The organism is uncultured Azonexus sp. (assembly GCF_937982035.1).
Taxonomy (GTDB): domain Bacteria; phylum Pseudomonadota; class Gammaproteobacteria; order Burkholderiales; family Rhodocyclaceae; genus Azonexus.
In genome coordinates this window covers 113,946-170,884 of the sequence record NZ_CALJNI010000012.1, presented here as the reverse complement: position 1 = coordinate 170,884, position 56,939 = coordinate 113,946, and the positions used below count along the sequence as shown (strand labels likewise).

Sequence of the window (56,939 nt, the reverse complement as noted above, 5' to 3'; positions counted from 1 at the left end):
CAGCGCCACCCCTTCCTTGAGGGCGGTCAGCGGGGTTTTCAGTTCGTGCGACACATGGCGCAGGGTCTGCTGACGGTCGGATTCGAGTTCGGCCAGGTGCTGGCGCAGCCAGTCGAGGCGCCGCCCCAGGCGACGCAAGTCGACCGGCCCGCCGACCATCACCGGATCGTCGAAGCGGCGGGCACCGAGCCGGCGGATCGCCCGGTCGAGCTGACGCACCGGGCGTAGCAGCCACCAGCCCATGGCCAGCGCGACGGCCACCGCGCCGAGCAGGGAGAGCACCAGCTTGGCCCCCAGTTGCAGACGGTGCCGTTCGAGTTCGTCGAGCAGCAGCGCGTTCTTCTGCTCGATCCAGCGCTTGCTCGCCTCGGCAATCTGGTTGTTCAGCGCCCCCAGGCGATCCAGCATGCCGGCGATGTCGTGCTCGGTCCGCTCGCCCTGGCGGTTGAGCTTGCGATTGACCGAGGCCGCCACCAGACGCCACTCCCTGGGCACATCGCCGAGCGCCTGGCCGGCCAGCGTTTCGATCTGTGCCAGTTGCTGGAGCGACTCGTCGAGATGCTCGCGGAAGCGCTCGCGCAAATCGGCATCGCCAAGAATCAGGTACTGCCGGGCACTGCGCTCGAGGTCGACGCTACGCTCTTCCAGGGTCTGCACCGCGGCTGTCAGTGCCAGCGCATGTGCGGTGTTGTCCCGGTTCTGACCGACCATTTGTTCGAGCAACAGCCAGCCATGGATGGCAACACCGCCGAGCAGGGCGACGATGAATACAAAGCCGACCAGCATGCCCTGAAGGAAGGAAATCCGCTTCATCCAAATCCATCCATTTATATTGATAAATCAACAACATGCAAACCATGTTGGAATTCAGCGACATTTTATCCCGGCCTGGGATTGAACTCTCGTGAGCGCACCGAAAAAACACGTTGGATTTTAGCGACAAGCCTGCCGGGCAGCAATTTGTCCCCTCCTCGCCGACAAGGACTGGTCATTTTCGGAACACCCTCGTACACTCTGACGTTTCGTCATTGTCACAAGGCACCACCATGGCTCAATACGTAATGTCGATGCTGCGCGTCAGCAAGATCGTCCCGCCCAAGCGGCAGATCATCAAGGACATTTCCCTGTCCTTCTTCCCCGGCGCCAAGATCGGCTTGCTCGGCCTGAACGGCGCGGGCAAATCGACCGTGCTCAAGATCATGGCCGGCGTGGACAAGGAATACGACGGCGAGGTCCAGCACCTGGCCGGCGTGTCGATTGGCTACCTGCCGCAGGAACCGCAACTCGACGCCGACAAGACCGTGCGCGAGGAAGTCGAATCGGCGCTCGGCGAAGTCATGCAGGCGCAGGCCAAGCTCGACGAGGTCTATGCCGCCTACGCCGACCCGGAAGCCGACTTCGACAAACTGGCCGAAGAACAGGCCCGCCTGGAAGCGATCATCGCCACCGCCGGCTCGGATACCGAACACCAGATGGAAATCGCCGCCGACGCGCTGCGTCTGCCGCCCTGGGACGCCAAGATCGGCGTCCTGTCCGGCGGCGAGAAGCGCCGTGTGGCCCTGGCCAAGCTGCTGCTCTCGAAGCCCGACATGCTGCTGCTCGACGAACCGACCAACCACCTCGACGCCGAATCGGTCGAATGGCTGGAGCAGTTCCTGGTGCGCTTCCCGGGCACCGTGGTGGCCGTCACCCACGACCGCTACTTCCTCGACAACGCTGCCGAGTGGATTCTCGAACTGGACCGGGGCCACGGCATTCCGTGGAAGGGCAATTACTCGTCCTGGCTGGAGCAGAAGGAAGCCCGCCTGGAAACCGAAAACAAGCAGGTCGACGCCCACATGAAGGCGATGAAGCAGGAACTGGAATGGGTGCGCAGCAACCCGAAGGCGCGCCAGGCCAAGTCCAAGGCCCGTCTGGCCCGCTTCGAGGAAATGTCCTCGCACGAATACCAGAAGCGCAACGAGACCCAGGAAATCTTCATTCCGGTCGGCGAGCGCCTGGGCGACCAGGTCATCGAATTCAACAACGTCAGCAAGTGCTTCGGCGACAAACTGCTGATGGACAACGTCAGCTTCACCATCCCGCCCGGCGCCATCGTCGGCATCATCGGCCCGAACGGCGCCGGTAAATCGACGCTGTTCAAGATGATCACCGGCCAGCAGAAGCCGGATTCGGGCGAAGTGAAGATCGGCCAGACGGTCAAGCTCGCCTACGTCGACCAGTCGCGTGACTGCCTCGACGGTTCGAAGACGGTGTTCGACGAACTGGCTCAAGGCAGCGACATCCTGCAGATCGGCAAGTTCGAGATGCCCAGCCGCGCCTACATCGGCCGCTTCAACTTCAAGGGCGGCGACCAGGGCAAGCTGGTCGGCAACCTGTCCGGCGGCGAACGCGGCCGCCTGCATCTGGCCAAGACGCTGATGTCCGGCGGCAACGTGCTGCTGCTCGACGAACCGTCCAACGACCTCGATGTCGAAACCCTGCGCGCGCTGGAAGATGCCCTGCTCGAATTTCCGGGCTGCGCCATGGTCATCTCCCACGACCGCTGGTTCCTCGACCGCATCTGCACGCACATCCTGGCGGCTGAGGGCGATTCGCAATGGACCTTCTTCCCGGGTAACTACCAGGAATACGAAGAGGACAAGCGCCGCCGTCTGGGCGAAGAAGGCGCCAAGCCCAAGCGTATCCGCTACAAGCCGATCACGCGCTGAGCGCGATCCGCAAAACAGAACGGGCGCCATTTCGGCGCCCGTCTTTCTTTTTCCTGCCCCGCTTTTCGCGGAACAGCGAAACTCAGTGCTTGAGGCTGGCGGAGAAAACCGCCTTGCTCTTCTCGGAGAACTGGAACTCGCTGAAGGCGCGTTCGATTTCAGCGACATTGCTGCCGGCGGTATGGTCCTCGAAGCTGATGCCGATGCTCTTGCCGTTGGCGGCCAGCGTCTGGAAAGCATAGCGCCAGCGTTGCGCTTCGGCCAGGCGCTCGCGCAGCTCGGCTTCATTGGAAATCACGATACCGGCCTTCTTCAGGGAATCCAGGAATTGCTCGAAGGATTCGTTGCTCAGACTTCCCATTTGTTGTCTCCTAAACGATGTTACCAATAACGACATATTCGGTGTCCGGTTGACACTCGGGTCTTGTGCAGATGAATGCGATAATCGTGCCATGTCGAAGAAACCTCATCCGCCCACCACCCCTGCCGCCCTTCCGGAGATCCGTCCCGGGCAGTCGATCGAGCTGCTCAAGGAACTGCACATCCTGACGCGCGACGGCAAACTGAACCAGGACAGCCGCCGCAAGCTCAAGCAGGTCTACCATCTCGCCCAGTTCATCGAGCCCCTGCTCGATGGCATGGAAACCCTGGTCGATCACGGCGCCGGCAAGTCCTACCTCGGCTTCATCCTCTACGATCTGTACATCAAGAGCCGTGCCAGCGGCACCGTGATCGGCATCGAGACGCGCCAGGAGCTCGTTGATAAATCAAGGGAACTTGCCCAGCGACTGGATTTCCCGAGGATGCAGTTCCTGGCCTGCACGGTCGAGGAATCGATGACCTCGGACGCGCTGCCGGCCCGCGTCGACGTCGTCACCGCGCTGCACGCCTGCAACACCGCGACCGACGACGCGATCCGTTTCGCGCTGACGCGACAGGCCAAACACATCGTGCTGGTGCCCTGCTGCCAGGCCGAAGTGGCGGCGACGATGCGCGCCCGCAAGGCCGAATCGCTGGCGCAGACACCGCTCGCCGAACTGTGGCGGCACCCGATCCACACCCGCGAACTGGGCAGTCATCTGACCAATGTGCTGCGTTGTCTGTTGCTGGAATCCCACGGCTACGACGTCACCGTCACCGAACTGGTCGGCTGGGAACACTCGATGAAGAACGAACTGATCATCGCCAGCCAGCGCGGCAAGCCCCGCCGCAATGCGCGCGAGCGTGCCGAAGCCATCCTGCGCGAGTTCAATATCGAGGAACTTGCCCCCCGTTTCACCTACTAAGGCGCCATGACGCGAATCCAGCACCCCCTCGAACTCCTGGCCCCGGCCAAGAACGCCGACTTCGGCATCGAAGCCATCAAGCACGGCGCCGATGCCGTATACATCGGCGGACCGGCTTTTGGCGCCCGTTACGGCGCCGGCAACTCTGTCGGCGAAATCCAACAGCTGTGTGAATTCGCCCACCGTTTCCGGGCCAAGGTCTTCGTCGCGCTGAACACCATCCTGCACGACAGCGAACTGGAAGACAGCCGGCAACTGGCCTGGCAGTTGTACGAGGCCGGCGTCGATGCCCTGATCATCCAGGACATGGGCCTGCTTGAACTGGATCTGCCGCCGATTCAACTACATGCGAGCACCCAGACCGACATCCGCAACCCGGCCAAGGCGAAGTTCCTGGAAGATGCCGGCTTCTCGCAGATCGTCCTGGCGCGTGAAATGAGCATCGCCGAAGTGCGCCAGGTGGCCGACGCGACGACGCTGGCGCTGGAGTATTTTGTCCACGGCGCGCTCTGTGTCGCTTATTCCGGACAATGCTTCATCAGCCACGCCCACACCGGCCGCAGCGCCAATCGCGGCGAGTGTTCGCAGGCCTGTCGGCTGCCCTATACGCTGGTCGACGACAAGGGCAAGACGATCACCGAGAACCAGCACCTGCTGTCGATGAAGGACAACAACCAGTCCGACAACCTGCGCGCGCTGGTCGAGGCCGGCGTCTCCTCGTTCAAGATCGAGGGCCGCTTGAAGGACCTGTCCTACGTCAAGAACATCACCGCGCATTACCGCACGCTGCTCGACGAAATCATCGCGACCGACCCGCGTTACGTGCGCGCTTCCAGCGGCCGTTCGACCTTCACCTTCACGCCGCAGCCGGAAAAGACCTTCAACCGCGGCTACACCGACTACTTTGCCAATGACCGCCAGGACGACATCGGCGCCTTCGATTCGCCGGCCTTCGTCGGCGAGCCGATTGGCGAGGTGGAAGAGATCGGCGACGGCTGGCTCACAGTCAATACCGGCGAAACCTTCCACAACGGCGACGGCGTCTGCTTCCACGACGCCCACGGCGACGTGCAGGGGATGCGCATCAACCGGGTCGAGGGCAGGAAACTCTTCCCGATGGACATCCCGGCCGACTTGAGCGAAGGCACCACCCTGTTCCGCAACCGCGACCAGGAATTCGAGCGCGCGCTGGAAAAGGATTCGGCCGACCGGCGCGTCAGCGTCAAGGCAGTTTTCGCCGAGCAGGCCGACGCTTTCGTGCTGACGCTGAGCGACGAAGACCAGGTCAGCGTTTCCGTCACCCTGCCCCGCGACGAGCGGATCGGCCGCGAACTGGCGCAGAACCCGGACGCCGCGCTGGCCAAGCTGAAGGAAAATCTCGGCAAGTTCGGCAACACGATGTTCGTCGCCGAAGCGGTCGAGCTGCAACTGAGCCAGGCCTGGTTCCTGCCGGTCGGCGCGATCAACGCACTGCGCCGCGAAGCGGCGGAAAAACTCGAAGCCGCGCGCATCGCCAGCCATCCGCGCCCACCGCGCGCGGCACCGGCAGCCGACCCCGTGCCCTACCCGCAGGATGAGCTGACCTACCTCGGCAACGTGTTCAACAGCAAGGCCCGCGCCTTCTACGAGAAGCACGGCGTACGGCTGATCGACGAGGCCTACGAGGCCGGCAACGAAAAGGGCATGGTCTCGCTGATGATCACCCGCCACTGCCTGCGCTATAGTTTCAACCTCTGTCCGAAGGAGGTGAAGCACTTGAAGCCGGACCCGATGACGCTGATCAACGGCAACGAAAAGCTGATCCTCAAGTTCGACTGCAAAGCCTGCGAAATGCACGTGATCGGCAAGATGAAGAAAGGCGTCACCCTCAACCTCGGCAGCATCCGCCCGACCGCCAGTTGCGGATGAAACCGACGCCCTGCCCTTCGTGCCGGCAGCCGATGGAGAAGCGGCGCTTCGAGCGCATGCACCACGGCGAAGTCGTCATCGACCTGTGCTTTCACTGCCACGGCATCTGGTTCGACGAATTCGAAAGCGTGCAGATCACCCCGGGCGGCGTCATCGAGCTGTTCCGCCTGATCCACGAGCACCGCGACCGGCAGCGCCTGCCGCTGCGCGACGTGCTGCACTGCCCGCGCTGCGACGAGCGGCTGCTGCACGGTCTGGACCGCTCCAGGCACGGCGGCCAGTTCAACTACCATCGCTGCCTGCAGAAGCACGGACGGTTCACACCTTTCGCCCAGCTGATGATCGAAAAGGGTTTCGTCCGCCAGTTGAGCGACAGCGAGATCGACGAACTGGCGCGCAGGGTCGGCACCGTGCGCTGTACCGGTTGCGGCGCCCCGGTCGACATCCGCCAGGATCACGCCTGCCGGCATTGCCGCGCGCCCATCGCCATCCTCGACCCGGACGCGGTGGATAAGGCGCTGTCCCGCTTCGACCATGCCGAAACCCGGCGCACCACCCGCGACGTCGAAATGCTCGGCGACGCAATCATTCTCGCCGAACGCGAAAAATCGCGCTACGATCGGGAACAGCGCCAGCAGCGCAACCAGATGGACATCGGCGACCTGATCGTCTCCGGCGTCGACATGCTGTGGCGGGTCTTGCGTCGTTGAACAATCGGCCTGCAGCAGCGCGAATCTGCAAGGCGTTAGCGACCGAAGTGTCGCAGGAGAGAGACTTTGCCACTGGTCGCAAACCAGAAAACCATCCCGAGGATACACCTCGTCGGCACGCTGCTGATCGTGCTGTTGCTGACCTTTGCCCTCGCCGGTTTCTACTCCTGGCAGAACCGCCATGACGCGAATTTGTCGCTTGCCCGCATTGAGCAGGCACTCAACGAACAGACCGAGGCCCGCCTGAAGGCGGAAATGCGCAACGCCATCACCGCGATCGAAGTTACCCGTAAAAGGACGGAAACCGTCCTGCGCGAAAGCATCACGCTGCAGGTCGATAACGCGATACAGATTGCCGAAGCCATTCACCAACGTGAGTCGTTGCGCCGCCCAGCCGCTGAAGTCAAGAAGCTGATCATCGAGGCACTTCGCCCTGTACGTTTCTACAACGGCCGCGGTTATTTCTTCATCGACGACATGAACGGCCAGTTCATCCTCCTGCCAACCGCTCCTCAGCTTGAAGGCATCACCAACCTCGACAACCAGGACGATACCGGCCACTACATCATGCGCGGCCTGATCGAGGCGGCGCGCAAACCACGCGGCGAAGGGTTTTCTCGCTATCGCTGGTACACACCGGACAACCCCAAGGTCATGGCGGACAAACTGGCCTATGTGCGCTATTTCGAACCTTACGACTGGCTGATCGGCACCGGTGACTATCTCTACGAATGGGAGGAACAGCAGAAGCAAATCGCCATGCAGCGCCTGCGTGCCCATCATTTCGGCGAAACCGGTTACACCGGGTTGATCGACGCCGATGGCCGCTCGCTGATCTCGCCCTCCGATCCTTCGCTGGAGGGCAAGGACAGCACGACACTGCCGGGTCTCGCCGGCGAAGTGCTGGACAAGTTCAAGGCGGTTGCGCAACAGGGCGGCGGCATCGTCCGCTACCAATGGCCACGCGAAGGCAGCGGCAAACTGGCTGCGAAAACGGCTTACATCCAGAGCTATGCTCCCTGGAACTGGATTGTCATCACCACGGTTTTCGATGACGAACTACGTTCGGCAGTGGCGGCCGAACAGGCACGGTTTCACGAGATATCGGCACAGCAGGGGCTGAACATCGTTCTTGCCGCGCTGGCCGCCCTGCTCCTCGGCCTGGGCGCCTCCTGGCTGTTCTCGCGCTGGACGCGCGAACTCTTCAATACCTACCACCAGAACAATCAGAAACAGCAGGCCGCATTGCGCGAGAGCGAAGCACGTCTGGCCACCATACTCGACAGCGTCGCCGCCTACATCTACATCAAGGATCCGGACTACCGCTACACCTACGCCAACCGTCTGGTGCGCGAATTGTTCGGCCGGGAGATGGACGGAATACTCGGGCACGACGACAGCGAATTCTTCGACCCGAAAACCGTTGCCAACCTCAGGGGCAATGACCGGCGTGTCATCGAAGGCGGCGAACGGGTCACCGAAGAGGAAATCAACACCACCGTTGACGGCCGCATCACCAGCGCCTTCCTGTCGATCAAGCTGCCGCTGCGCAATGCCCAAGGTGAAATCTATGCGCTGTGCGGGATTTCGACCGACATCACCGAACGCAAGCAGGTTGAAATCGAACTGCAGCAGTACCGCAACCACCTCGAACAACTGGTTTCTTCCCGTACCGCCGAACTGGCGCAGGCAAAGGAAGCGGCTGAGGCGGCCAATCGGGCAAAGAGTACCTTCCTGGCCAACATGAGCCATGAAATCCGCACGCCCCTGAACGCCATCACCGGCATGGCCCACATCCTGCGGCGTGGTGGCCTGACCACCCAGCAGGCCGACAAGCTCGACAAGATCGAGAACGCCGGCAGCCACCTGCTCAGGATCATCAACGACGTGCTCGACCTGTCCAAGATCGAGGCCGAAAAATTCGCCCTGGAAGATGCCCCCGTTCATGTTGAAGCCCTGCTCGGCAGTGTCGTCTCGATCCTTGGCCAGAAGGCCCGGGATAAGGGACTGCGCTTCAACATCGAAACCACGGTCTTCCCCCATCACCTCAGCGGCGATCCCACCCGGCTGCAGCAGGCGCTGCTCAACTACGCCGGTAACGCCATCAAGTTCACCGACACCGGACACATCACCCTGCGCGTGGCCCAGGAAAGCGAAACCGACGACACCGCCACCCTGCGTTTTGAAGTCGAGGATACGGGTATCGGCATTGCCCCCGAAATCCTGCCCAGGCTGTTCAACGCTTTCGAACAGGCCGACAATTCGACCACGCGCCAGTATGGCGGTACCGGCCTGGGACTGGCGATCACCCGGAAAATCGCCGAATTGACCGGCGGCAGTGCCGGCGTCAGCAGTACGCCGGGCCAGGGCAGCACTTTCTGGTTCACCACCGTCCTGAGGAAAACCCGCGAAGCCGCCGAGCATGCCGCCACCGGAATCGACCCTGCCGAGCAGGCGATCCAGCACGACCATGCGGGGAAATCCATCCTGCTGGCTGAGGACGAACCGATCAACGCGGAAATCGCCCAGATGCTGCTCGAGGATGTCGGGCTCAAGGTCGATGTGGCGGAAAATGGCCGACAGGCGCTGGAAAAGGCCCGCTCAGGTCGCTACGCCGCGATCCTGATGGACATGCAGATGCCGGAAATGGACGGACTGGAAGCCACACGACAAATCCGGCAATTGCCCGACTACCAGACTATCCCCATCCTGGCCATGACGGCAAATGCTTTTGCCGAGGACAAGGAGCGCTGCCTGGATGCCGGCATGGACGACTTCATTGCCAAGCCGGCCAAACCGGGCGTGCTTTATACGACCTTGTTGAAATGGCTTGAATCAGGCCGGGATTCAGCCTGACTCGGGGAAGACCAAACCGACGCGCCTCAGGCAGCGCGAGCACTCAACAGCGTTTCAGGTGACAACTGGATCGATTGCTCACCGCTGGCCAGCCAGATCGTGCCTTCCTGAATGGTGCAGGAGAGTTTCATCGTCCGTTCGGCCAAGCGGCCCAGGGCCTGGGTTTCTTCGGCGCTCAGGCGCAGCACCGTGAGATTGGAAAAACGGCTCAGCAGCGGCCCCGTCTGCTGCCACCAGACATCGACGGCACGCGCGCCGTAAGCCAGCACGATGGCGCGGTCAGCCTTGTTGCAGCCTTTGCGGATACGGCTTTCGTCGGGCTGGCCGAGTTCGATCCAGGTCCGCAGCACGCCGGACGGGTCGACTTCCTGCAGGGCACAATCGTCGTCGCTGGACAGCCCCTTGCTGAAAGCGAGGTCGGGCCCGGCGAACATGGCGAAGGCGAGGATGCGGGCCATCATCCGGTCGTCGGTCTCCGAGGGATGGCGGGCAACCGTCAGCGGGTATTCGGCAAAATGTCCGCGATCAAGATCGGATACCTGCAATTCGGCCTTGAAGACCGTGGATTTGAGCGCCATGACCAGCCCCGGAAAAAGGCGCGATTATCCCATGACGACGCTGCCAAAGCAGACTACGATGAGTGCTCTTACCCGACCGGAGACGCCGCCATGAAAACCTCCCGTATCGCCCTGAGTCTGCTCGCCGCTTGCATTGCCTCGACCGCCGCAGCCGCCGACGTGCCCAAGCGCAAGTCGGGCCTTTGGGAAATCCGCACGCAGATGTCCGGAATGCCTCCCGGCATGCCCGGCCAGGGGCCGATGCAGATGTGCATCGACCAGAACAGCGACAATGTGATGAACGATGCTTCCGGCCCCGGTGGCAAGCCGGATTGCCCGGTCATGCAGATCAAGCCGGGCGCCGGCAAGATGACAATCCACTCGGTCTGCCGGCACGACGGCACAACGGCGACGACCGATGCCGAGATCACCGGCGACTTCAACCGCAGTTACCGCAGCGACATGGTCACCCGCTTCAATCCACCGCAGGACGGAATGAAGGAAATGAAAATGGTTCAGGAGGCCCGCTGGCTCGGCCCCTGCCAACCGGGCCAGAAGGCCGGCGACGTGATCATGCCGGGGATGGGCAAGTACAACATGCAGGAAATGATGAAAGGCCGGCAGCCGCCGCGCTGAAACGGCAAAGCATGGTGATCCAGGCGGTCGACCGCAAACGCTGCGCGAGTTGTGAGCGCTGGACCGGTCCGCGCCAGACGGGCGACAGCCCGGACACGGTAAGCGTCGAGTCGGAAACGGTGACCGGTCTGTGCGAAGGTGGCGGCTGGCACGGCTCCGAGCGCCGTGCGCGTTCGGCCTGCGGTCACTGGTTGCGCTGGCAGGCGCTCAGCCGAATATCCGGGCCAGATTGCGCGAGCGCGCTTCGATCCGGCCAAACAGGAAATTGAAGTCGTCGTTCCAGTCGATGCCCAGCACATCGCAGGCGGTTGCCGATACGTGACGCACGCTGGCGTGATTGTGGGAGTCGATGTTCAACGCATTGACCACCGCTTCGCCCAGATGCGTCACCGCGATCAGCTTGTCGGCCGGCGGGTGCGCATCGTGGTGATGCTGGATGGCGGCGATGACCGGTGCCGGCAGATGCCAGGCGGTACCCAGCAGACGGCCGATGGTGCAGTGATCGAGGCCGAAGTGCCAGATTTCGGCGTCAAGGATGTCGAGGTCGGGCGCCTGCTCCATGCTCATCCGCACCATCTGGAATTCCAGCGGATGGCAACGCGCCATCCACAACTGGCCGATGTCGTGCAGCAGCCCGCAGACCAGCGCGAAATCACGGGAACAGTGACCGATCCGCGACAATTCCTGAGCGGCCACGCCCACGGCGATGCTGTGCTCCCAGAAATGGCTGCCCATGCCGCTTTCGCGCGAGAATTTCGCCAGGCTGACGGCGAGCACGATTTCCCGGAGCTTCGACAGGCCGATCAGCGAAACGGCGACCTGCATGTCGCGCAGGTCACGCTGGGTCCGGCCCGCCATGACGGCCGCGTTGGCAATCGACAGGACGCGCGCGGTGATCACCGGGTCGCGCTCGACCAGCTGGATCAGGGCGCCCATTGCCGCGTTCTCGTCGTCCAGGGTTTCCAGGATGTCATTGACGACGGTGGGAAAGGCCGGCAACAGGTCTGCCCGTTCGATGATCTCGCTTTCCTTGAGATGCAGTGGCATCAGAGGCTCCGGTAGGCCAGGACGGCTGCGTGCAATCCGGCCACCGCGGGCCGTTCCATGTCGGCATTGGCGAAGATGCGCTGCAGCTGCGCCGCATGGGCTGCGAGTTCGGCCGCACGGTCTTCGTCGCTGCGTGGGTCTTCCTCGGCAATGCAGGCAAACTCCCCGCCGCGCCGGGCAATCTGGCAGAGATTGTCCTCGGTGAGCACATGGCCGGCCGGCAAGGCAAAGTTGGTGACACCATGCTCGGCGATGGTCAGCGAAGCACCGAGCACCATGCCCTCGGCAAGCTCGTTCAACGGGAGATAACGCAGACGCTGTTTCATGACTGTCACAAATGCATTCTGTTTGTTATTTACGACATATTTTGAGTTTTATTAATAACAAGGTCAAGGAAATCATTGCGCATCGATCACTATATAATCGGACGCTGATTAATCACCGACCAGACCATGATGCGCCGCTTCCTCATTGCTTCAAGCATAGCCTGCTTTTGCCTGTTTGCCCGAGCCGAAGTCGTCGATATCGACAACCGGGAACTCGCCCGTCTGCTGCAGGAAGGTGTGCCGGTCATCGACATCCGCCTGCAGGCCGAATGGGAGCAGACCGGGATCGTTGCCGGCAGCCACCTGCTGACCTTCTTCGACGAGCGCGGCCGGGCCAATCCCGGGGCCTGGCTGGAGAAAGTCAAACCGATTGCTGCAGCCGACCAGCCGGTCATCGTCATCTGCCGCACCGGCAACCGGACCAAGGCGGTCAGCCAGTTCCTGTCGCAACAGGCCGGTTACACCAAGGTCTACAACGTGCGCGCCGGCATCATGGGCTGGCTGCGCGCGGGCGGGCCGGCCATTCAGGCAAACCAGTCGATTGCGGCCTGCCGCGCGGCGAAAACCTGCTGATCGCCAATAACCCTACGCATCCCGTTGTTGTTTTTTCCTGAAACTTCGGCGATAGTGCGTTTTCGCTGAACTTTCAATCCTCCGATCCGATGAACGCTTACACCGCCTTCCGCTCCGTTGCTGCCCGCGCAGTCTCGCTGCTGGTCGTCGTACGCGTCATTAGCGTAGGCGTCGTTACGCACGCGCCGTCGCGGATCGGGTAAGCAGAAGCAGCAGACAGTTTCCCCAAACCCCGCCGGCGCAACCGGCGGGGTTTTTGTTTGAGCCTCCCGGAACCGCCAGAACCCCAGGAGCCTCAGATGAGCGAAACCCCCAACGAAACCCTCACCGGTGCCCAGATCACCGTACGCCTGCTCGAACGCCAGGGCGTGCGCCTGGTCACCGGTTATCCCGGCGGCGCGATCCTGCCGATCTACGACGCCCTCGGTCAGTCGACCGCGATCCGCCACGTCCTCGCCCGCCACGAACAGGGCGCCGGCTTCATCGCCCAGGGCATGGCTCGTGTCTCCGGCGAAGTCGCCGTCTGCATGGCCTCCTCCGGCCCCGGCGCGACCAACCTGCTGACCGCGATTGCCGACGCCAAGCTCGATTCGATCCCGCTGGTCGCCATCACCGGCCAGGTGCCGAAGGCGATGATCGGCACCGACGCCTTCCAGGAAGTCGATACCTACGGCCTGTCGGTCCCCATCACCAAACACAATTTCCTGGTCTCCTCGACCGAGGAACTGCTCGATGTCATCCCACGCGCCTTCGCCATCGCCGCTTCCGGCCGCCCTGGGCCGGTGCTGATCGACATCCCCAAGGACGTGCAGAGCCGCGCCATCGAGGTCACCAACTGGCCTGAACCCGGTCGTCGCAACCTGCCCGCGGCCGCCGACGGCATGGCCCTGGCCGAAGCCGCTTCGCTGATCGCCGCAGCCAAACGCCCCCTGCTCTATCTCGGTGGCGGTGTCATTCATGCCGGTGCTTCCGGACTTGCGCTTGAACTTGCCGAAAAGTCGACGCTGCCGACCGTGATGACCTTGATGGCGCTCGGCGCGATGCCGGTCGACCACCCGCTGTCGCTGGGCATGCTCGGCATGCACGGTGCCCCCTACACCAACCTGGCGCTCGACGAATGCGACCTGCTGATCGCCGTCGGCGCCCGCTTCGACGACCGCGCCACCGGCAAGGTCGCGGCTTTCTGCCCGCAGGCGAAGATCATCCACATCGACATCGATGCGGCGGAACTCGACAAGATCAAGACCGCCCACGTCGGCATCGTTGCCGATGTCGCCGAGGCGCTGACCCGCCTGCTGCCGCTGGTGCCGGAAAATCCGCGCAGCGAATGGAATGCCCGGATCGACGCGCTGAAGGCCGAACATCCGCAACCGCTACCCGGCGTCAACGACCCGCGCTCGCACTTCGGCCTGATCCGCGCCGTCGCCGCCTGCCTCGACGATGACGCCATCGTTGCCACCGACGTCGGCCAGCACCAGATGTGGGCCGCGCAAGCCTACCCGCTGCGCCGGCCGCGCCAGTGGCTGACTTCCGGCGGTCTGGGCACGATGGGCTTCGGCGTCCCGGCCGCCATCGGCGCCGCCCTCGCCGCGCCGGAACGCACCGTGGTCTGCTTCACCGGCGACGGCTCGATCCTGATGAACATCCAGGAACTGGTCACCGCCGCCGAGCAGCGCGCCAACGTCAAGATCGTGCTGATGAACAACGCCGTTCTCGGCCTGGTGCACCAGCAGCAGACGCTGTTCTACGGGCAACGCTTGTTCGCTTCGGAATTCCAGGCCATGCCCGATTTCGTCGCCGCCGCCCGGGCGCTTGGCATCGCCGCCGTCGATCTCGACCAGGCGGCGAATCCCTGCGCCGCACTGGCCGATGCCTTCGCCCGCCCCGGCCCGTGCCTGATCCACGCCGGCATCGACGCCGAACAGAAGGTCTATCCCATGGTGCCCCCCGGCGCCGCCAACCGTGACATGATCGGAGCCCAGGCATGAACGCTGTCAGCCGTAACGAAAACCAGGCGCTGTCCCGCGCCGTGCTGGAAATCGACGTCGCCAACCATCCCGGCGTGATGTCGCATGTGGTCGGCCTGTTCTCGCGCCGCGCCTACAACGTCGAAGGCATTCTCTGCCTGCCGGTCGGCGACGGCCGGCAGAGCCGGATCTGGCTGCTGGTCAACGAAGACCAGCGGCTGCCGCAGATGATCCGGCAGGTCGAAAAGCTGGAGGACGTCAGCGCGGTGCGCCGGCATCATGCCGACCACGCCGTGTTCACCGACCTGGAAGCGTTCTTCCAGGCCTGACGGACGAAAAAAAGCGCGCCGGTTCGCAGGAACCGGACGCGCTCGAGAGGTGGTTTGAAAAGTCCTAGTCCTTGCTGCCGCTCACCGGCGGATGGAAGACCTGCGGCGGCGCGCCGTCGGCGTTGATCACGGTGATCGACTGATCGACCTCGGGCAGCTTGTGGGCGATCCCCTTGTGGCAGTCGATACAGGTCTTGCCGTCGTTGAACGCCTGCTGGTGGGTGTTGGCACCACGACGACCCTGGGCACCGTAGTCGAAATACTCGAAGTTATGGCAGTTACGGCATTCCTGCGAGTTGTTCGCCTTCATCCGCTCCCATTCGCGGGTGGCCATGGTCAGCCGGTGCGCTTCGAACTTCTCCGGCGTATTGACGACACCGGTGATCTTGCCCCAGACCTCCTTGCTCGCCTGGATCTTGCGGATCATCTTGGGCACCCATTCCTTGGGCACGTGGCAATCGGAGCAAACGGCCCGGACCCCGGAACGGTTCGAGTAATGGATGGTGTTCTGGTATTCCGCGTACACGTTGTCCTTCATTTCGTGACACGAGATACAGAACTTCTCGGTATTGGTGTATTCCATCGCGGTGTTGAAACCGCCCCAGAAGATGATGCCGGCACCGAACAGACCGAGCACCGTGACCACGCCGATACCGGCAACCCAGCCACGAACCCTGCCAATCAGCCCTGCAGGCTTGTTGTTTTCCATGATTCTTCTCCGTCAGCCGGGTTCAGCGAATGCCTTCGGCCGGCTTGAATTTGTTGGCCACCAGCGGCTTGGCATCGACCTGCGGGACGTGACATTGCAGGCAGAAGTAACGACGCGGCGAGATGTTCGACAACTCCTGGCCGTCGCGCGTCTTGAAGTGGGTCAGCGAGACCTTGGTCGCGCCGGTTTCCTTGTAGCGGCTCCAGGAGTGGCAATCCATGCACTTGTTGTACTTCATCGTGACGTTGTAGCCATCGACCTTGTGCGGCACCAGCGGCGGCTGCTGGACGTAGTCGCGCTCGATCGGCGGGCTGTCCTTCATCACCTTGAACGGATCGGCGGATTCGGTCTCCGGGGCCTGGATGGCAGCCCCGCGCAGGCTCTTGAGCCCACCCTCAGACGCATGGACCGGCCCCCACGACAGTGTGGAAACCATGAGTGCCGCGGCCAAAGCAGCAGTGAACAGGCGGCTCTTGTTTTTCATGAATCGCTCCTTTGATCGAACCGATGAGTAAAGTGGAAAACGTGTTTGTTGCAGACATCGATGCAGCGACCGCAATTGGTGCAATCGGCATCGAGGATGAGCGGGCTGTCCTGACCGGCCTTCTTGAGCGCCGGACGGATGACCTGGGGTTCCGGGCAGACGGCGAAGCAGTCCATGCAGTCGTCGCACTTGCCGCGTTGATCGGCGGTGATGCGCAGCAGCGACTTCTGGCCGAGCAGGCCGTAAAAGGCGCCCATCGGACAGAGGTGACCGCACCAGCCGCGACTGGCGACCAGCAGGTCGTAGGCGAAGATCGCCAGGACCACGGCCAGGCTGCCGGAGAGGCCGAAAATGAGGCTGCGTTGCAGGATGCTGACCGGATTGACGACCTCCCACATCAGCGTGCCGGTGAAGGCAGCCAGCAGCAGCGAACCGGCCAGCACCCAGTAACGGGTATTGCCGTCGGGCGCCCGCCCCGACTTCAGACCCAGACGCCGGCGCAGCCAGGCTGCGGCGTCAGTGACGACATTGACCGGGCAGACCCAGGCACAGTACAGACGACCGCCGAACAGCGCATAGAAGGCGATGACGATGGCCGCCCCGATCAGCGCGGCCGAGGCCGGCATGAAACCGGCGGCCAGGCTTTGCACGAACAGGTAGGGATCGGTCAGCGGCAGGATGTCCAGCGTCAGCGACGAGGCCAGGTTGCCCTTGACGATCCACAGCCCGAACCAGGGCCCGGTCATGAACAGCAGCAAGATGCCGAACTGCGAGACCCGGCGCAGGATCAGGTAGCGGTGTGCCGCCAGCCAGCCCTTGTCGCGAACGGCGTCGCGGCCCGGATGCATGGGATTGCGGGTGGCGCTCATGGCTTCCATCCCGAATCGATGCCGGCGGGCGGCGGCGCATCGCGATCGACGCGCACATCGCCGTAGGCCTTGCCTTCGAGACCGCGTACCGGCATCTCGACCTGATCGCCGATCAGCGAACTGCCGTGACGTGCCTTTTCTTCCCAGCCCTTGCGGTAGTGGTCGGGCAAGGCGCCCTTGGCCAGCGCCACCGGCATCACCTTGATCGCTGCTTCCGGCAGCACGCAGGCCGCCTCGCACTTGCCGCAACCGGTGCAATGCTCGGAATGAACCATCGGCAGCAGCAAGGCATGGCGGTCGGAACGCGGGTTGTGCATGCTCTCCAGCGTGATCGCCTTGTCGATCACCGGGCAGACGCGGTAGCAGACATCGCAGCGCAGACCCAGGTAATTGAGGCAGGTTTCATGGTCGGAGAGCACCGCCAGCCCCATGCGGGCATCGAGGATGTCGGTGAGCTTGGGATTCAGTGCGCCGGTCGGACAGGCCTTGACGCAGGGAATGTCCTCGCACATCTCGCAAGGGATGCTGCGCGCCTTGAAATATGGCGTCCCGCCGGTCACCTCGCCGCCGACCGGGGCCAGCACCAGGGTGTCGTAGGGACAATCGCGAACGCACAGGCCGCAACGCACGCAGGCGGCCAGGAAATCCGGCTCGTTGAGTGCGCCGGGCGGCCGCAAGGCCTGCGCCGGGGTTGCCCCGGCCGGCCGGGCGGCGAGCAGCGGAACCAGGCTGAGCAATACCCCACCACCGGCCGCAGCGGCGATGCCGTTGAGGAATTTCCGGCGTGCCAGGAAGGCAGGCGACACGCCGGGTTTTCCTTCAGGCTTGGCGGTGGGATTCGTGCTCACGATTCAGGCTCGCTGCGATCTCAGGCGCGGGTGATCTTGACCGGACACTTCTTGAAATCCGTTTCCTTGGAAATCGGACAAGTCGCATCGAGGATCAATTTGTTGACCAGCTTGCCTTCGTCGAAGAAGGGGATGAACACCAGGCCGACCGGCGGCTTGTTGCGGCCCTTGGTTTCGACGCGCAACTGGATCTCGCCGCGCTTCGACGCCACCTTGACCTTCATGCCGCGCTGGATGCCGCGCTTCCTGGCATCTTCCGGATGCATGAAGACCACGGCTTCCGGCACCGAACGATGCAGTTCGGGAACGCGACGGGTCATCGTGCCGGTGTGCCAGTGTTCGAGCACGCGGCCGGTGGACATCCACAGGTCGAATTCCTTGTCCGGCATTTCCGGCGGCTGCTGGTAGGGCAGCGCGAAGATCACGGCCTTCTTGTCCTTGTGACCGTAGAAGCTGAAATCCTCGCCCTTCTGGACATACGGATCGTAGCCTTCGCGGAAGCGCCACAGCGTTTCCTTGCCATCGACCACCGGCCAGCGCAGGCCGCGGGCCTTGTGATAGACGTCGAAGTCGGCCAGATCGTGGGCCTTGCCGCGACCGAAGGCGGCGTATTCCTCGAACAGGCCCTTCTGCAGGTAGTAGCCGAGTTCCTTCGACTCGTCGTTCATGTAGCCCTTGATCGCGTGGCCGTTGGCCTTTTCCAGATCGGCCAGCGGGAACTTGTTGACCACGCCGTTCTTGTAGAGGATGTCGAACAGGGTCTTGCCCTTGTATTCCGGCTTCTTGGCGATCAGGTCGGCCGGCCACACGTCCTCGACCTTGAAGCGTTTGGAGAACTCGATGTACTGCCACAGGTCGGACTTGGCCTCGCCCGGTGCCGACACCTGCTGGCGCCAGAACTGGGTGCGGCGCTCGGCATTGCCGTAGGCGCCTTCCTTCTCCATCCACATGGCGGACGGCAGGATCAGGTCGGCAGCCATCGCCGACACCGTCGGGTAGGCATCGGAAACGACCACGAAAGCGGCCGGATTGCGCCAGCCCGGGTACATCTCGTCATTGATGTTCGGCCCGGCCTGCATGTTGTTGGTGGTCGTCGTCCAGTAGCACTTGAGCTTGCCGTCCTTGAGCATGCGGCTCTGCAGCACGGCGTGGAAACCGATGCGGGCGTTGAGCGTGCCTTCCGGCAGTTGCCAGATCTTTTCCGAGTACTTGCGGTGATCCGGGTTCATCACGACCATGTCGGCCGGCAGGCGGTGGGCAAAGGTGCCGACTTCGCGCGCCGTGCCGCAGGCCGACGGCTGGCCGGTCAGCGAGAACGGGCCGCTGCCCGGCGTCGAGATCTTGCCGGTCAGCAGGTGCACGTTGTAGATCATGTTGTTCACCCAGGTGCCGCGGGTGTGCTGGTTGAAGCCCATGGTCCAGAAGCTGACGACCTTCTTCTTCGGATCGGCATAGAGCTCGGCCATGCGCTTGAGGCGGTCGGCCGGCACGCCGGACAGCTTGGCGGTCTTGTCCAGGGTGTATTCGGAAACGAACTTGGCGAATTCCTCGAAGGTGATCGGCTTGGCTGCGCCGGTATCGCCCTTGGGCTTGCCGTCGGCGCCCGGATAACCGTTCGACTTGGCATCCTTTTCCAGCGCGTGCGCCGGACGCAGGCCGTAACCGATGTCGGTCTCGCCCATCTTGAAATTGACGTGCTTCTTGACGAAGTCCTGGTTGACCTTGCCGCTCTGGATGATGTGGTTGCAGATGTAGTTGAGGATGGCCAGATCGGTCTGCGGCGAGAAGATCATCGGGTTGTCGGCCAGCTCGTAGCTGCGATGCTCGAAGGTGGACAACACATGGACTTCGGCGCCAGCATGGGTCAGGCGGCGGTCGGTGATGCGCGACCACAGGATCGGGTGCATCTCGGCCATGTTCGAGCCCCACAGCACGAAGGCGTCGGCGTTCTCGATGTCGTCGTAGCAACCCATCGGTTCGTCGATGCCGAAGGTACGCATGAAGCCGGCCACAGCAGAGGCCATGCAGTGGCGGGCATTGGGGTCGAGGTTGTTGGAGCGGAAACCGGCCTTCCACAGCTTGGCGGCGGCATAGCCTTCCCAGATCGTCCATTGGCCGGAGCCGAACATGCCGATCGACGAGGTCATCTCATTGACCGGCTTGCCGGCGTTGGCCTGCATGTCGGCCTTGAGCGCTTCCTTCCACTTCTCTTCCATGATGTCGAAGGCCTGCTTCCACGAGATCGGCTGGAAATCGCCGTTCTTGTCGAACTTGCCGTTCTTCATGCGCAGCAGCGGCTTGGTCAGGCGGTCTTCACCGTACTGGATCTTGGACAGGAAATAGCCCTTGATGCAGTTCAGGCCACGATTGACCGGGGAGTCCGGGTCGCCCTGGGTGGCGACGATGCGACCGTTCTGGACGCCGACCAGCACGGCGCAACCGGTACCGCAGAAGCGGCAGGCGGCCTTGTCCCAGCGGACTTCGGTCGGGCCGCCGGCACGGGCGGTCTGGGCGCTGGCAGCCAGCGGAATCCCGGCGGTCGCCGCAGCAGCGGCAACAGCCTGGGTCTTCAGAAATTCACGGCGATTCATGGTCATGGTCAAGCCTCCTCGGGTTCAAGCGCGTCGTCGCAGTATTCGTAAGCCAGGGTCACCGACATCACGTGCGGCACGTGATGGACCCCGATGATGGAATCGGAAACGGCATAGCCTTCACCGTCTTCGATCAGGACAAGCATCCGGCCGTCGCCGTGATCGTGGGCGACGGAGGCGCCGGGCACGGCCTCGACGCCAAGCTGCACGGCACGCGTGTGCTCGGGCAGGTATTTGAGAACGAGACTGACGATCTTCATGCGACACCTCGGTTGGCAGTTGTATTCATGGAAAGGATGCGGATCGCCCGGGTCGGGCAATCGGCGAGACAGGCGCCGCAGCCGGTACAGGCCAGGGCATCGAGTTGCGGCCCGGCGACACCGCCCAGCCGGGGAGGAAAATGGATGGCGCGGGCCTCGCAGCTTTCACCGCAGGTCCGGCAGACAACCTTCTGTTCGGCCAGGCAATCGTCGGAAAAGACCGCCTTGAGCGACCAGCTTTGATCGGCCTTCAAGGCGCCCGGGGTGCATGCCGAGCGGCAGTCGCCGCAGAAGGTGCAGCCGTCCGGGGCGCGGCCCGGCGTGAAATCGGCTTCCGGGTAACCGCCGTCGCCGCGCAGCAGCAGGCCAGTCGGACAAGCCTCGATGCAGGCGGAGCAGCGGGTGCAGGCATCGACGAAAACGCTCTCGGCCAACGCCCACGGCGGACGCACCGGATTTCCCCGGGAGGGGCGGGCGACACAGAGAAAAGCGCGGCGACTGAGCATGTTGTGCTTGCCTGAAAGTTGATCTGCAACCGATCCTACGCCCGTGAGTTGAGCGCCAACAGCCCCGGAAAATGACCCGACGAACTGCGATCTACCCCTTAATAGGTAGTACCTTTGCCGCAATCGCCGAGGTTTTTTCCCGTAGAATCAAGCGCATGAATCCGGGCACACAAAACTGCCCGGGCAATCCGAATACCCCCAGGCAAAAAAGAGGTAATCCGCAATACCGGCCATGAAGCGTTTCTTTTCTTCCATTTCGGATGCCTTGCAGGATTCGGTGCTGGTGCGGCTGGGGCTGGCCATGGGCATCCTCGCCCTGCTCTCCTTCGCGTCCATCGTCACCTCGACCGTCATTGCCGAGAACATCAGCGGCCAGGCCAGCGCCATCAACGTTTCCGGCTCGCTGCGCATGATGAGCTTCCGCAGCCTGAGCGAAGTGCTGCAACCGGAAAAACGCGCCCAGGCGCAGCAGACCCTGGAACAGTTCGAACGCCGGCTGCACGGACTGGACCGCTTCATCCAGGACAAGACGGTCGGCAACTCGCCGTCGAAAGAGGCAATCAACGTGGTCAACCGGCGCTGGGTCGAACACATCCGTCCGCTGGCCCGGCTCGCCGCCGAGGGCAATGTCGATGCGCTGACGATCATGGCGCAGGACATCCCCACCTTCGTCGAGCAGATCGACCGGGTCGTCGTGCTGATCGAGGAAGACCTCGAACAGAAGGTCCGCTGGCTGCGCGCCACGCAATTCGGCCTGCTGACGCTGATCATCATGGTCAGCCTGGTGACCAGCTGGATGCTGCGCCAGCAACTGGTCCAGCCGCTGGCGCAGTTGCTCAAGGCGGCCAGGACCGTTTCGCGCGGCTCGTTCTCGACCCGGGTCAGCCATGTTGGCGGCGACGAACTCGGCCAGCTTGGCCGCGCCTTCAACACCATGGTCGAGGAAATCGCCAGCATGTATGCCCACCTCGAGGAAAAGGTCGAGGAAAAAACGCAGGAGCTGACCCGCACCAATCAGTCGCTGGAACTGCTCTATCGTGTCAGCCAGAAGCTGTCGGCCAGCGACCTGACGCTCGATCAACTGCAGGGCATCCTGCGCGAAGTCGAGGACGCGCTGGAACTCGGTCACAGCATGATCTGCGTCAGCGACAACGGCCACCTGCCCGCCCACCCGGTGGTCGGCGACCTGACGCCGGAGGAAGTCGAACGCTGGTGCGGCAGACAGGATTGCGCCCAGTGCTTCGACCGCGCCGCCCATCCGCTGGGCGAACAGGCGGCAGCCGGCAGCACCGTCGTCCTGCCGATCGGCGACGCCAGCGGCATGCGCGGTACGCTACCGATCCTGTTGCGCTCGCGCGAACCGCTACCCGCCGACAAGGCGCGGCTGATCGAAACCATCGGCCACCACGTTTCGAACGCCCTGCTCAACATGCGCCGCACCGAGGAAAAACATCGGCTGGCGGTGCTCGAGGAGCGCTCGGTAATCGCCCGCGAGTTGCACGACTCGATTGCCCAGTCGCTGAGCTACCTGCGCATCCAGGTCACGCGCCTGGAGAAATGCATCGCACAGGGGTGCGATGCCCGCACCATTGCCGAAGAACTGAAGGACGGACTGGGTTCGGCCTACCGCGAACTGCGCGAACTGATCACCACCTTCCGCCTGCGCATCGACGAGCGCGGCTTCGGCGTCGCCCTGCAGGAAACGATTGCCGAATTCTCCGACAAACTGGGCTTCCCGGTGCAGCTGCACAACAGCCTGTCCGGCATCGTGCTTTCCGGCAACGAGGAAATGCACGTCATCCGCATCATCCGCGAGGCGCTCTCCAACATCGAGCGCCACGCCCAGGCAAGCCGGGCCTCGGTCGAAATCTTCGTGGCGCCGGACCATACCGTGACCATCTGCATTCGCGACAACGGGCGCGGCTTCAACCCGGCCGACATCCCCGAAAACCATTTCGGCACCAGCATCATGCGCGACCGCGCGCACATCCTCGAAGGCGACATCGATGTCGAGACGGCCTTCGGCGGCGGCACCACGATCAGCCTGCATTTCCTGCCGCAAAAATACCGGCAGACCGAACCCTGAGAGACCCAGCATGCCCACCACCACCCGTGTCCTGATCATCGACGACCATCCGCTGTTCCGCCGTGGCGTCAGCCAGTTGCTCGGCCTGGCCGACGGTTTCGAAATCGTCGGCGAAGCCGCCAGCGGCCAGGAAGGCATCGAACTGGCCAAGCGCCTCGATCCCGACCTGATCCTGCTCGACCTCAACATGAAAGGCATGAACGGCCTGGAAACCCTGCGCACCATGCGCGACCTGGAAATCGATGCGCGCATCATCCTGGTCACCGTTTCCGACGCCCCGGAAGACCTGATCGCCGCCATCCGCAGCGGGGCCGACGGCTACATCCTCAAGGACAACGACCCGGACGACATCCTCAAGCTGATCGACAGCGCCATGCACGGCAAAACGGCCATCAGCCCGGAACTGACCAGCCTGCTGGCGACGGCCCTGCGCGAGGAAAGCGTGGTCGAACAACGCACCCAGGCCAGCCTGACCGAACGCGAAACGGCCATCCTGAAATGCCTGGCCGGCGGCATGTCGAACAAGCTGATCGCGCGCGAACTCGACATCATGGAAAGCACGGTCAAGGTGCACATCCGCAACCTGCTCAAGAAACTGAAGTTCCGCTCACGCGTCGAAGCCGCGGTGTGGGCAGTGGCCAACCATATCGGTTAACAAAAAAAAGCGCGGTTTCCCGCGCTTTCATTCCGGCCGATAACGTTCAGGCCTGCTTGAACTTGTAGTAAGCGCCGTAAGCCCAGCAGGCGGCACAGAAGCCGGTCGCCAGATCAATGAAGGCAAAGATCAGAATAGCGTAGGCCGGGATCATGCCAACCGGGGAGCCGATCAGCCAGGTCACGAACATCGCGGTCCCGGCGATGGCGGCGATCTTGTCGGCGAACATCTTGGAACCGGCATTCTGCATCTTGGGGATGCCCAGCTTGTCTGTAATGCCGGCGAACAGCTTGTACGACAGGCACTTGTGCGGATTGACGAAACCGCGGATGAAACCGCCGACGGCCAGCAGGAGGGACACCCACTGGTACGGGGTGAACAGGTAGATGGCGGCGATGGCAAAGCTCATCGTCGCCTGAAAGCGATAGGCGTTGGAACACACCGGGGCAATGTCGAAACGCAACATGGCTGACTCCATCAAAATATAATTAGACGCTAATATTACATTGGTGCAATGCAGCAAGCAAGTATTTCAAGCCACGGCTCAATGCCCGCCCAGCCAGCGCTTCTCGCCGGCCTCGACGGGAAACGGCAACCAGTTCTCCGGCGGCGGCAGCGGGCAGGTGGCGAAGGGCGTGAACGCACAGGGCGGGTTGAAGGCGCGGTTGAAATCGAGGCGAATCCTGCCGTCGGCCGCCGGGCGGGCCTTCAGGAAACGGCCGGCGCCGTAGGTTTCCCGACCGCTCGTCCGGTCGCGGAAGACGAAGAAGACCTCGCGCTCACCGACCGACATCGGCAGGAGTTCGACGCTTTGCCCATCGACTGCGAACACCGCCTTGAAGGCGACCGTCACCGGTTTCAGTTCGCCGGTGACATTGGGGACTTCCATGGTCAGCGGCGGATCGAGCGGTAGCCAGTCGGCGTCGATGCACCAGGCAGCGTTTTCCGGGAAATAGTCGACACCGGCGAACGGCTGGCGCGTCGCCCAGGCGCGGTCGCGCACACGGGCGGCAAAGCGCCCTTCGCGGTCGACGACAAAAAACGACAGGCTGTCATGCTCAATGGTATCGGGCCGGCCGTCACGGTCGGTCTGCAACGCCCTCGCCTCGCCACCGGCCGGTTGCCAGAAGACGCAAGCATCGCGGCGGATCAGATCGCCGAGATGCGCCGGCCCGGACGGCAGGCGGACAACGCAATCTTCACCGCTGCCGACCCTGCTGATTTCGTCGTCGAGCCAGAACAGGCCAACCAGGCCGAGCCAGCTGTCGGCACCGGCAAGTTCCGCATGGCGGGCCTGCCGCCATTCCTCCAGGGTCGCTTTCATTTGCTTACAATCCTTGCGTAATCTTTTTCCGCCGCTCGTCCGTTATTCAGGACAGGGTCCCTTACCGAAAGAGAGAAGAATCATGAAAAAATTCCTGTGCGCCGCGTTGATCGCGGCTACCCCACTGTTGGCCGGTGCCAGCGACATCCGCGTCGATGTCGGCAGCCTCCGCGTCCAGACCGGCGGCGTCACCGTCACCTTCGGCAGCCGCAACGACCGCGGCTACTACTGGGACGGCTACGAGTGGCGCGAACCTGGTTACTGGAAGAAGCACCACGGCCCGCGCGGCGAGAAATACTATACCGGCAGGCCGCAGGGCGTGCCGCACCAGGGCCCCGGTTTCTGCCCACCGGGCCAGGCCAAGAAGGGCAACTGCTGAACGATGGGGCGGGCCGCAAGGGCCCGCCCACTGATTTACCGCCGGCGCATCAGCCCTTGGCGAAGCGCAGGATGCCGCCCTCGCAACTGACACGAATAACGTCCTTGGCGGCGAACTTGCCTTCGAGGATGGCCTTGGCCAGTGGATTCTCGATCTGCTGCTGGATCGCACGCTTCAACGGACGGGCGCCGAAGACCGGATCGAAACCAGCCTGGGCCAGTTCGAGCAGCGCCGATTCGTCGACGACGATGCCCATTTCCAGCTGCGCCAGGCGCTTTTCCAGGTAGCCGAGCTGGATCTTGGCGATGCCGGCGATGTGCTTTTCGTCGAGCGCGTGGAAGACCACCACCTCGTCGATACGGTTGATGAATTCCGGACGGAAATAGGTTTTCACCTCGCCCATCACCGCCAGCTTGATCAACTGGTAGTCGTCGCCCTGCATCTGCTGGATCATCTGGCTGCCAAGGTTGGAGGTCATCACCACGACGGTGTTCTTGAAGTCCACCGTGCGGCCCTGGCCGTCGGTCATGCGGCCGTCGTCGAGCACCTGCAGGAGCACGTTGAAGACGTCCGGGTGCGCCTTCTCGACCTCGTCGAGCAGGATCACGCTGTACGGCTTGCGGCGCACCGCCTCGGTCAGATAGCCGCCTTCCTCGTAGCCGACGTAGCCCGGCGGCGCGCCGATCAGGCGGGCGACCGAGTGCTTCTCCATGAACTCGCTCATGTCGATGCGGATCAGGTGTTCCTCGGAATCGAACATGAACTCGGCCAGCGCCTTGCACAGTTCGGTCTTGCCGACACCGGTCGGCCCGAGGAAGAGGAAGGAGCCATAGGGCTTGTTCGGATCGGCGAGGCCGGCACGCGAGCGGCGGATGGCGTCGGCGACCAGGCGCACGGCTTCGTCCTGGCCGACGACACGGTTGTGCAGGCGCTCTTCCATCTTCAGCAGCTTGTCGCGCTCGCCCTGCATCATCTTGCTCACCGGGATGCCGGTGGCGCGGCTGACCACCTCGGCGATTTCCTCGGCGCCGACCTGCGTGCGCAGCAGCTTGTTCTTCTGCTGGCTGCCGTCGCCCTCGGCTTCGGCCTTCTTCAATTGCGCTTCAAGCTGCGGCAGCTTGCCGTACTGCAGCTCGGCGACCTTCTCCAGCTTGCCCTCGCGCTGCAGGCGGGCGATCTCGGCCTTGAGGTGGTCGATTTCCTCCTTGATCTGCGCGGAACCGAGGACGGCCGACTTCTCGGCCTTCCAGATTTCCTCGAGGTCGGAGTACTCCTTGGTCAGCCGGGCGATTTCTTCCTCGATCAGGCCGAGGCGCTTCTGCGAGGCTTCGTCCTTTTCCTTCTTGACCGCTTCGCGCTCGATCTTCAACTGGATGATGCGGCGGTCGAGCTTGTCCATGACTTCCGGCTTGGAGTCGATTTCCATCTTGATCCGGGCGGCAGCCTCGTCGATCAGGTCGATGGCCTTGTCCGGCAGGAAGCGGTCGGTGATGTAGCGATGCGAGAGTTCGGCAGCAGCGACGATGGCCGGGTCGGTGATGTCCACGCCGTGGTGCAATTCGTACTTCTCCTGCAGGCCGCGCAGGATGGCGATCGTCGATTCGACCGAAGGCTCGTCGACCAGCACTTTCTGGAAGCGGCGTTCGAGCGCGGCGTCCTTCTCGATGTATTTACGGTATTCGTCCAGCGTGGTGGCGCCGATGCAGTGCAGTTCGCCGCGCGCCAGGGCGGGCTTCAACATGTTGCCGGCGTCGATGGCGCCTTCGGCCTTGCCGGCGCCGACCATGGTGTGGATTTCGTCGATGAACAGAATGATGCGGCCTTCGTCCTGCGCCACTTCCTTCAGCACCGCCTTGAGGCGCTCCTCGAACTCGCCGCGGTACTTGGCGCCGGCGAGCAGGCCGGCCATGTCGAGCACCAGCACCTTCTTGCCCTTCAGCGTCTCCGGCACTTCGCCATTGACGATGCGCTGCGCCAGGCCTTCGACGATGGCGGTCTTGCCGACGCCCGGCTCGCCGATCAGCACCGGGTTGTTCTTGGTGCGGCGTTGCAGGATCTGGATAGCGCGACGGATTTCGTCGTCGCGGCCGATCACCGGGTCGAGCTTGCCCATCGCGGCGCGCTCGGTCAGGTCGATGCAGAATTTCTTCAGCGATTCGCGCTGGCCTTCGGCCTCCTGGGAATCGACGTTCTGGCCGCCGCGCACGGCCATGATCGCGGCTTCCAGCGCCTTCTTCTGCAGGCCGTGCTGCCTGGCGATGCGCCCGGTTTCGCCCTTGTCGTCGCACAGGGCGAGCAGGAACATCTCGCTGGCGATGAACTGATCGCCGCGTTTCTGCGCTTCCTTGTCGGTGAGGTTCAGGAGGTTGCCGAGGTCGCGGCCAACCTGGACGTCGCCGCCGTGACCTTCGACCTTGGGCAGACGGTTCAGCGCCCCTTCGAGGTCGCGCTTCAAGGCCGGCACGTTGACGCCGGCGCGCGCCAGTAGCGAGGCCGTGCCGCCGTCGTCCTGGCCGAGCAGCGCCAGCAGCAGGTGCTGCGGCTCGATGAACTGCTGGTCGTTGGCATTGGCCAGACTCTGGGCGTCGCCCAGGGCTTGCTGGAACTTGGTGGTGAATTTGTCGATACGCATGTGCTGGCTCCCGGCGGGAATCTTGGAATGACACCCAAGTGAGGGCAATCAGACAGTTTTCAAGTGAGCGGAATCGAGCACAGGATTCCCCCTATTGCCAACCCAGGATTTTGGGGTAATCTCCGCAAATCGAAAAAACCTTAGAAACATTATCAGGAGAATGCAAATGGGGGTTCGCCAATGACTTTGCGCGGCAAACTGACGGCCATGACCTTGGCCACCATCGGCGCCTTGATCATCCTTTTCGCCGTACTGCTCATCAACGGCAAGCAACGGATGATGGAAGACCGGCAGAACAAGGTTCGTAATCTGGTGGAAGTCACCCACGGCATCGCCGCACACTTCCATGCGGAAGCCCAGGCCGGTCGCCTGAGCGACGACGACGCGCGCAAGGCAGCCGCCGAAAACATCCGTGCGCTACGCTACGACGAAGTGGAATATTTCTGGATCAACGACCTGAACGACCTCATGGTCATGCACCCGATCCGGCCCGACCTGGAAGGCAAGAAACTCGACCAACTGAAGGACAAGAACGGCAAGTTCCTGTTCCGGGAATTCAACACGGTGGTCAAGACCCAGGGCGCCGGCTTCGTCGATTACCTGTGGCCCAAGCCGGGCGCTGAGGAAGGCGTACCGAAGATTTCCTACGTCATGGGCTTCAAGCCCTGGGGCTGGGTCATCGGTTCGGGCATCTACATCGACGACGTCGACACCAAGTTCCGCCAGGATGCGCTCAAGCTGCTGCTGTGGGGCGTGGCCATTGGCGGCTTCATCGCCGTCTCGCTGCTGCTGGTTACACGCAGCATCATCCGTACGCTCGGCGGCGATCCGGCGGCGGCCACGGCAATTACCCGGCGCATCGCTGCCGGTGACCTGTCTACGCCGGTCGACTGCCCGCCGGGTGAAAACCTGCTGTCCGACATCCGCGCCATGCAGGACACGCTGCGCACGATGATCACCACCATCGTCAGCAATGCCGAGCAGGTCGCCAGTTCCGCCGACCAGTTGCTGCATGCCTCCGAGGAAGTCGCCGACCGTGCCCGCCAGCAAAGCGACGCGGCCTCGTCGATGGCTGCCTCGGTCGAAGAAATGGCCGTCAGCATCGACCAGGTCAAGGAAAACGCCGGCGAAGCCCACGGCATTTCCCAGGAATCGGCCGTCATTTCCGAAGAAGGCGCAGCCGTCATTCACAGCGCCGCGACCGAGATGCGCAAGATTTCCGAGGCCGTTCAGTCCTCGTCGGAAATCGTCGAAGACCTGGGCCGCCAGTCCGACCAGATCACCTCCATCGTCAATACCATCCGCGAAATCGCCGACCAGACCAACCTGCTGGCGCTCAATGCCGCCATCGAGGCGGCGCGTGCCGGCGAACAGGGTCGCGGTTTTGCCGTGGTTGCCGACGAGGTGCGCAAGCTGGCCGAACGGACCAGCCTGTCGACCACCGAAATCGCCGAAATGGTCAGCAAGATCCAGAACGGTACGCGCAGCGCCGTCGGCAGCATGCAGTCCGGCGTCGCCAAGGTTGGCAAGGGCGTCGAACTGGCAAACCAGGCCGGCGATTCGATCGAGCGTATCCGCGACGGGGCCCAGCGCGTCACTTTCGTGGTCAATGGCATTTCCGACTCGATTTCCGAACAGAGTCATGCCAGCAACGACATCGCCCAGAAACTCGAAACCATCGCCCAGATGTCCGAGGAAAGCGCGATTGCCGTGCGCCACACCGCCGATGCGGCGCGTCGCCTGCATCAGCTATCCGGCGAACTGCATGAGGCGGTTGCCCGCTTCAAGACCTGAGCGGATTCCTTACCAGGAAAGAACAGGGGCGCCGCGGCGCCCCTTTCTTATTTCTGCCAGCGCGCTGCCGCGCTGTCGTCGGTCTCCCGGGCATCGACCCAGCGCCCGCCGTCCGGCGTCGCTTCCTTCTTCCAGAACGGCGCCCTCGTCTTCAGGTAGTCCATGATGAACTCGCAGGCGGCGAAGGCTTCGCCGCGATGCGCGCTGGTCACCGCCACGAGCACGATCTGGTCGCAGGGCTTGAGCGGTCCGACGCGGTGGATCACCAGCGCGTCGTAGATATCCCAGCGCGACCGGGCTTCAGCGACGATTTCCTCAAGCGCTTTCTCGGTCATCCCCGGGTAATGCTCGAGCGTCATTTCCGAAACGCTGGCCCCGTCGTTGATGTCGCGCACCAGGCCGAGGAAGGAAGCGAGCGCCCCGACCCGCGGATCGGCCGCACGCAAGGCGCTCAGTTCGGCACCGACATCGAAATCCGCTTGCTGGACGCGTACGCTCATGATCAGGCGACCTCGCGCGCTTCTTCGAAACGAAGCTTGGGATACTTTTCCTTGACCATGTTCAGGTAGACATTGTTCGGGGCCAGGTAAACCGGGTCGTCGGCGCCGTCGAGCGCGACGTTGGCGCTGTAGCGTTCCGACAACTGCTTGAGTTCGCCGGCGTCGCCATGAATCCAGCGGGCCGTCGAACAATTGTAGCTTTCGAAAATGACCTGCACGCCGTATTCGTTTTCGAGGCGGCTGGCGACCACGTCGAACTGCAGCGTGCCGACCGCCCCGAGAATCAGGTCGGTGCCGGACAGCGGACGGAACAACTGGGTCGCCCCCTCTTCCGCCAGCTGCTGCAGGCCCTTCTGCAATTGCTTGATCTTCAGCGGATTGGCGATGCGGGCGAGGCGGAAGTGTTCCGGCGCGAACGACGGGATGCCGGTGAAGCGCAGGTCCTCGCCTTCGGTGAAGGTCTCGCCGAGACGGATCGAGCCGTGGTTGGGAATACCGATGATGTCGCCCGACCAGGCTTCGTCGGCGGTCGACCGGTCGCGCGCCATGAAGGTGATGGCGTTGTTGATCGACAGGGTCTTGCCGGTGGCCACCTGCTTGACCTTCATGCCCCGGTCGAAGCGACCCGAGCAGACGCGCAGGAAGGCGATGCGGTCGCGGTGCTTGGGGTCCATGTTGGCCTGGATCTTGAACACGAAGCCGGAGAACTTGGGCTCGAAGGCATCCACCGTGCGGCTCACCGCGGGCCGCGCCTTGGGTGCCGGCGACAGGTCCACGACGGCGTCGAGCAGGCTCTGCACGCCGAAGTTGTTGACCGCCGAGCCGAAGAACACCGGGCACTGCTTGCCCGACAGGTAGGCTTCGGCGTCGAAGGGATGCGACGCACCGCGCACCAGCTCGATGTCGCTGCGCAGTTCGTCGGCCTGGCTGCCGATCAGTTCATCCAGGCGCGGATTGTCCAGCCCCTTGATCATTTCGGCCGTGCCCTTCTCGGCCTGCGGATCGAAGAAGGCGATGGTGTCGTCGTAGAGATGATAGACGCCGCGGAAACGCTTGCCCATGCCGATCGGCCAGGTCATCGGCGCGCACTGGATGCCGAGCACCGACTCGATTTCGTCGAGCAGGTCGATCGGCTCCTTGCCTTCGCGGTCAAGCTTGTTGATGAAGGTCAGGATCGGCGTGTCGCGCATGCGGCAGACGTTCAGGAGCTTGATCGTCTGCGCTTCGACGCCGTTGACCGAGTCGATGACCATGACCGCCGAGTCGACGGCGGTCAGCGTGCGGTAGGTGTCTTCCGAGAAGTCCTCGTGGCCCGGCGTGTCGAGCAGGTTGACCATGCATTCGCGGTAGGGGAACTGCATCACCGACGAGGTCACCGAGATGCCGCGCTGCTTTTCCAGCTCCATCCAGTCCGAGGTGGCGTGGCGCGACGCCTTGCGCGCCCGCACTTCGCCGGCCACCTGGATGGCGCCGCCGAACCACAGCAGCTTTTCGGTCAGCGTCGTTTTACCGGCGTCGGGGTGGGAAATGATCGCAAAAGTGCGGCGGCGGGAGATTTCTTCGTCGAGCTGGCTCACGGGTATCCGGATACGTCAGGTAAAGGGCGGCATTATACCTGCCCGCCATCGTGCCCCGAATTGATGATCCGGATCATGGACGGACTTTGTATTACTAAAGTAATATCCACACCTAGTATCGGAAAAAATCGTTCAAGTCGCCCCAAAACTGGATATTCCTTGCCGCTTCGCCTTTTCGCCCTCCTCGGACTGACCCTCGCCCTGCTCTCTCCGGTACGTGCGCAAACTCCGTCATTCCAGGAAATCTTCGAACAGCAGGCGACGGTCATGCTGCTCATCGATCCGAAAAGCGGGGAAATCGTCGATGCCAACCCGGCGGCCAGCCGTTTCTATGGTTACGAGCGCGACAAACTGCGGCAGATGTCGATCCAGCAGATCAACACCTTCACCGACGAGCAAGTGGCCGAAGAACGCCGTCTGGCCGAAACCGAGGGGCGTAACTATTTCATTTTCCGGCATCAGCTGGCCGACGACACCATCCGCACCGTCGAGGTATTCAGCCGCCCCTACGTTTTCGACGGCCGCCGCCTGCTCTTCTCGGTCGTTCACGACATCACCCCGGGCCGCAACGCCAGCCAGGACCTCTGGTACTACCAGCAACGCCTGGAGGAAATGGTCGACCTGCAGACGGCTCACATCGAACAGCGCAGCCGCCTGATCATCGGCGTGCTTGGCCTGGCCTTCCTGCTCGTCTCGGCCATCGCCATCGCCCTGCTGGTCGACATCCGTAAACGCAAGCGCCTCGAAGCCGAGGTCGCCAAACACACCGGGCACCTGGAAGCGCTGGTCGAGGAACGCACCGCCGCCCTGTCGAAAGCCAAGGAGAGCGCGGAATCGGCCAGTCGCGCGAAAAGCACCTTCCTGGCCAACATGAGCCACGAACTGCGCACGCCGATGAACGCGATCATGGGCATGACCGGCCTGGCCCTGCGCCAGTCGCCGCCGGCCGGCCTGCAGCAGCAGTTGAAGAAGATCGAGCAGGCCTCGCAACACCTGCTGGCGGTGATCAACGACATCCTGGACATTTCCAAGATCGAGGCCGGCCACCTGGAACTGGAACGCATCGACTTCCGCCTGGGGGCGGTGACCGAAAACCTGCACAGCCTGCTCGCCCAGCGCGCCGGCGAAAAGGGCCTGAAACTGGAGATCGACCTGCCGCCCGCCTTGTCGTCGCTATGCCTGTGCGGCGACCCGGTCCGGCTCGGGCAGATCCTGCTGAACCTGATGATCAACGCGATCAAGTTCACCGACCAGGGCAAGGTCGGACTGCAGATCAGCGAGATCCGCGCCGACGACCACTCGGTCTGCCTGGCTTTCGAGATCAGCGACAGCGGCATCGGCATCAGCGAAGCCGACCAGCGCCGACTGTTCAATGCCTTCGAGCAGGCCGACAACTCGATGAGCCGCAAGTACGGCGGCACCGGTCTGGGACTGGCGATCAGCAAGCACCTGGTGCAATTGATGGGCGGCGAGATCGGGATGCGCAGCGAACTTGGCCAGGGCAGCACCTTCTGGTTCCGTCTCTGCCTGGAAAAATGCGCGACGCCGGCCAATCCGGCTGCCGACGCCGACAGCGCGCTGATGCTGCAGCGGGACTTTGCCGGTACGCGCATCCTGCTGGCCGAGGACGAACCGATCAATCAGGAAGTCTCGCTCGGCCTGCTGGAAGACGTCGGCCTCAAGGTCGACATCGCCGAGGACGGCGAACAGGCTGTGGCGATGGCCAGCAGCAACGACTACGCGCTGATCCTGATGGACATGCAGATGCCGAAGATGAACGGCATCGACGCCACACGCGCCATCCGTGCCCTGCCCGCCTACGAATCGACACCGATCCTGGCGATGACGGCCAACGCCTTCCTCGAGGACCGCCAGCAGTGTCTGGCGGTGGGCATGAACGAGCACCTGACCAAGCCGGTCGATCCCGACCGCCTGTTCGCCACCATCCACAAGTGGCTGCAGGCAGGCCGGCGTCAACGGTAGGCGGCAAACACCCGGGCGTTGCGTTCGCCCTGCACCAGCAGCACGTCGTAAGGATCGCGCCGGCCGCCGTAAGCCGGGCCGTCCATCCCCGGCGAACCGACCGGCATGCCGGGCACGGCCAGACCGATGGCCTTGGGCTTTTCCGCCAGTAGCCGGCGGATTTCCCGCGCCGGCACATGGCCTTCGAGCAGGTAGCCGCCGACCCGTGCGGTGTGGCACGAGGCGTAGCGCGCCGGCATGCCCAGGCGTTTCCGGGCCGCGTCGAGATCGTCGACTTCGTGGGCAATCACCGCGAAACCCTCGTTTTCCAGATGCGTGATCCAGTCCTTGCAGCAACCGCAATACGGGCTTTTCCAGACCTCGACCTGCTGCCGCTGCGGCGGTGCGGCCAGCGCCGCGAACGGCAGCAGCAAGGCGGCCTGCAGCAACCGGCGGCGCAATTGACGCTCAGTGGTGGCCGGCATGAGCATTCTCCTTCTTCACCGTGGTCCGTGCGCTCATCGGCTTCTGGCCGGGCCAGCCCACGTTGAGCAGCACGCGGTCCCCCGGGTTGATCACGCCCTGCCCCTGCAACTGGTCGGCGGCGGCCGGCTTGAGTTCGATCTCGCGCTTGCTCGAACCGGTCAGGATCGTCAGCTTGCCGGCGGCGCCGGCGGTCGCCACCGGCTTGCCGTGGTCGCTGACATGAACGGTCACGGTCTCGCCTTTGCCAACGATCTCGAATTGCGCATGACCGGCGTCGAGGACGAAACCGCCGTGCATGGACTTGCCGTGGTCTTCGTGGGCGATGGCCGGCGAGGCGGCAAGGAGGACGGCCAGGCCGAGGGTGGAAATCAGGGTTTTCATGGAATATCTCCTGGTTGATGAATCAGAGTGCTTCGCTGAAGGAATCGCGCTGCAGGCGTTCGGCCGGCTTGCGGCCGAAACGCCAGAACAGCGCGGGGGTGATGAAGGTGTCGAGCAGGGTCGCGCCGACCAGCCCGGAAAAGATGACCACGGCGACCGGATGCAGGATTTCGGTGCCCGGCTGGTCGGCCTCGAACAGCAGCGGCGCCAGCGCAAAAGCCGCCACCAGCGCGGTCATCAGCACCGGCGTCAGGCGTTCCAGGGCGCCGCGGACGATCATCGCCGGGTCGAACTGCTCGCCCTCGAAACGCATCAGGTTCAGCCAGTGGCTGACCTTGAGGATGCCGTTGCGGGTGGCGATGCCGGCCAGCGTGATGAAGCCGATCAGCGCCGCGATCGACAGCGGCTGCCCGGACACCCACAGGCCGAACACCGCGCCGACCAGCGCCAGCGGCACGTTGGCCATGATCAGGCCGGCCAGCAGCGCCGAACGGTAGCGGGCGTAGAGGACCATGAAGATCAGCAGGGCCGAGCCGACGGCGAGCACGGCGATCAGCCGCGCCGCTTCCTCCTGCGCCTGGAACTGGCCGCCGAGGGTGATGAAATAGCCTTCGGGCAACGGCAGTTCGCCGGTCACCGCGCGGATGTCGGCGACCACCTCGGACAGCGCCCGACCCTGGGCGTTGAGCGAAATGACGATGCGCCGCCGGCCGTCGTCGCGCACCACCTGGTTCGGCCCGTCGCTTTCCTCGATGCTCGCCAGGCGTGACAGGGGCACGGCGCCGAGTGGCGTGTCGATCAACAGGCTGGCCAGCCCGTCCGGCGCCCGCTCGCGCTCGGGCAGGCGCAGCAGCAGGTCGAAACGGCGGTTGCCGTCGATGATCTGGGTGACTTTTTCGCCATCGACCAGCATCTGCAGGCGGCGCAGCAATTCACCCGGCGACAGCCCGTGCTGCGCGACGGCGGCGAAATCGACCTGCACCTTGACCTGCGGCGCCAGCACCTGCTTCTCGATTTCCAGGTCGGCGACACCGGGAATGCCGGCCAACTGACGCTGCAGCGTGGCGGCACTGGCGCGCAGGATATCCAGATCGTCGCCGAAGATCTTGATCGCCACCTGGGCGCGCACGCCCGACAGCATGTGGTCGATGCGGTGCGAGATCGGCTGGCCGAGGTTGAGACTGCCGGGCAGGTCCTTGAGCCGCTGCCGGATTTCGGCATTGATCGCCTCGCGGTCGCGGCCGCCGGGCTTCAGGCGGATTTCCAGCTCGGACACATAAACGCCTTCGGCATGCTCGTCGAGCTCGGCCCGCCCGGAGCGGCGGCCGATGTGCTCGATTTCCGGCACCCCCAGCAGCAGGCGCTCGGCCTGACTGGCGACGCGGACCGACTCGGCCAGGGTGACGCCGGGATTGAGGCGCAGCGTCACCGTCATCGACCCCTCGTTGAACGGCGGCAGGAAGGTCGTCGGGAAGAACGGCACGCTGGCCGCCGCCGCGATCACCGCCGCCGCGGTCAGCCCGAGCGGCAATCCGGGCGCCGCCAGGACCCGCCGCAACAGGGGGTCGTAATGGCGCTTCAGCCAGGCGACCAGGCGGGTATCGCCATGCTGGCTGGCGGCCAGTCTGGGCAGCAGGTAGTAGGACAGGATCGGCGTCACCGTCACCGAGACCAGCAGTGAAGCCAGGATGGAGACGATGTAGGCGATGCCGAGCGGCACGAACAGCCGCCCCTCGATACCCGGCAGGGCAAACAGCGGGACGAAGACCAGCGCGATGATCAGCGTCGCATAGACGATGGCCGAGCGCACTTCGAGCGAAGCGGCGATGACCAGTTCGCGCAACTTGAAATCCTCGCCGCGCGCCACCGCCGAGCGCAGACGGCGGAGGATGTTCTCGACATCGACCACCGCGTCGTCGACCAGTTCGCCGATGGCGATGGCCAGCCCGCCCAGCGTCATCGTGTTGATCGACAACCCAAGCCACTTGAAGACCAGTACGGCGACCAGGATGGACAGCGGGATCGCGGTCAGCGAAATGAGCATGGCGCGCAGGTTGCCGAGGAAGAAGAACAGCACCGCCGCCACCAGACAGGCAGCGAGCAGCAGCTTGGCCTGCAGGTTGTCGATCGAGGCCTGGATGAAATCGGCCTGGCGGAAGATCACTTCCGGCGCCAGCACACCAGCCGGCATGCCGCGGGTGATGCCGTCGAGCGCCGCCTCGAGGCGCCGGGTCAGGTCGACGGTATCGGCCGTCGGCTGTTTCTGGATGCTGAGGATGACCGCCGGCGCGCCGTTGAAACCGGCGTCGCCGCGTTTCACGGCCGGCGCGAAGCCGACCTGCGCGACCTGGCGGAGCAGCACCGGCTGGCCGGCACGCGCCGTGACCGCCAGGTTCTGCAGGTGGTCGAGGCTGGCCGAACGGCCCAGATGGCGGATCAGATATTCGCGGCCGTTGATTTCGAGGAAGCCGCCAGAGGTATTCGCGGCGTGACCGCGCAAGGCGTTTTCCAGCATCTCCAGGCTGACGCCGAGCTCGGCCATGCGCGCACCGTCCGGCTGCACCTGGAACTGCCGGACCTCGCCGCCGATGGGAATAACCTGGGCGACGCCCGGTTCGGCCATCAGGCGCGGGCGCAATACCCAGTCGGCGTACTCGCGCGCGCGCATGGCATCGCCCTGCGCCGGATCGAGCGGGATCGCCAGCATCATCACCTCGCCCATGATCGACGACACCGGCCCCATGTGCGGCACGACGCCCGGCGGCAGGCTGCCCTGCAAGGCGGTCAGGCGTTCGGCGACCATCTGCCGGGCGCGATACAGCTCGGTATCCCAGTCGAAGGAAATATAGACAATGGACAGACCGGCCGCCGACACCGAACGCACACCGGACACGCCGGGCAGCCCGTTGAGCGTCGTCTCCAGCGGGAAGCTGACCAGTTGCTCGACCTCTTCCGGGGCCATGCCGCCGGCCTCGGTCATCAGCGTCACGGTCGGCTTGTTGAGGTCGGGGAAGACATCGACCGGCAGGCGCTGCGCCTCGAAGGCACCGTAAGCCATCAGGATCAGCGCCACCGCCAGTACCGGCAGGCGGGCTGAGAGGCTCTTGTTCAATAACCACTGGAACATGGCGACCTCAGCGAATCTGGTTGATCAGGCTGGCACCGTCGACGACCACGCGGTCGCCATCGGCCAGACCATCGACGACCAGCACCCGGGCGCCATCGAGCACTTCGCTGCGGATCGCTTTCGGGGTGAAGCGCTCGGGCGCCGTCTTGACCCAGACCATGGCCTCATTGGCCGGACTGCGTACCACCGCCTGCCTGGGCACGGCCCAGCCCCGGACCTGGCCGCGCAACTCGACCTGCACGCTGAGCGTCTGACCGAGAGGCAGGCGCAAGCCCAGGCCGTCGCCGCGCCGACCGAACAACAGCGGCAAGGCCTGTTCGCGCAGCCGCTGGCCGGCACCGAGGAAATCGAGCGCCAGGCTGTCACCGCCGGCCGCGACGCTGGCGCCGACGATGTCGGCCGCCGGCAGCGCCGAATAACTCAGGGCTTCGACGTGCAGGCTGTCCGGATCGACGATCTCGAACACCGTCTCGCCAGCCGCCACCATCTGCCCCGGCACTGCATGCACGGCAGCGACGACGCCGCTCAGCGGCGCCCGTAGCGCCTCGCGCCCGGACAGGCCGCCGCCGATGGCGGCAATGCGCGCACCGAGACTGCCCAGTTCGCTCTGCGCCGCGTCGATCTCGCGCGCCGGCACGGTGTCGGCGAGTTCCTGCAGACGCGCCAGCCGCCGTTCAGCCAGCGCGTGCGCCGCCTTCAGCTCGGCCAGCTGGGCGGCCTGGCCGGCACGCTCGATCTGGCCGCTGGCCGGCGTCAGCCAGGCGAGCACGGCGCCCTTGCGCACCTTGCTGCCCGGTAAAGGCACGCCATCGGCCGGCGCGTCGATGCGCCCGGCCTGCATGGTGTTCACCTGACCGCCATGACGCGGATCGACGATCACCCGCCCGTTCAGTTCCAGCCCGCGTGGCTGTTCGCCGGCACTGACCGGCAGCGTACGCACGCCGATCAGGCGTTGTGCCGCCTTGGGCAGGAAAACCACGCCGTCCGGCTGGCGCTGCGGCGTGTTGCCGAGATTGGGCAGCGCCGCCTTTTCATCGCCATGATCGTGGCCTTCGTGGGCCAAGACTGGAGAACTGGCCAGCACGGCCAGGGCAAGGGCAAAGAGATGCGGCTTCATGCTTGTACTCCCCGGCGGCGACGATAAAACCAGACACTGCCGATCAGACCGAAGGCCGCCAGCAAGCCGCCCCCCAGCCAGGGTGAAAGCTGCCAGCCGGCTGCCGGCATCGGTGCCGCCGCATCGACGATCAGCTCGCCGCTGAGCAGGTCGGCCTCGTCGCCGGCCAGCAGGGTGAAGGACAGGAGGTGTTCGCCGGGCTGGCGCAGCGGCGTCAGCCAGTCGGCGTCGGCGATCAGGTAATCGCCCTCGGCGGGGCGGAAAACCGCCTGGATTTCGCGCCCGGCCAGTTCGAGGCCCAGGCTGGCGTCAAGCACCGGCGCGTTGTCCGGGGCCGTATCGACATGCAGGATCAGGCCGGCGGTATCGAGCCGGCCGACGATTTCAAACAGTTCGCTCTCGGCGACCACGACCGGCAGCGGCGCCGGGGTTTCGGCCGCCATCGCCGGCAGGGCGGCACAGGCAAGCAACAGGGCAAATAAGTGTCTTTTCATGATCGTCTCGTTCATTCGGGGAGCAGGCCCAGCGCCTGGCGCCGGGCGGACAGGCTGGCCGCCAGTTGCAGGCGGGCCTGGTGCAGCTTGCGTTCGGCAACGAAGGCCTCGTGCTCGATGCGCAAGCGGGTCGGCAGGTCGGTCTCGCCCAGGCGGAAGGATTTGTCGAACAGGCGCAGGTTTTCGCTGGCCAGGCGGAAGCCTTTCTCGGCGGCGGCCAGCCGGGTCTGCGCCAGGGCGACCTGGCGGGCAGCCAGCGCGGCCGCCTGCTGCAGCCGTTCGCGCTCGCGCTGGGCAGCGATCTCGGCCTCGGTCCGGCCGGCACTGGCTTCAGCCACGGCCTGATCGTGGCGGGCGCCGGCCGACAGCGGAATGCGCACGCCCAGCGCCCAGCTCTGATCGCGCTGTGCACCGCGGGCATCGCGCTCCTGGCGGGTGGCGACAGTGATTTCCGGCGGCGGTCGGTTGCGGGTCCGGGCCAACACCTGCTGCTGGCGCGCCTGCTCGGCGACGGCCTGCAGCCAGCGCACTTGCGGGTGGCGGTCGAGCCAGTCGTCGTCGGGCGTCTCGGCCGGCGGCATTTCGCCGGCTGCCGCGACATCGGCGGGCGCCTTGCCGGTCAGCGCCTGCAAATCGCCGGCAGCCAGCGCGTGCGCCCCGCTGGCCTCGGCCAGTTCGGCTTCGGCCACAGCCACGGCCAGTTCGGCCTGATGCAGATCGCTGCGTGCCAGATCGCCGGCCTTGACCCGACGGCCGACATCGTCGCGCAGACGCTCGGCGGCCGCCAGCCGCCCTTCGGCCAGCAACTGCGACTCGCGGGCCAGCTGCCAGTCCCACCAGGCGGTGCGCAAGCTGCCGGCAAGTTGCCATTGCTGGCTGGCCAGCCGGGCGTCGAGCAAGGCGGCTTCGGCTCCGGCCAGCCCCTGGCTGGCACGACGCTCGCCGGGCAGCCACAAGGGTATGGCCAGACCAAGCTCGACTTCGGCGGCGCCGGTGTCGCGATTGAAGCGGTCGCTACGCCCGCCCAGCTCGACCGCTGCCGATTCGGGCGTCCACGCGCTGGCCGCCGCGCGGCGGGCGGCCACGGCCTGCTGGTGCTCGGCCTGCGCCGCCGCAGCGGGCTGGCGCGCCCAGGCATCGGCAAAGGCGCGGGCCAGGTTTTCGGCGTGGACCGGCGGGGCCAGGACCACGGAACAAAGTATCCACAAGGGAAAGCGCGGGAAAATGCGCATCAGGTTTCTCCGACTGATGAAGGATCAGTCGGCGGCACGCCGCGATAGCCCGGTCAGACCGGATTACGGAAACGGAACGTTCAGCCGCCGACGCTCAGGCGGAGAAATGTCTGGGAGGTCGTTCGAGCCCGGCGGGGACGCGCGAGGCGAATTCACGGTCGCCGCGATCGAGCAGCGACGAGGCACCGGGCGACAGCACCGGCATCGGCGCGACTTGCTGCACGGCAAGATGGCCGAGGATGTGCCCGGGGCAGCAGTGGTGCAGCGTCTCGGCGCAGTCTTCGTCGGACGCTGTATGGGTCGCGCAGTCCTCGCAGGGCATTTCGTGCATTGCGTGCGCATCGTGCCCGTCGGCCGAATGTCCGTGGTGCATGTCGACCGCGGCCACCTCGGCCGGCATGCCGCCAGCCGCCTGCCAGCCGAAACCGGGTGCGAGCACGGTCAGCAGCATGATCAGGACGAGGAATCGGGAAAACAGCATGGACATGGGCAGCAACTATAGACGAGTTTCAGACAGGACGGAACCACGAGAAGTTTCACGCCACACTGTCATTATCGATCTATGACCTTTGTGATATTGTTTCCACATACATACGGATGAAGCCAGCATGCCGTGAACCTGCCAGACGAGAAGACCGTTCCACTGCGCAAAAGCCTGCGGGTCAGGGTTGGCCTGCTGGTTGCGGGAGCAGTGTTGCTTGTCGCAGCCGGTTTTCTCTCGCTGGCGCTCGGTCCGCTGGCCGAACGCGTTGCCGCCACCGATTTCGCCAGCGCCAGCACGCGCCTTGAAGCGCGCCTCGACCTGAGCCTGACCCCGGCCGCCAACGCGCTGGAAATGGCCGCCGGCTGGCTGAGCGACGCCCCACCCAGAGTCGACGACCTGGCGACTTTCAACCGTCTGTTCGAACCCATCCTGCAGGCACAGCCCAAAGCCACTTCCATCGTCGCTGGCGACAGCGACGGTCACGGCTGGATGTTGCTGCAACTTGCCGACGGCGGCTGGCGCAACCGGCTCACCGACCTGCCACGCTGGGGGCAGCGGCATCGCTTCGTCGACCGCGACGCCAGCGGCCAGGTTCGCGAATACTGGGAAACCCTCGACTACGACCCGCGCCGGCGCAGCTGGTACGAAGCGGCCATGCTCGGCAGCGGCACCCGCTGGACCGCCCCCTACACTTTCTACACCACCGGCGACCCGGGCATCACCGCGACCCGCCGGATCAGGCTCGACGACGAGCGGACGCTGGTTATCGGCATCGACCTGATGCTGCGCGATCTGTCGCTGACCACGATGCAAGAGAAGGTCGGACAGAACGGTCTGGCCCTGGTCCTGACCGACGATCTGCGCACCCTGGCCCTGCCCGCCGCACCGTCCGGCACGCAAACCGGGGAATGGCTCAAACATGCCCTGCAACCGCATACGGCGCTCGGCCTGCCGGTACTCGACCGGGCCGTTGCCGAATGGCTGCGCAATCCGGATGCCCGCGTCCACCGGATTGCCGTCAACGGGACCGACTGGTTCGCGCGCATTGCCGGCTACCCCTTGGGCGACAGCCGACTGCTGCTGGTCACCCTGGCGCCGTCCAGCGATTTCGTCCCGGACTGGCTGCCGGCCGGCAGCATCGTCGGCGGCGGTCTGCTGGTCATGCTGGTGCTCGCCACCTGGGTCGTCCGCCAGCAGGCGCGGCGCATCGCCCGCCCGCTTGAGGAACTGGCGAAGGCCAGCAGCCGCATCGGCCAGCTCGACTTCGCCGCACCGCCCCTGCCGGCCAGCCCGATCCGGGAAATCCGGCAACTGGCCAACGCCCACGAGGAAATGCGCCGATTGCTGCAGGAAAAGATCGCCGCCCTGCACGAGGCCGAGGAAAAAATCCGCGACCGCGAGGCCTACAACAAGGTGCTCTTCCTCGGCTCGCGCATCCCGCTCGTGGTGCTCGACCCGCAAAGCGGCCGCTTCATCGACTGCAACCAGGCAGCGGCCGACATCTACCGCCTGGGCCAGCGGGAAAACGTCATCGGTCTGGGCATCCGCGACGTCTCGGCCCCCTACCAGCCGGACGGCATGCTCAGTCATCTCGCCTGCGAGGAAAAGGTCCGCCAGGTCATCGAGCGCGGCCCGCAGGTCTTCGAATGGCGCCACCGCCGCCCGGACGGCGAACACTGGGACGCCGAAGTCCATCTCATGCCCTTCCACCACGGCGACCATCTGCTGCTGCAATTCAGCCTGCAGGACATCACCGATCGCAAGCAGGCGGCACAGGCCCTTGAACAACTGGCGCTCTACGATCCGCTGACCGAACTGCCCAACCGCGCCCTCTTCCTCGACCGCCTGCTGCAGTCGATCGGCCAGGCGCTGCGCAACGACAGCCGGCTCGCCGTCCTCTTCCTCGATCTCGACCGATTCAAGGAAGTGAACGACACCCAGGGGCATGAAATCGGCGATGCCGTACTGCGCGAAGTCGCCAACCGTTTCCGCCTGGTCCTGCGCCATAACGAGTTGCTGGCCCGCCTGGGCGGCGACGAATTCGCCGTGGTGTCGACGGCCACCGATCATGCCGGCGCAACCTTCATCGCCGAACGCCTGGGCCAGACCCTGAACGAGCCGCTGACCAGTAGCGGGCATACCTTCTCGCTCGGTGTCAGCATCGGCATCGCCATCTTCCCGAACGACGGCGCGACGCCCGACGAATTGCTGCGCAATGCCGACATCGCCATGTACCGGGCCAAGAGCAGCCCGCAGCGCTACATGTTCTACAACGCCGACATGAGCAGCGGCCTGGCCGAGCGCATCGCCCTCGCCCGCGACCTGAAAACCGCACTGCAGGCCGACGACGGGCAGTTGTCGCTGGTCTTCCAGCCGCAGTTCGACCTGGCCACCCAGGCGCTGATCGGCGCCGAAGCGCTGATGCGCTGGCAACATCCGCAACACGGCCCGATCAGCCCCGGCGTCTTCATCCCGATTGCCGAAGAACGCGGCATGATGCTGATGATCTGCCACTGGGTCATCGACGCCGCCTGCCGGCAACTGCTTGCCTGGCAATCGGCCGGCGCACGTTTCCCGGGACGCATGGCGATCAACATCGCCGCCCAGCAGATGGAGGATGCGGCCTTCCCGCAATGGGTCGAAACGCGCGTGCGCAGCTTCGGACTGTCGCCCGAACTGTTTGAACTGGAACTGACCGAAAGCGGCATGATGCGCAACATCGACCTGGCCATCGAGCTCGCCGGGCAACTCAGCGACGCCGGCTTCACGCTGGCGATCGACGATTTCGGCACCGGCTATTCGTCGCTGGCCTACCTCAAGCAACTGCCGGCGGACAAACTGAAGATCGACCAGTCCTTCGTCCGCAACATGCAGGACCACCCGAACGACCACGCCATCGTCGCCACCATCGTCGCCATGGGCCGCACGCTGGGCATGAGCACCATCGCCGAAGGGATAGAAAGCGACGAACAGGCGGCGGCGCTACGCCGGCTCGGTTGCCAGGAAGGCCAGGGCTACCAGTTCGGCCGCCCGGAAAGCCCCGAGACTTTCGCCAGCCGCTGGCTGGGCTGATTCGGCAGCAACGACGTTACACCGCGACCAGCGTCTGCCTTCCGTACCACTCGTCGCCGGCGGCCAGTTGTTGCGCCGTATCGGCGGCGGCCGCCTCGACGCAAAGCATGTGGCGCCAGCCGTCGGCCGGCATGTCGGCGAGCGCTGCGCATTTTTCCACCCACGGGTTCCAGACGACGACATCGGGGAAGCCCTGTTGCTGGATGCCCAGGCTGAGATTGCCGGCGCGCAGCATTTGCGGGCGGCGGACCTGGCGATAGACACGGTCGGTTTCGGCTTCGACCAGCAGCTCGGTGCCGGTCTCGCGGACGACCTTGCCGCCGTTGGCGGCATCCCGGTAATCGTGGCCGTGCAGGCCTTCAAGGGCGACATCCTCGACCTGGATCGTGCGCAGATAGGTGTGCAGGGCGGCGGTGAATTCGAACTCGCGCGCGCCGGTATTGACCACGCACAGTTCGAGGTCGATGCGGTCGGCTTCGATCATCAGCGTCAGTTCGAGGCGGAAGGCGTGCGGCCACAGCGCGCGGGTGGTCTCGTCGTCGCCGGTTTCGAACGTGACCAAGGCGTAATCGTCGCCGCTGCGGCGGGCGCTGACCTGCCATTCGCGGGTACGCACAAAACCGTGTTTGGGCAGTTCGCCACGGTCGGAAAATTGCGGGAAGCAGACCGGGATACCGCCACGGATGGCAACGCTGCCATCGAATACGGCTCGCGGCGACAGGTAGAGGCGCTCGCGGCCGTCGGGCGTGATCCACGACAGGACCTGGGCGCCGAGCCGGCTGACGACGGCGCTGCTGCCTTGCGGACCGATCAGGCGCAGGGCCGGAATGCCATGGAATTCGATTTCTTCAATGCCGGGTTTCATTGGACTTGGGTATCTCGTAGAGGTTGGGACGCAGGTGCAACAGCTCGACTTCGTGGCCGAGCAGGATGACGCTGCCGCGTCGGCGGTTGTCGCCGTTATCGCTGTATTCGAACTCGAAACTGCGGCGCAGGCACAGGTGGCCGTCGTCGTTGCGGGCCAGGCCGCGCAACCGGCCGACCACGGTGTCGTCGAGGAGTTGCAGGCCCTCGCCGGCACACGCCGCCTGCGCGGCGCGGGTACCGATCTCGCGGGCCTTCAGCGAATCCAGCCAGAACCAGATCAAGGCCGCGACGACGAGGATGAAAATGCTTTCGTATATGGGCATGGCGGCGAAGTATACTGCCTGCCATGCTCAGTTACCGCCATGCCTATCACGCCGGCAACCACGCCGACGTACTCAAACACCTGATCCTGCTGCAGATCGCCCAGTACATGGGCGAAAAACCTGCGCCCTTCTGGATCATCGACACCCACGCCGGCGCCGGCCGCTACGCGCTCGACTCCGCCCACGCCAGCAAGCTGGCCGAATGGCGCGACGGCGTCGGCCGCCTGTGGGACGCCAGCGGCCTGCCGCCGGCTGCCGCCGATTACCTCGACTTCGTGCGCATGCTCAACCCGGACGGCCAGTTGAGGCACTACCCGGGCTCGCCCTGGCTGGCCCGCCAGCTGCTGCGCGAATCCGACCGCCTGCGCCTGTACGAGATGCACAGCAGCGACAGCAAGCTGCTGCAGGAATGTTTCCGCGGCGCCGGCCGTCAGGTCAGCATCACCGAGGGCGACGGCTTTGCTGGCCTGAAGGCGCTGCTACCCCCGCCACCGCGCCGCGCGCTGGTGCTGATCGATCCATCGTACGAAACGCGCGACGACTACGCCAACGTGATCAAGGGGCTGCAGGAAGCGCTGAAGCGTTTTCCGACCGGCACCTACGCGCTGTGGTACCCGATGCTGATCAAGCCGGAGTCTCGCCAGCTGCCGGATCGGCTCAAGCGCCTGGGCGCCGCCAACTGGCTGAACGCCACGCTCGAGGTCAAGGCCGCACCGCGCGACGGTTTCGGCATGTACGGCAGCGGCATGTTCATCATCAACCCGCCGTGGACGCTTGAAAAAACCCTGCACGAAACCCTGCCGCCGCTGGCCGCACTGCTGGCCCAGGGGCCTGGTGCCCGATACACGCTGGAGAGCCAGTCGAGCTGATCGACACACGCTGGGGCGCTGGCGGCAACGCTATCACGAAGGTAATATGCACGCATAAATCAAACGATGCGGGCGGAGATGATGATGGGTTTCAAGCGGATTGCCTCGATGTCGCTCTTGCTGTTCGTCACCCAGGCATTGCCGGTGGCGGCACAGGATCAACCGCTGACCATCGCCATCACCGATTCGGCACCGCCTTTCGCCTACCGCGACGAACAGGGCAACCTCAAGGGTTTCAACGTCGATCTGGTCAATGCCTTGTGCCAGCAGTTGCAACGTAAATGCACGCTGGAAGTCCTGCGTTTCCCGGAAGTCATTGCTGCCGTCAGCAGCAGCCGCTTCGATCTCGGCGTCGCCAACACGCTGCGCACCCCGGAACGCGACAAACTGGTCCGCTTCAGCCGCGTCATCTGGCGCTCCACCTCCAGCCTGATCGGCCTGCGCGAACTCGGCGGTGCCCAGCGCAACACCTTGCTGGCCCAGGAACAAACCTGCGCCATCGCCGGCTCGCGACAATTCGGCTGGCTTGGCGAACATGCGGCCAAACCGCCGCTGGCTGCCGGCGGCAACGCCGAACTGCTTGAGCAACTGAGCCAGCAACGTTGCACCCTGGCACTGATGCCGACCCAACAGGCACTGGCGTTCCTGCAGGGCAAGGACGGCCAGCGCTTCGGCTACATCGGCGCGCCGCTCGGCGACAGCGGCCTGGGCGGCGATGTGCACATCGCGCTGCGCCCGGGCAGCGACAATCTCAAGGACCAGGTGGACACCGCCCTCGACGCGCTGATCCGCGACGGCACGCACGAACGCCTGACCCGCCGTCACTTCCCCTACAGCATCCTGTAAGTCCATGCCGGAGAAGCGCCCACCCAGCCTGCGACTGGTGTCGGCGGCCGTACTCTCGGTCCTGCTGGTGCTGCTGTTCGTCGCCGGCACGCTGCTGACGCGGCAGATGCTGGCGTTGCAGCAACTGGCCGAAACCCACCGGGCGCAAGCGGCCAGCAGCCTGGGTGACAAGGTCCGGGCAGTAACCAACATCGAGCGCCTGATCCTGCTCGGCGACCAGCTCAGCGCCGCCCCCGGCCGCGAAGACTGGCAGTCGGCCGGCCGCGCCATGCAGGCGCTCAGCTACCACCCGTCGCTGCAGGGACTGAGCAACGAGAAAGGCAGCGTCACCGACAGCTTTCAACTGGCCGAGCGCCTGATCGAGATGCGCGAGCGCCAGGCCCCCGACCAGGAGATCGAGGCCATCTGGGCCAGACACCGCAGCCTGCTCGGCGACATCGCCGAAATGACCTCCGGCCAGATGATCTCGCACACCACCGAACTGGCCGATACCGCCTCCCGTTCGGCCCGGGAGATGCTGCTCGTGTCGATGGCCTTCTCGGCGCTCCTGATCCTCAGCCTGGTCGCCCTGTTGCGCTTGCTCAAGGCCCAGTTGATCGACCCCCTGCTCGCGGTCTCCAATCGTCTCGCCGCCATGCGTTCCGGCGCCACGGCGGCCACGCCGCTGCCCAGACCACGCAACAAGGAAGTCGCCGAAGTTTTCGAAGCCCTGGATTCGCTGCAAACGACCCAGCAGGCGCTCAAGGAAAGCGAGGAGCGCCGGCGGCTGGCGATGTCGGGTGCCAAACAGGGGCTGTTCGACCTCGACATGCAGACCGGCGACGCCGAAGTCAGCCCGGAATACGCGGAAATGCTCGGCTATCCGGCGCCGGAATTCGGCCCCTTCAGCTTCCCGCGCTGGGCCGGCATGATCCACCCCGACGACCTCGACGCCACGCTGCGCACCTACGACGACTACGTCGCCGGCCGGATTCCCGATTACCAGGTGGAATTCCGCATGCAGACCCGCGACGGGCAGTGGAAATGGATCCTGGCCAAGGGCAGCATCCAGGCCCGCGATGCCGCCGGCAAGCCCCTGCGCATGCTGGGCACGCACACCGACATCTCGGCGCAGAAAGCAGCCGAAGCCGAAATCCTCTCGCTCAACGCCGAACTCGAAGCCCGCGTGGCCGAACGCACCGCCGAACTCGAGCAGGCCAGACTGCAGGCCGAACAGGCCACGCGGGCAAAGAGCGCCTTCCTGGCCAACATGAGCCACGAAATCCGCACCCCGCTCAACGCCATTGCCGGCATGGCCCACCTGATCCGCCGTGCCGGCCTGGACAGCCAGCAGACGGCGCGTTTCGACAAGCTCGAAGCGGCCAGCGGCCACCTGCTCGAAATCATCAACGATGTGCTCGACCTGTCCAAGATCGAAGCCGGCAAGTTGCAACTCGAACCACGGAATTTCGCTTTGCCGGCGCTGTTCGAAAACATCTGTTCGATGCTGCAGGCACGTGCCGACAGCAAGCGCCTGACACTCAAGCGCGAACTGCCGCCGGGCATCGACTGGCTCAACGGCGACACCACGCGCCTGCAGCAAGCCCTGCTCAACTACGCCGGCAACGCGCTCAAATTCACCGACCGCGGCAGCGTCACGCTACGCGCCGTCGTGCTGGGTGAGGAAGCGCATCGGCTGCATTTGCGCTTTGAAGTCAGCGACACCGGCATCGGTATCGAGCCGGCGGTGGTCAACCGCCTGTTCAATGCCTTCGAGCAGGCCGACAACTCGACCACGCGCAAGTACGGCGGCACCGGGCTGGGCCTGGCGATCACCCGCAAGATCGCCGAGGCCATGGGCGGCGAAGCCGGCGCCGACAGCATCCCGGGCCAGGGTAGCACCTTCTGGTTCACGGCCTGGCTGGACAAAGGCCAGACGCCGGCCAGCAGTCCGCGCCGCGATGTCGATGGCCTGGAATTCCTGCTTGCCAGCCGCTACGCCCGGCGGCGCATCCTGCTGGTCGAGGACGAACCGATCAACCGCGAGATCGCGCTGATGCTGCTGGCCGATGCCGGGCTGAACGCCGAAGCGGCGGAAGACGGCAAGCAGGCGGTCGAGATGGCGACGGCGACAGCCTATGACCTGATCCTGATGGACATCCAGATGCCCCATCTGGATGGTTTCGAAGCGACCCGGCGCATCCGCACCCTGCCCGGCCATGCCGCCACGCCCATCGTCGCGATGACGGCGAACGCCTTTGCCGAGGACCGGGAACGCTGCCTGGCCAGCGGCATGGACGCCTTCATCGCCAAGCCCATCGTTCCCGAAAATTTCTACCAGCAGCTGCTGACCAGCCTCAGCCGCGCGCCAGCCGTGCCTTGAGCTGACGCGCCGCCAGCGCGTAGCCGCCGTCGCTGCCGTCGATGAAATGCATGTGCCGGCCTTCGTGCGACTCGACCAGGCAGGTGATCAGCGCCTCGCGTGACTTGTGCATGCCCCAGGCCAGTTGCCCGGCGGCGTGCGCCGCCGCCAGCCGCCGTTCGAGCTCGGCCGCCTGCGCTTCGCTGGCGTCGAGCACCATGCGCAGCGCACCGTCGAACTTGCGCACGTCGGTATTGCGCACCATGTCGTCGCGGTAACGGCTCCAGTGCACCGCCTTGGTATCGATGTTGCGCGCGAACAGCCACCAGCCGGCGGCATTCTGCAGCAGCATGCGCAGGGCGTAGCCGAATTTCGTCAGCAGACTCCGGCCATAGGTACGCACCATCGTTTCACCGGCCAGGCTCATCGGCGAGAAGGCAAGGCGCATGCCTTCCAGACGCAGCGGATGATGCGCTCCCGGCTCGCCGAATATCTCGTGTATCGTCGCCAGTACCTGCTGGTAGGTCTGCTGGTTGCTCGCCGCGTCGGCCGAGGTGGCGACCACGATCAGCGACAACTTGACGTCGAGAAAACTCGGCACATTCTGCCAACGGCATTCGAAGCCCTCGAAACTGGCCTCGGCCGGCCCAGCAGCAGGATCGACCATGAGCGCGCCCTGCCCGGCCTTGACCCGCGACTCGGCCGCCTCCCAGCCGCGCCCGGACAACACCGGCAGCATCACCAGCGGCGACAAGGCGATCCGCGCCACCCGCGTCCACTGCCCCTCGGCACGCAGGTCGGCGACACGCACCAGCCCGGCACGTAGCTTCAAACCGAAGCTGTCGGCGGCCAGACGCTGGGCGCCGCGCAGGGCGACGATGGTCTGCTCGCGCAAGCTGTCCGGAATTGCGCAGGTCGCCCCGTCGCCACCGAAGATGAAGGGCAGTTCCAGGCGCCGGTCGATGTTGGCAATCGCCGCGATGCAGGCGACACCGACGGTATTGACCTTCTTGTAGGCGCCCTCGGCAATCGCCTGCGTGGAGTTGACGACATCGGCGATCACCACCCACCAGTCGTCCGGCAAATCGACGTGGGCCTGGGTATCCATCGCCGCCTCGAAACTGGGCAGCGGCGTCAGGTCGCGATAAAAACCGGTGTTGGGCATGGCGGCCTATTTCAGTTCCGTGTATTTGGCCCGCGAACCGCGCGCCTTGTCCACCGGGTATTTTTCGGCGTTCTTGCGCAGTTTGCTGCGCGCGGCGGCGAGCAGGTCAATCCCCGTCTTGTCGGCGATCAACAGCAGGTAGAGCAGCACGTCGGCACACTCGTCGCGCAGGGCTTCGGCTGACACGGGATCGGCCGGCAAGGCGTCGATTTCGGCGTCGCTCTTCCATTGCGTCAGTTCAAGCAGCTCGCCGGCTTCCAGGTTGAGCGAGACGATCAACTGGCGCAGCGTGTGGAACTGGCGCCAGTCGCGGGCGTCGCGGAAAGCCAGCAGCTCCGCGGTCAGGGCATCGAGGTCGGCCAAACGTCATCCTCCGGTCGGTTCAACCGGATGATGCCACAAGCTCAGCCGTGCAGCGGCCAGAACAGCGGGATCAGCACGCTGGCCAGCGCCCAGGTGAGAAGGTTCATCGGGATGCCCATGCGCGCGAAATCGGCGAAGCGGTAATTGCCCGCGCTATAGACCAGGGTGTTGGTCTGGTAGCCGATCGGCGTGGCAAAGCTGCAACTGGCGGCGAACATCACGCCGACGACGAAGGGTCGCGGATCGACGCCGAGTTGTTCGGCAACGCCGATGACCACCGGCGTGAACAGCACGGCAATCGCGTTGTTGCTGATGAACTCGGTGGCAATCGAAGTCAGCAGGATGACCAGCGACAGCATCAACCAGGGCGACAGACCGTCGCCGAAAACCACCAGCTGTGCTGCCAGCAGGTCGGCCAGGCCGGAATTCCGCATCGCGATGCTGATCGCCAGCATGCCGAAGATCAGGATCAGGATCGGCCATTCGATGGATTTGTAGGCTTCGTCGGCGCGGATGCAGCCGGTGGCGACGACGATGGCCGCGCCGATGATCGCCAGCCCTTCAATCGGCATCACGTTGAACGCGGCCAGCAGCATGACGCCGGCGATGGTCGCCAGCGCAATCGGCGCCTTGGCCTGGCGGTTGGTCACCTGCCGGCCCTCGGTGATGGCAAACAGGTCGCCGTTGTCGCAGAAACGCTTGATCTGCGCTGGCGTGCCCTCGACCAGCAGCACGTCGCCGACCTGCAACTGGAAATCGTCGCCGATCTGCGAGAACGACGCATCACGCCGATGCACGGCGATCAGGTGGATGCCGTAACGGGCGAGCAGGTCGAGGTCGCGGATCGGGCGCAGCACGTAGCGCGAGGTCTGGCCGACGATGGCTTCGACCATGACCACGTCGCGCCGACGCAGCGTCTCCAGATCGTGCTGCCCGGCCTGCACCTGCAGACCGACCAGGTCGGTACTGCGCAGCGCCATCATGTCGCTGCTGCGGCTATGGACGACGATGCGGTCGCCGGCCTCGATGCGCGTCGCCGGGTCCGGGTTGGCAATCTCGTCTTCACCGCGGCACAGGTTGAGCACCTGGATGACGCCGTTGGCCAGCTTGGTTTCCTTGAGCGTCTTGCCGATCAGGTGCGAATCGGCCGGCACGAACAGTTCAGTCATGAACAGCCGGTCGCCGCTGCCGGTGAATTGCTGCGTCAGCGTCTCGCGCACCGGCAGCAGGCGCTGGGCGAACAGCGCCATGAAGGCGCACCCGGCCAGCGCCATGACGATCGCCGGCGCGCTGATCTCGAACATGGTGAACGGCGCCAGCCCATGTGCCCGGGCGACGCCATCGACGAGAATGTTGGTCGAGGTGCCGACCATGGTGATCAGGCCGCCGAGAATGGTTGCGTACGACAGCGGAATCAGCAGCCGCGACGGCGCGATATTGAAGCGCCCGGCCATGGCGATCACCGCCGGAATCATCACCATCACCACCGGCGTATTGTTGATGAACGGCGACACCAGCAAACCCACCGCCAGCAAGGCCAGCAACAAGCGGAACTCGCTCTGCCCGGCCAGGTGCCCCAGCCAGTCGCCCAGCCGGTCGACGCAGCCGGTTTTCGACAGGGCACCGCTGATGATGAACAGGCAGGCAATGGTGATCGGCGCGCTGTTGCCAAACACGCCGGTCACATCCTTGGCCGACAACAGCCCCAGCGCCAGCAGCACGGCCACCGCCAGCATGACGGCCACGTCCGGCTTCAGCCATTCGCGCACGAAGGCGGCGAACAGGCCGATCAGGACAAGGCCGACGACAGCGGCGTGCAGGTGTTCGGGCAAAGACATCGGGAGCGATCCAGGCAACAAGGCCGACAGATTAGCGCTCGCCGACTCGTACAGAAAGAATGAAAAATGTTTTTAATATATTAATTGGCTATATAACACCCGGACGTACAGTGAACACTTATCATCGGCAAACCCTTCAAGGAGACAACATGCCGCTCTACCAACTCGACGACAAGATTCCGCAACTCGGCGACAACGCCTGGGTTGCCCCGAACGCCACCGTGATCGGCGACGTGCGCCTGGGCGCCAATGCCTCGGTGTGGTGGAATGCCACGCTGCGCGGCGACAACGACCCGATCCACATCGGCGCCAATACCAACATCCAGGACGGCTCGGTGCTGCATACCGACGAAGGCGTGCCGATGCACATCGGCGACAACGTCACCGTTGGCCATCTGGTCATGCTGCACGGCTGTACCGTCGGCGACGGCAGCCTGATCGGCATCGGCTCGGTGATCCTCAACCGGGCAGTGATCGGCAAAGGCTGCATCGTCGGCGCCAATACGCTGATCCCGGAAGGCAAGGTCTTCCCCGACCGCTGCCTGATCGTCGGCTCGCCGGGCAAGGTGGTGCGCGAACTGTCCGAGGAAGACGCGGCGAAGCTGCTCAAATCGGCCGAGCACTACGTCGACAACGCCGCCCGCTATCGCGAGCGGATCAAGGAAATCTAGCCGACGAATCCGGCAATCGCCGCCAGCACGGCCGCTTCCTGGTCGCGCTGCGGCGAGTGGCCGCAATTGGCCAGGCACAGCAGTTGCGTGCCCGGCACTTTTTCGGCAATCACCTCGATCTGGCGCAGCGTCGCGTATTCGTCGTCCTCGCCCTGGATGGCCAGCACCGGACAGCCGATCGCCGGCAGACTATCCTCGATGTTCCAGTCACGGAATTCGGGCGACAGCCAGCAATCGTTCCAGTCGTGGAAGACACGCTGCGCATCGCGGTGATAACGCGCCAGCCGCTGCGGCCAGTCGCTGCTGCTCCAGAACTTGCGCGCGGTGCGGATGCCGGCCAGGGTTTCTTCCTCGACGAACTCGTGCGGCGCCATCACCACCAGACCGGCCACCGCCTGCGGGAAACTGCCGGCGTGGATCAAGGCGATGCTGCCGCCGTCGCTGTGGCCGACCAGCACCGGCCGGACGATGCCGAGCGCGGCCAGGAAAGCCGGCAACACCTCACGCGCCTCGCGGTGCATGTAGTCGGGCTGACGCGGCTGCGGATGCGGGTCCGAGCTGCCGTAGCCCGGCCGCGAATAGACGAGCACGCGGCAGCCGGTCGTCGCCGCCAGCTTGTCGGGAAAATCGCGCCACATGGCGACGCAACCCAAACCTTCGTGCAACATCACCAGCGTCGGCCGGTCGACGGCGCTGGCGGGGATGTCGCGGTATTCCAGATTCAGTCCGGCAACCAGGATATGTTTCATGCACTCAGAAGAAAATCGCGAACGATGGCAATCTGCGCATCGGACTGGAACATCGGCGCGTGGCCGACCCCGGGAATTTCAGCCAGTTGGGCGCGCGGCCCGCACTCGCCCATGCGCTGCCAGGTGTCGCGCGTGAGCAGGTCGGATTCGCCGCCGCGAATGGCCAGCGTCGGACAACTGATCGCCTGATAGAGCGACCACAGCTCGATGTCCTTGTCGGCAAAGGCGGCGCGGAAAGGCTCGGCGATGCGCGGGTCGTAGCGGAAGGCCCACCGCCCGTCGGGCCGCTGCACGACGCTGCTTTCGGTCAGGTGATACCACTGGGCGTCGGTCAATGGGCCGAACGGCGCGCTGACTTCACGGACGTAGGCCACCGCCTCATCGATGCTCGCCCAGTCGGGATCGTTGCCGACATAGGCGGCGATCCGGCGCAGCGATTCGACGGTGACCAGTGGCCCGACATCGTTGAGCACCAGCTTGCGTACCGGCGTTCCTTCCTGCGCCGCCAGCGCCATGCCGATCAGGCCGCCCATCGAGGTACCGAGCCAATGCACGGAATCGACATTGAGCCGGGCAATCAGCGTCACCATGTCGGCCACGTACTGGGGAATGGCGTACGCCGAAGGATCGCGCAGATGCGCGCTCTGGCCGCGCCCGACGACATCCGGGCAGATCACCCGGTAATGGCCGGACAGGGCTTCGGCCAGCGCATCGAAATCGCGCCCGTTGCGGGTCAGGCCATGGACGCAGACCAGGACCCGCGGATTGTCGCGGGCGCCCCATTCGTAATACGACATCCGGTGCAGGCCCGATGGGCTGAGACATTGGACGGTTTGTTGTTTTGCTGTCATCGCGCTCCTCCTGACTGAAATGTATCACCGACCGTGCCAGTAGCGCGCAGCTTGCCGGCGCGTCGCATCGATCGTCACACCGGCCGGCGCCATCCGGATGCGCAGCGCGCCGTCGCGATCGGTACGCCATTGCCGCGCCTGCGTCGCGGCGTAGCGGGCGACGACGTCGGCACGCGGGTGACCGAAGCGGTTGCGGTAGCCAACCGAATAGATCACCTCGCCCGCCCCAACGGCTTCGACAAAAGCCGGCGTGGACGAACCGCGGGCGCCGTGATGCGGCACCAGCAGCAGGTCGGCGCGTAAGGCAGCGGCATCGCGCTCGACCATGGCCGCCTCGTCGCCCGCCTCGATATCGCCGGTCAGCAACATGCGGCGCCCGCCCGTATCCACCGCCAGCACGCAGGACAGCGAGTTGCGCCGGCTGCTTCGACGATGCGCCGCCTCGGCCGGATGCAGGATGCGGAAATCGACACCGTCCCAGCGCCAGCCTTGCCCGGCCGCGCACAACTCGCCGCCCACCTCCGGGGCTGAGGACAACAGGCGATCCGCCGGCACGGCCGCCAGCAGGGAAGCCAGCCCGCCGGCATGATCGGCGTCACCGTGGGTGACCAGCACTGTGTCGATGCGGCGCACGCCCAGCCAGCGCAGATAGGGAACGAGCACCCGCTGGCCGGCGTCGGCATCGGCGTTGTAGCGCGGCCCGGGATCGTAGACCATGGCGTGCGCGTGGGTCCGGATCACCACCGCCTGCCCCTGGCCGACGTCGAGCACGTCGATCCACGCCTCGCCCGGCGGCGGCAGTTGTGCCGGCCAGAACACCGCCGGCACCATCAGCACCAGCCCCAGCCATTTGCCCGGCACCGCGCGCGGCAGCAGGCACAGCGCCACGCCGGCAGCAGCACCGACCGCCACCCAGGGCGGCGCCGCCGGCGCCTGCCACACCGGCCAGGCCGCGCACCAGAACAGAAAGGCCATCAAAGCGTCGAGTATCCCGTGCGCCAGCAGCATCAACGGCGCCCAGGGCAGAAGCGCCGCCAGCAGCGCCAGCGGCGTGACGATGAAGCTGATCACCGGCACCGCCAGCGCATTGGCCAGCGGCGAAACCAGCGGAAACTGCTGGAACACCAGCATCAGCACCGGCAGCGATGCCAGCGTCGCCGCCCATTGCACCAGCCCCCAGCCGCGCAAGCGCTGGCGCCAGCCGTCGCCGGTGCCGAGTACGGCACTGCCGATATAGAGCAAGGCCGCCACCGCGCCGAAAGACAACCAGAAACCCGGCGCCAGCGGACTCCAGGGATCGACGATCAGCACCAGCAGCAAGGCCAGCGCCAGAATCCGGCTGGGCGCAACGAGGCGCCCGGACCACAGCGCTGCTGCGGCGACCAGCAGCATGTACAGGGTGCGCTGCGCCGGCACCCCGAAGCCGGCCAGCAAGGCATAGGCAAATGCGGCCAGCACTGCCGCGGCCAGGACCGCGCGCTGCGCCGGACAACGCAGAGCCAGCGCCGGCACACGGCGCCAGCCGAAACCGACCAATCCGCCGACCAGTCCGGCCACCAGGGTGACATGGAGTCCGCTGAT

The 56,939-nt window shown here is 64.7% G+C and carries 51 protein-coding genes (2 of these 51 cut by a window edge); 19 read left to right on the top strand and 32 right to left on the bottom strand.

Going from position 1 to position 56,939, the window contains the following annotated elements; genetic code table 11:
- Positions 1-813 carry the 5' portion of an ATP-binding protein gene (locus tag Q0799_RS09955; RefSeq protein WP_298397864.1) on the bottom strand. 597 nt of this gene lie to the left of the window's left edge, so only the first 813 of its 1,410 coding nucleotides appear in the window; the start codon lies at positions 811-813; the stop codon falls past the left edge of the window.
- Positions 814-1,046: 233 nt separating this feature from the next.
- Here Q0799_RS09955 and ettA point away from each other — a divergent pair, with 233 nt between their 5' ends.
- Complete coding sequence (ettA, locus tag Q0799_RS09950) at positions 1,047-2,711, top strand: energy-dependent translational throttle protein EttA (RefSeq protein ID WP_298397862.1); 1,665 nt, start codon at positions 1,047-1,049, stop codon at positions 2,709-2,711.
- A gap of 82 nt (positions 2,712-2,793) precedes the next feature.
- On the opposite strand, the gene Q0799_RS09945 is transcribed toward ettA, so the two are convergent.
- On the bottom strand, positions 2,794-3,072 hold the full coding sequence (locus Q0799_RS09945) for a hypothetical protein (RefSeq protein ID WP_298397858.1): 279 nt from the start codon (positions 3,070-3,072) through the stop codon (positions 2,794-2,796).
- Positions 3,073-3,163: 91 nt separating this feature from the next.
- On the opposite strand from Q0799_RS09945, the gene Q0799_RS09940 reads away from it, so the two are divergent.
- The 4 genes from Q0799_RS09940 (at position 3,164) to Q0799_RS09925 (ending at position 9,471) form a co-directional block, all read left to right on the top strand.
- Positions 3,164-3,997: an SAM-dependent methyltransferase gene (locus Q0799_RS09940; RefSeq protein ID WP_298397856.1), complete on the top strand. Its 834-nt coding sequence runs from the start codon at positions 3,164-3,166 to the stop codon at positions 3,995-3,997.
- A 6-nt stretch (positions 3,998-4,003) separates the two neighbouring features.
- Positions 4,004-5,905 carry a U32 family peptidase gene (locus tag Q0799_RS09935; RefSeq protein WP_298397853.1) on the top strand — a complete coding sequence of 634 codons (1,902 nt, stop codon included), beginning with the start codon at positions 4,004-4,006 and terminating at the stop codon, positions 5,903-5,905.
- Positions 5,902-6,615, top strand: a complete 714-nt coding sequence (locus Q0799_RS09930; RefSeq protein ID WP_298397850.1) for a zf-TFIIB domain-containing protein — start codon at positions 5,902-5,904, stop codon at positions 6,613-6,615. Before Q0799_RS09935 ends, Q0799_RS09930 begins: the two co-directional genes overlap by 4 nt.
- A 66-nt stretch (positions 6,616-6,681) precedes the next feature.
- Positions 6,682-9,471, top strand: a complete 2,790-nt coding sequence (locus Q0799_RS09925; RefSeq protein WP_298397847.1) for a cache domain-containing protein — start codon at positions 6,682-6,684, stop codon at positions 9,469-9,471.
- A gap of 26 nt (positions 9,472-9,497) precedes the next feature.
- On the opposite strand, the gene Q0799_RS09920 is transcribed toward Q0799_RS09925, so the two are convergent.
- A complete protein-coding gene (locus Q0799_RS09920) occupies positions 9,498-10,049 on the bottom strand; it encodes a YaeQ family protein (protein ID WP_298397843.1) in 552 nt (183 codons plus the stop codon).
- 90 nt (positions 10,050-10,139) lie between these two features.
- Here Q0799_RS09920 and Q0799_RS09915 point away from each other — a divergent pair, with 90 nt between their 5' ends.
- On the top strand, positions 10,140-10,664 hold the full coding sequence (locus Q0799_RS09915) for a DUF3617 family protein (RefSeq protein ID WP_298397840.1): 525 nt from the start codon (positions 10,140-10,142) through the stop codon (positions 10,662-10,664).
- 207 nt (positions 10,665-10,871) lie between these two features.
- Here the strand turns inward: Q0799_RS09915 and Q0799_RS09910 are convergent, their stop codons facing one another.
- The gene (locus tag Q0799_RS09910) at positions 10,872-11,711 is read right to left on the bottom strand and encodes an HDOD domain-containing protein (protein WP_298397837.1); all 840 of its coding nucleotides are present in this window, start codon (positions 11,709-11,711) and stop codon (positions 10,872-10,874) included.
- Complete coding sequence (locus Q0799_RS09905; protein ID WP_298397834.1) at positions 11,711-12,037, bottom strand: hypothetical protein; 327 nt, start codon at positions 12,035-12,037, stop codon at positions 11,711-11,713. The genes Q0799_RS09910 and Q0799_RS09905 overlap by 1 nt, the downstream gene beginning before the upstream one ends.
- A gap of 126 nt (positions 12,038-12,163) precedes the next feature.
- Between Q0799_RS09905 and Q0799_RS09900 the strand changes: the two genes are divergently transcribed.
- The 3 genes from Q0799_RS09900 to ilvN all read left to right on the top strand — a co-directional run bounded on the left by Q0799_RS09900 (position 12,164) and on the right by ilvN (position 14,906).
- Positions 12,164-12,610, top strand: a complete 447-nt coding sequence (locus tag Q0799_RS09900; protein WP_298397831.1) for a rhodanese-like domain-containing protein — start codon at positions 12,164-12,166, stop codon at positions 12,608-12,610.
- 299 nt (positions 12,611-12,909) lie between these two features.
- A complete protein-coding gene (gene ilvB / locus Q0799_RS09895; RefSeq protein WP_298397826.1) occupies positions 12,910-14,598 on the top strand; it encodes an acetolactate synthase large subunit in 1,689 nt (562 codons plus the stop codon).
- The gene (ilvN, locus tag Q0799_RS09890) at positions 14,595-14,906 is read left to right on the top strand and encodes an acetolactate synthase small subunit (protein ID WP_028994991.1); all 312 of its coding nucleotides are present in this window, start codon (positions 14,595-14,597) and stop codon (positions 14,904-14,906) included. Before ilvB ends, ilvN begins: the two co-directional genes overlap by 4 nt.
- 64 nt (positions 14,907-14,970) lie before the next feature.
- On the opposite strand, the gene Q0799_RS09885 is transcribed toward ilvN, so the two are convergent.
- The 7 genes from Q0799_RS09885 to napF form a co-directional block, all read right to left on the bottom strand.
- The gene (locus tag Q0799_RS09885) at positions 14,971-15,615 is read right to left on the bottom strand and encodes a NapC/NirT family cytochrome c (protein ID WP_298397822.1); all 645 of its coding nucleotides are present in this window, start codon (positions 15,613-15,615) and stop codon (positions 14,971-14,973) included.
- Positions 15,616-15,637: 22 nt separating this feature from the next.
- Positions 15,638-16,099 carry a nitrate reductase cytochrome c-type subunit gene (locus Q0799_RS09880; protein WP_298397820.1) on the bottom strand — a complete coding sequence of 154 codons (462 nt, stop codon included), beginning with the start codon at positions 16,097-16,099 and terminating at the stop codon, positions 15,638-15,640.
- Positions 16,096-16,968, bottom strand: coding sequence for a quinol dehydrogenase ferredoxin subunit NapH (gene napH, locus Q0799_RS09875; protein ID WP_366940775.1), 873 nt, complete (start codon positions 16,966-16,968; stop codon positions 16,096-16,098). The genes Q0799_RS09880 and napH overlap by 4 nt, the downstream gene beginning before the upstream one ends.
- Positions 16,965-17,774: a ferredoxin-type protein NapG gene (napG, locus tag Q0799_RS09870; protein WP_298397909.1), complete on the bottom strand. Its 810-nt coding sequence runs from the start codon at positions 17,772-17,774 to the stop codon at positions 16,965-16,967. Before napG ends, napH begins: the two co-directional genes overlap by 4 nt.
- Positions 17,775-17,836: 62 nt before the next feature.
- Entirely contained in the window at positions 17,837-20,413 is a 2,577-nt protein-coding gene (napA, locus tag Q0799_RS09865; protein WP_298397816.1) for a nitrate reductase catalytic subunit NapA, read from the bottom strand.
- Positions 20,414-20,415: 2 nt separating this feature from the next.
- Complete coding sequence (locus tag Q0799_RS09860) at positions 20,416-20,667, bottom strand: chaperone NapD (RefSeq protein ID WP_028994985.1); 252 nt, start codon at positions 20,665-20,667, stop codon at positions 20,416-20,418.
- Positions 20,664-21,119: a ferredoxin-type protein NapF gene (gene napF / locus Q0799_RS09855; RefSeq protein ID WP_366940774.1), complete on the bottom strand. Its 456-nt coding sequence runs from the start codon at positions 21,117-21,119 to the stop codon at positions 20,664-20,666. The genes Q0799_RS09860 and napF overlap by 4 nt, the downstream gene beginning before the upstream one ends.
- A gap of 286 nt (positions 21,120-21,405) precedes the next feature.
- On the opposite strand from napF, the gene Q0799_RS09850 reads away from it, so the two are divergent.
- Complete coding sequence (locus Q0799_RS09850; protein WP_298397811.1) at positions 21,406-23,259, top strand: HAMP domain-containing protein; 1,854 nt, start codon at positions 21,406-21,408, stop codon at positions 23,257-23,259.
- Positions 23,260-23,269: 10 nt separating this feature from the next.
- Positions 23,270-23,914 (top strand): two-component system response regulator NarL, encoded by a 645-nt coding sequence (narL, locus tag Q0799_RS09845; RefSeq protein ID WP_298397809.1) that lies wholly within the window; start codon positions 23,270-23,272, stop codon positions 23,912-23,914.
- A 46-nt stretch (positions 23,915-23,960) separates the two neighbouring features.
- Here the strand turns inward: narL and Q0799_RS09840 are convergent, their stop codons facing one another.
- Positions 23,961-24,380, bottom strand: a complete 420-nt coding sequence (locus Q0799_RS09840) for a DUF4395 family protein (protein ID WP_298397807.1) — start codon at positions 24,378-24,380, stop codon at positions 23,961-23,963.
- Positions 24,381-24,458: 78 nt separating this feature from the next.
- Entirely contained in the window at positions 24,459-25,238 is a 780-nt protein-coding gene (locus tag Q0799_RS09835) for a DUF1684 domain-containing protein (RefSeq protein ID WP_298397805.1), read from the bottom strand.
- An 82-nt stretch (positions 25,239-25,320) separates the two neighbouring features.
- On the opposite strand from Q0799_RS09835, the gene Q0799_RS09830 reads away from it, so the two are divergent.
- A complete protein-coding gene (locus tag Q0799_RS09830; RefSeq protein WP_298397803.1) occupies positions 25,321-25,617 on the top strand; it encodes a DUF2502 domain-containing protein in 297 nt (98 codons plus the stop codon).
- A 49-nt stretch (positions 25,618-25,666) separates the two neighbouring features.
- On the opposite strand, the gene clpB is transcribed toward Q0799_RS09830, so the two are convergent.
- Positions 25,667-28,249 (bottom strand): ATP-dependent chaperone ClpB, encoded by a 2,583-nt coding sequence (gene clpB, locus Q0799_RS09825; protein ID WP_298397801.1) that lies wholly within the window; start codon positions 28,247-28,249, stop codon positions 25,667-25,669.
- 207 nt (positions 28,250-28,456) lie between these two features.
- Between clpB and Q0799_RS09820 the strand changes: the two genes are divergently transcribed.
- Entirely contained in the window at positions 28,457-30,043 is a 1,587-nt protein-coding gene (locus tag Q0799_RS09820) for a methyl-accepting chemotaxis protein (protein WP_298397799.1), read from the top strand.
- Between the two features lie 47 nt (positions 30,044-30,090).
- On the opposite strand, the gene moaE is transcribed toward Q0799_RS09820, so the two are convergent.
- Both moaE and Q0799_RS09810 read right to left on the bottom strand, forming a co-directional pair.
- Complete coding sequence (gene moaE / locus Q0799_RS09815) at positions 30,091-30,543, bottom strand: molybdopterin synthase catalytic subunit MoaE (RefSeq protein WP_298397797.1); 453 nt, start codon at positions 30,541-30,543, stop codon at positions 30,091-30,093.
- A 2-nt stretch (positions 30,544-30,545) separates the two neighbouring features.
- A complete protein-coding gene (locus Q0799_RS09810; RefSeq protein WP_298397795.1) occupies positions 30,546-32,120 on the bottom strand; it encodes a peptide chain release factor 3 in 1,575 nt (524 codons plus the stop codon).
- A 159-nt stretch (positions 32,121-32,279) separates the two neighbouring features.
- On the opposite strand from Q0799_RS09810, the gene Q0799_RS09805 reads away from it, so the two are divergent.
- Positions 32,280-34,103, top strand: coding sequence for an ATP-binding protein (locus Q0799_RS09805; RefSeq protein WP_298397793.1), 1,824 nt, complete (start codon positions 32,280-32,282; stop codon positions 34,101-34,103).
- On the opposite strand, the gene Q0799_RS09800 is transcribed toward Q0799_RS09805, so the two are convergent.
- The 7 genes from Q0799_RS09800 to Q0799_RS09770 all read right to left on the bottom strand — a co-directional run bounded on the left by Q0799_RS09800 (position 34,094) and on the right by Q0799_RS09770 (position 41,400).
- Positions 34,094-34,573 carry a DUF411 domain-containing protein gene (locus Q0799_RS09800; protein WP_298397791.1) on the bottom strand — a complete coding sequence of 160 codons (480 nt, stop codon included), beginning with the start codon at positions 34,571-34,573 and terminating at the stop codon, positions 34,094-34,096. The two genes, Q0799_RS09805 and Q0799_RS09800, sit on opposite strands and share 10 nt — an antisense overlap.
- The gene (locus Q0799_RS09795) at positions 34,551-34,949 is read right to left on the bottom strand and encodes a hypothetical protein (RefSeq protein WP_298397789.1); all 399 of its coding nucleotides are present in this window, start codon (positions 34,947-34,949) and stop codon (positions 34,551-34,553) included. Before Q0799_RS09795 ends, Q0799_RS09800 begins: the two co-directional genes overlap by 23 nt.
- Before the next feature lie 22 nt (positions 34,950-34,971).
- On the bottom strand, positions 34,972-38,076 hold the full coding sequence (locus Q0799_RS09790) for an efflux RND transporter permease subunit (RefSeq protein ID WP_298397787.1): 3,105 nt from the start codon (positions 38,074-38,076) through the stop codon (positions 34,972-34,974).
- A 7-nt stretch (positions 38,077-38,083) separates the two neighbouring features.
- The gene (locus Q0799_RS09785) at positions 38,084-39,193 is read right to left on the bottom strand and encodes an HlyD family efflux transporter periplasmic adaptor subunit (RefSeq protein WP_298397785.1); all 1,110 of its coding nucleotides are present in this window, start codon (positions 39,191-39,193) and stop codon (positions 38,084-38,086) included.
- A complete protein-coding gene (locus Q0799_RS09780; protein ID WP_157272469.1) occupies positions 39,190-39,687 on the bottom strand; it encodes a hypothetical protein in 498 nt (165 codons plus the stop codon). Before Q0799_RS09780 ends, Q0799_RS09785 begins: the two co-directional genes overlap by 4 nt.
- Positions 39,688-39,698: 11 nt before the next feature.
- Entirely contained in the window at positions 39,699-40,919 is a 1,221-nt protein-coding gene (locus Q0799_RS09775) for a TolC family protein (protein ID WP_298397780.1), read from the bottom strand.
- Between the two features lie 94 nt (positions 40,920-41,013).
- Positions 41,014-41,400 (bottom strand): hypothetical protein, encoded by a 387-nt coding sequence (locus Q0799_RS09770; protein ID WP_298397778.1) that lies wholly within the window; start codon positions 41,398-41,400, stop codon positions 41,014-41,016.
- Positions 41,401-41,532: 132 nt separating this feature from the next.
- Here Q0799_RS09770 and Q0799_RS09765 point away from each other — a divergent pair, with 132 nt between their 5' ends.
- Complete coding sequence (locus Q0799_RS09765; protein WP_298397775.1) at positions 41,533-44,475, top strand: EAL domain-containing protein; 2,943 nt, start codon at positions 41,533-41,535, stop codon at positions 44,473-44,475.
- Positions 44,476-44,491: 16 nt separating this feature from the next.
- On the opposite strand, the gene Q0799_RS09760 is transcribed toward Q0799_RS09765, so the two are convergent.
- Together Q0799_RS09760 and Q0799_RS09755 are read right to left on the bottom strand one after the other, a co-directional pair.
- Positions 44,492-45,340 carry a D-hexose-6-phosphate mutarotase gene (locus Q0799_RS09760; protein WP_298397773.1) on the bottom strand — a complete coding sequence of 283 codons (849 nt, stop codon included), beginning with the start codon at positions 45,338-45,340 and terminating at the stop codon, positions 44,492-44,494.
- The gene (locus Q0799_RS09755) at positions 45,324-45,665 is read right to left on the bottom strand and encodes a DUF3301 domain-containing protein (protein ID WP_298397770.1); all 342 of its coding nucleotides are present in this window, start codon (positions 45,663-45,665) and stop codon (positions 45,324-45,326) included. The genes Q0799_RS09760 and Q0799_RS09755 overlap by 17 nt, the downstream gene beginning before the upstream one ends.
- Before the next feature lie 23 nt (positions 45,666-45,688).
- Here Q0799_RS09755 and rlmJ point away from each other — a divergent pair, with 23 nt between their 5' ends.
- The 3 genes from rlmJ (at position 45,689) to Q0799_RS09740 (ending at position 49,742) form a co-directional block, all read left to right on the top strand.
- Positions 45,689-46,534 carry a 23S rRNA (adenine(2030)-N(6))-methyltransferase RlmJ gene (gene rlmJ / locus Q0799_RS09750; RefSeq protein WP_298397767.1) on the top strand — a complete coding sequence of 282 codons (846 nt, stop codon included), beginning with the start codon at positions 45,689-45,691 and terminating at the stop codon, positions 46,532-46,534.
- Positions 46,535-46,642: 108 nt separating this feature from the next.
- Positions 46,643-47,380, top strand: a complete 738-nt coding sequence (locus Q0799_RS09745) for an ABC transporter substrate-binding protein (RefSeq protein ID WP_298397764.1) — start codon at positions 46,643-46,645, stop codon at positions 47,378-47,380.
- 4 nt (positions 47,381-47,384) lie between these two features.
- Entirely contained in the window at positions 47,385-49,742 is a 2,358-nt protein-coding gene (locus tag Q0799_RS09740) for a PAS domain-containing hybrid sensor histidine kinase/response regulator (protein WP_298397761.1), read from the top strand.
- Here Q0799_RS09740 and Q0799_RS09735 read toward each other — a convergent pair.
- From Q0799_RS09735 to Q0799_RS09725, 3 genes are read right to left on the bottom strand one after another with little or no spacing between them, the layout of a single operon-like run.
- Entirely contained in the window at positions 49,717-50,886 is a 1,170-nt protein-coding gene (locus Q0799_RS09735; RefSeq protein WP_298397758.1) for a DUF3095 domain-containing protein, read from the bottom strand. The two genes, Q0799_RS09740 and Q0799_RS09735, sit on opposite strands and share 26 nt — an antisense overlap.
- 6 nt (positions 50,887-50,892) lie before the next feature.
- Positions 50,893-51,249 (bottom strand): nucleotide pyrophosphohydrolase, encoded by a 357-nt coding sequence (locus Q0799_RS09730; protein WP_298397756.1) that lies wholly within the window; start codon positions 51,247-51,249, stop codon positions 50,893-50,895.
- Positions 51,250-51,290: 41 nt separating this feature from the next.
- The gene (locus Q0799_RS09725; protein WP_298397753.1) at positions 51,291-53,087 is read right to left on the bottom strand and encodes an SLC13 family permease; all 1,797 of its coding nucleotides are present in this window, start codon (positions 53,085-53,087) and stop codon (positions 51,291-51,293) included.
- 149 nt (positions 53,088-53,236) lie between these two features.
- On the opposite strand from Q0799_RS09725, the gene Q0799_RS09720 reads away from it, so the two are divergent.
- Positions 53,237-53,758, top strand: a complete 522-nt coding sequence (locus Q0799_RS09720) for a gamma carbonic anhydrase family protein (RefSeq protein ID WP_028995433.1) — start codon at positions 53,237-53,239, stop codon at positions 53,756-53,758.
- Here the strand turns inward: Q0799_RS09720 and Q0799_RS09715 are convergent.
- The 3 genes in view from Q0799_RS09715 to Q0799_RS09705 are tightly spaced (at most 24 nt apart) and all read right to left on the bottom strand, a layout consistent with a single transcriptional unit that may run on beyond the window.
- Positions 53,755-54,507 carry an alpha/beta hydrolase gene (locus Q0799_RS09715; RefSeq protein ID WP_298397750.1) on the bottom strand — a complete coding sequence of 251 codons (753 nt, stop codon included), beginning with the start codon at positions 54,505-54,507 and terminating at the stop codon, positions 53,755-53,757. The genes Q0799_RS09720 and Q0799_RS09715 overlap by 4 nt on opposite strands.
- Positions 54,504-55,358 (bottom strand): alpha/beta hydrolase, encoded by an 855-nt coding sequence (locus tag Q0799_RS09710; protein ID WP_298397747.1) that lies wholly within the window; start codon positions 55,356-55,358, stop codon positions 54,504-54,506. Before Q0799_RS09710 ends, Q0799_RS09715 begins: the two co-directional genes overlap by 4 nt.
- Positions 55,359-55,382: 24 nt before the next feature.
- Positions 55,383-56,939, bottom strand: the 3' portion of a protein-coding gene (locus tag Q0799_RS09705) for a DNA internalization-related competence protein ComEC/Rec2 (protein ID WP_298397745.1). The gene runs 747 nt beyond the window's last position; 1,557 of the gene's 2,304 nt are visible here — the last part of the coding sequence; its start codon lies off the right edge, out of view; the stop codon is at positions 55,383-55,385.

Bases quoted from the DNA above. Each gene is read 5' to 3' on its own strand.
- ettA (WP_298397862.1), top strand. From the start codon at position 1,047: ATGGCTCAATACGTAATGTCGATGCTGCGCGTCAGCAAGATCGTCCCG.
- Q0799_RS09945 (WP_298397858.1), bottom strand. From the start codon at position 3,072: ATGGGAAGTCTGAGCAACGAATCCTTCGAGCAATTCCTGGATTCCCTG.
- Q0799_RS09940 (WP_298397856.1), top strand. From the start codon at position 3,164: ATGTCGAAGAAACCTCATCCGCCCACCACCCCTGCCGCCCTTCCGGAG.
- Q0799_RS09935 (WP_298397853.1), top strand. From the start codon at position 4,004: ATGACGCGAATCCAGCACCCCCTCGAACTCCTGGCCCCGGCCAAGAAC.
- Q0799_RS09930 (WP_298397850.1), top strand. From the start codon at position 5,902: ATGAAACCGACGCCCTGCCCTTCGTGCCGGCAGCCGATGGAGAAGCGG.
- Q0799_RS09920 (WP_298397843.1), bottom strand. From the start codon at position 10,049: ATGGCGCTCAAATCCACGGTCTTCAAGGCCGAATTGCAGGTATCCGAT.
- Q0799_RS09915 (WP_298397840.1), top strand. From the start codon at position 10,140: ATGAAAACCTCCCGTATCGCCCTGAGTCTGCTCGCCGCTTGCATTGCC.
- Q0799_RS09910 (WP_298397837.1), bottom strand. From the start codon at position 11,711: ATGCCACTGCATCTCAAGGAAAGCGAGATCATCGAACGGGCAGACCTG.
- Q0799_RS09905 (WP_298397834.1), bottom strand. From the start codon at position 12,037: ATGAAACAGCGTCTGCGTTATCTCCCGTTGAACGAGCTTGCCGAGGGC.
- Q0799_RS09900 (WP_298397831.1), top strand. From the start codon at position 12,164: ATGATGCGCCGCTTCCTCATTGCTTCAAGCATAGCCTGCTTTTGCCTG.
- ilvB (WP_298397826.1), top strand. From the start codon at position 12,910: ATGAGCGAAACCCCCAACGAAACCCTCACCGGTGCCCAGATCACCGTA.
- ilvN (WP_028994991.1), top strand. From the start codon at position 14,595: ATGAACGCTGTCAGCCGTAACGAAAACCAGGCGCTGTCCCGCGCCGTG.
- Q0799_RS09885 (WP_298397822.1), bottom strand. From the start codon at position 15,615: ATGGAAAACAACAAGCCTGCAGGGCTGATTGGCAGGGTTCGTGGCTGG.
- Q0799_RS09880 (WP_298397820.1), bottom strand. From the start codon at position 16,099: ATGAAAAACAAGAGCCGCCTGTTCACTGCTGCTTTGGCCGCGGCACTC.
- napH (WP_366940775.1), bottom strand. From the start codon at position 16,968: ATGAGCGCCACCCGCAATCCCATGCATCCGGGCCGCGACGCCGTTCGC.
- napA (WP_298397816.1), bottom strand. From the start codon at position 20,413: ATGACCATGAATCGCCGTGAATTTCTGAAGACCCAGGCTGTTGCCGCT.
- Q0799_RS09860 (WP_028994985.1), bottom strand. From the start codon at position 20,667: ATGAAGATCGTCAGTCTCGTTCTCAAATACCTGCCCGAGCACACGCGT.
- Q0799_RS09850 (WP_298397811.1), top strand. From the start codon at position 21,406: ATGAAGCGTTTCTTTTCTTCCATTTCGGATGCCTTGCAGGATTCGGTG.
- narL (WP_298397809.1), top strand. From the start codon at position 23,270: ATGCCCACCACCACCCGTGTCCTGATCATCGACGACCATCCGCTGTTC.
- Q0799_RS09840 (WP_298397807.1), bottom strand. From the start codon at position 24,380: ATGTTGCGTTTCGACATTGCCCCGGTGTGTTCCAACGCCTATCGCTTT.
- Q0799_RS09835 (WP_298397805.1), bottom strand. From the start codon at position 25,238: ATGAAAGCGACCCTGGAGGAATGGCGGCAGGCCCGCCATGCGGAACTT.
- Q0799_RS09830 (WP_298397803.1), top strand. From the start codon at position 25,321: ATGAAAAAATTCCTGTGCGCCGCGTTGATCGCGGCTACCCCACTGTTG.
- clpB (WP_298397801.1), bottom strand. From the start codon at position 28,249: ATGCGTATCGACAAATTCACCACCAAGTTCCAGCAAGCCCTGGGCGAC.
- Q0799_RS09820 (WP_298397799.1), top strand. From the start codon at position 28,457: ATGACCTTGGCCACCATCGGCGCCTTGATCATCCTTTTCGCCGTACTG.
- moaE (WP_298397797.1), bottom strand. From the start codon at position 30,543: ATGAGCGTACGCGTCCAGCAAGCGGATTTCGATGTCGGTGCCGAACTG.
- Q0799_RS09800 (WP_298397791.1), bottom strand. From the start codon at position 34,573: ATGCTCATGCCGGCCACCACTGAGCGTCAATTGCGCCGCCGGTTGCTG.
- Q0799_RS09795 (WP_298397789.1), bottom strand. From the start codon at position 34,949: ATGAAAACCCTGATTTCCACCCTCGGCCTGGCCGTCCTCCTTGCCGCC.
- Q0799_RS09790 (WP_298397787.1), bottom strand. From the start codon at position 38,076: ATGTTCCAGTGGTTATTGAACAAGAGCCTCTCAGCCCGCCTGCCGGTA.
- Q0799_RS09785 (WP_298397785.1), bottom strand. From the start codon at position 39,193: ATGAAGCCGCATCTCTTTGCCCTTGCCCTGGCCGTGCTGGCCAGTTCT.
- Q0799_RS09780 (WP_157272469.1), bottom strand. From the start codon at position 39,687: ATGAAAAGACACTTATTTGCCCTGTTGCTTGCCTGTGCCGCCCTGCCG.
- Q0799_RS09775 (WP_298397780.1), bottom strand. From the start codon at position 40,919: ATGCGCATTTTCCCGCGCTTTCCCTTGTGGATACTTTGTTCCGTGGTC.
- Q0799_RS09770 (WP_298397778.1), bottom strand. From the start codon at position 41,400: ATGCTGTTTTCCCGATTCCTCGTCCTGATCATGCTGCTGACCGTGCTC.
- Q0799_RS09760 (WP_298397773.1), bottom strand. From the start codon at position 45,340: ATGAAACCCGGCATTGAAGAAATCGAATTCCATGGCATTCCGGCCCTG.
- Q0799_RS09755 (WP_298397770.1), bottom strand. From the start codon at position 45,665: ATGCCCATATACGAAAGCATTTTCATCCTCGTCGTCGCGGCCTTGATC.
- rlmJ (WP_298397767.1), top strand. From the start codon at position 45,689: ATGCTCAGTTACCGCCATGCCTATCACGCCGGCAACCACGCCGACGTA.
- Q0799_RS09745 (WP_298397764.1), top strand. From the start codon at position 46,643: ATGTCGCTCTTGCTGTTCGTCACCCAGGCATTGCCGGTGGCGGCACAG.
- Q0799_RS09740 (WP_298397761.1), top strand. From the start codon at position 47,385: ATGCCGGAGAAGCGCCCACCCAGCCTGCGACTGGTGTCGGCGGCCGTA.
- Q0799_RS09735 (WP_298397758.1), bottom strand. From the start codon at position 50,886: ATGCCCAACACCGGTTTTTATCGCGACCTGACGCCGCTGCCCAGTTTC.
- Q0799_RS09725 (WP_298397753.1), bottom strand. From the start codon at position 53,087: ATGTCTTTGCCCGAACACCTGCACGCCGCTGTCGTCGGCCTTGTCCTG.
- Q0799_RS09720 (WP_028995433.1), top strand. From the start codon at position 53,237: ATGCCGCTCTACCAACTCGACGACAAGATTCCGCAACTCGGCGACAAC.
- Q0799_RS09715 (WP_298397750.1), bottom strand. From the start codon at position 54,507: ATGAAACATATCCTGGTTGCCGGACTGAATCTGGAATACCGCGACATC.
- Q0799_RS09710 (WP_298397747.1), bottom strand. From the start codon at position 55,358: ATGACAGCAAAACAACAAACCGTCCAATGTCTCAGCCCATCGGGCCTG.